Annotated in this window: 42 protein-coding genes and 1 pseudogene (1 of these 43 running past the window's edge); 24 read left to right on the forward strand and 19 right to left on the reverse strand. The window is 71.8% G+C overall.

Annotated elements, in window-relative coordinates; genetic code table 11:
• Together ACZ6S6_RS06945 and ACZ6S6_RS06950 are read right to left on the reverse strand one after the other, a co-directional pair.
• A pseudogene (locus ACZ6S6_RS06945) lies at positions 1-293 on the reverse strand (1,3-beta-glucanase); the annotation flags it as partial.
• A 456-nt stretch (positions 294-749) separates the two neighbouring features.
• Positions 750-1,316, reverse strand: a complete 567-nt coding sequence (locus tag ACZ6S6_RS06950) for a GNAT family N-acetyltransferase (RefSeq protein ID WP_469704256.1) — start codon at positions 1,314-1,316, stop codon at positions 750-752.
• Positions 1,317-1,570: 254 nt separating this feature from the next.
• Here ACZ6S6_RS06950 and ACZ6S6_RS06955 point away from each other — a divergent pair, with 254 nt between their 5' ends.
• The 3 genes from ACZ6S6_RS06955 (at position 1,571) to argB (ending at position 3,539) form a co-directional block, all read left to right on the forward strand.
• Complete coding sequence (locus tag ACZ6S6_RS06955) at positions 1,571-2,281, forward strand: DUF2470 domain-containing protein (protein ID WP_469704257.1); 711 nt, start codon at positions 1,571-1,573, stop codon at positions 2,279-2,281.
• Between the two features lie 116 nt (positions 2,282-2,397).
• The gene (locus ACZ6S6_RS06960) at positions 2,398-2,574 is read left to right on the forward strand and encodes a hypothetical protein (RefSeq protein ID WP_469704258.1); all 177 of its coding nucleotides are present in this window, start codon (positions 2,398-2,400) and stop codon (positions 2,572-2,574) included.
• Positions 2,575-2,768: 194 nt separating this feature from the next.
• Positions 2,769-3,539, forward strand: coding sequence for an acetylglutamate kinase (gene argB / locus ACZ6S6_RS06965; protein WP_469704503.1), 771 nt, complete (start codon positions 2,769-2,771; stop codon positions 3,537-3,539).
• Positions 3,540-3,630: 91 nt separating this feature from the next.
• On the opposite strand, the gene ACZ6S6_RS06970 is transcribed toward argB, so the two are convergent.
• The 4 genes from ACZ6S6_RS06970 to ACZ6S6_RS06985 all read right to left on the reverse strand — a co-directional run bounded on the left by ACZ6S6_RS06970 (position 3,631) and on the right by ACZ6S6_RS06985 (position 7,580).
• A complete protein-coding gene (locus ACZ6S6_RS06970) occupies positions 3,631-4,164 on the reverse strand; it encodes a GNAT family N-acetyltransferase (RefSeq protein WP_469704259.1) in 534 nt (177 codons plus the stop codon).
• Positions 4,165-4,429: 265 nt separating this feature from the next.
• The gene (locus ACZ6S6_RS06975; protein WP_362958212.1) at positions 4,430-5,329 is read right to left on the reverse strand and encodes an ABC transporter ATP-binding protein; all 900 of its coding nucleotides are present in this window, start codon (positions 5,327-5,329) and stop codon (positions 4,430-4,432) included.
• 80 nt (positions 5,330-5,409) lie between these two features.
• Positions 5,410-6,510, reverse strand: coding sequence for a FecCD family ABC transporter permease (locus ACZ6S6_RS06980; protein ID WP_362958209.1), 1,101 nt, complete (start codon positions 6,508-6,510; stop codon positions 5,410-5,412).
• Positions 6,507-7,580 (reverse strand): FecCD family ABC transporter permease, encoded by a 1,074-nt coding sequence (locus ACZ6S6_RS06985; RefSeq protein ID WP_469704504.1) that lies wholly within the window; start codon positions 7,578-7,580, stop codon positions 6,507-6,509. Before ACZ6S6_RS06985 ends, ACZ6S6_RS06980 begins: the two co-directional genes overlap by 4 nt.
• 239 nt (positions 7,581-7,819) lie before the next feature.
• On the opposite strand from ACZ6S6_RS06985, the gene ACZ6S6_RS06990 reads away from it, so the two are divergent.
• Together ACZ6S6_RS06990 and ACZ6S6_RS06995 are read left to right on the forward strand one after the other, a co-directional pair.
• On the forward strand, positions 7,820-9,517 hold the full coding sequence (locus ACZ6S6_RS06990; protein ID WP_469704260.1) for an ABC transporter ATP-binding protein: 1,698 nt from the start codon (positions 7,820-7,822) through the stop codon (positions 9,515-9,517).
• Positions 9,514-11,367 carry an ABC transporter ATP-binding protein gene (locus ACZ6S6_RS06995; RefSeq protein WP_469704261.1) on the forward strand — a complete coding sequence of 618 codons (1,854 nt, stop codon included), beginning with the start codon at positions 9,514-9,516 and terminating at the stop codon, positions 11,365-11,367. The genes ACZ6S6_RS06990 and ACZ6S6_RS06995 overlap by 4 nt, the downstream gene beginning before the upstream one ends.
• A gap of 51 nt (positions 11,368-11,418) precedes the next feature.
• On the opposite strand, the gene ACZ6S6_RS07000 is transcribed toward ACZ6S6_RS06995, so the two are convergent.
• The 5 genes from ACZ6S6_RS07000 to ACZ6S6_RS07020 all read right to left on the reverse strand — a co-directional run bounded on the left by ACZ6S6_RS07000 (position 11,419) and on the right by ACZ6S6_RS07020 (position 30,035).
• On the reverse strand, positions 11,419-12,651 hold the full coding sequence (locus tag ACZ6S6_RS07000) for an alpha/beta hydrolase family protein (protein WP_469704262.1): 1,233 nt from the start codon (positions 12,649-12,651) through the stop codon (positions 11,419-11,421).
• 207 nt (positions 12,652-12,858) lie between these two features.
• Positions 12,859-13,068, reverse strand: coding sequence for an MbtH family protein (locus ACZ6S6_RS07005; protein WP_024493728.1), 210 nt, complete (start codon positions 13,066-13,068; stop codon positions 12,859-12,861).
• Positions 13,065-27,386: an amino acid adenylation domain-containing protein gene (locus tag ACZ6S6_RS07010; RefSeq protein WP_469704263.1), complete on the reverse strand. Its 14,322-nt coding sequence runs from the start codon at positions 27,384-27,386 to the stop codon at positions 13,065-13,067. The genes ACZ6S6_RS07005 and ACZ6S6_RS07010 overlap by 4 nt, the downstream gene beginning before the upstream one ends.
• 125 nt (positions 27,387-27,511) lie before the next feature.
• On the reverse strand, positions 27,512-28,555 hold the full coding sequence (locus ACZ6S6_RS07015; protein ID WP_469704264.1) for an iron-siderophore ABC transporter substrate-binding protein: 1,044 nt from the start codon (positions 28,553-28,555) through the stop codon (positions 27,512-27,514).
• A 130-nt stretch (positions 28,556-28,685) separates the two neighbouring features.
• Positions 28,686-30,035 (reverse strand): lysine N(6)-hydroxylase/L-ornithine N(5)-oxygenase family protein, encoded by a 1,350-nt coding sequence (locus ACZ6S6_RS07020; protein WP_362958189.1) that lies wholly within the window; start codon positions 30,033-30,035, stop codon positions 28,686-28,688.
• A gap of 249 nt (positions 30,036-30,284) precedes the next feature.
• On the opposite strand from ACZ6S6_RS07020, the gene ACZ6S6_RS07025 reads away from it, so the two are divergent.
• Positions 30,285-31,232 carry a methionyl-tRNA formyltransferase gene (locus ACZ6S6_RS07025; RefSeq protein WP_362958186.1) on the forward strand — a complete coding sequence of 316 codons (948 nt, stop codon included), beginning with the start codon at positions 30,285-30,287 and terminating at the stop codon, positions 31,230-31,232.
• 84 nt (positions 31,233-31,316) lie between these two features.
• Here ACZ6S6_RS07025 and ACZ6S6_RS07030 read toward each other — a convergent pair whose 3' ends face one another.
• The 4 genes from ACZ6S6_RS07030 to ACZ6S6_RS07045 all read right to left on the reverse strand — a co-directional run bounded on the left by ACZ6S6_RS07030 (position 31,317) and on the right by ACZ6S6_RS07045 (position 35,417).
• Positions 31,317-32,159, reverse strand: a complete 843-nt coding sequence (locus ACZ6S6_RS07030; protein WP_469704265.1) for a carbohydrate ABC transporter permease — start codon at positions 32,157-32,159, stop codon at positions 31,317-31,319.
• Complete coding sequence (locus ACZ6S6_RS07035; RefSeq protein WP_362958180.1) at positions 32,156-33,109, reverse strand: carbohydrate ABC transporter permease; 954 nt, start codon at positions 33,107-33,109, stop codon at positions 32,156-32,158. The genes ACZ6S6_RS07030 and ACZ6S6_RS07035 overlap by 4 nt, the downstream gene beginning before the upstream one ends.
• Complete coding sequence (locus tag ACZ6S6_RS07040) at positions 33,106-34,500, reverse strand: extracellular solute-binding protein (RefSeq protein ID WP_469704266.1); 1,395 nt, start codon at positions 34,498-34,500, stop codon at positions 33,106-33,108. The genes ACZ6S6_RS07035 and ACZ6S6_RS07040 overlap by 4 nt, the downstream gene beginning before the upstream one ends.
• Positions 34,501-34,616: 116 nt before the next feature.
• Entirely contained in the window at positions 34,617-35,417 is an 801-nt protein-coding gene (locus ACZ6S6_RS07045; protein ID WP_362958174.1) for an SDR family NAD(P)-dependent oxidoreductase, read from the reverse strand.
• Positions 35,418-35,597: 180 nt separating this feature from the next.
• Here ACZ6S6_RS07045 and ACZ6S6_RS07050 point away from each other — a divergent pair, with 180 nt between their 5' ends.
• From ACZ6S6_RS07050 to ACZ6S6_RS07085, 8 genes are all read left to right on the forward strand, one after another.
• On the forward strand, positions 35,598-36,716 hold the full coding sequence (locus tag ACZ6S6_RS07050; RefSeq protein WP_362958172.1) for a zinc-dependent alcohol dehydrogenase: 1,119 nt from the start codon (positions 35,598-35,600) through the stop codon (positions 36,714-36,716).
• A 92-nt stretch (positions 36,717-36,808) separates the two neighbouring features.
• Positions 36,809-37,552 carry a FadR/GntR family transcriptional regulator gene (locus ACZ6S6_RS07055; RefSeq protein ID WP_362958169.1) on the forward strand — a complete coding sequence of 248 codons (744 nt, stop codon included), beginning with the start codon at positions 36,809-36,811 and terminating at the stop codon, positions 37,550-37,552.
• A gap of 51 nt (positions 37,553-37,603) precedes the next feature.
• On the forward strand, positions 37,604-39,334 hold the full coding sequence (locus ACZ6S6_RS07060; protein WP_469704267.1) for an IlvD/Edd family dehydratase: 1,731 nt from the start codon (positions 37,604-37,606) through the stop codon (positions 39,332-39,334).
• A gap of 71 nt (positions 39,335-39,405) precedes the next feature.
• Entirely contained in the window at positions 39,406-40,335 is a 930-nt protein-coding gene (locus tag ACZ6S6_RS07065; RefSeq protein ID WP_469704268.1) for a dihydrodipicolinate synthase family protein, read from the forward strand.
• On the forward strand, positions 40,332-41,288 hold the full coding sequence (locus ACZ6S6_RS07070) for a sugar kinase (protein WP_469704269.1): 957 nt from the start codon (positions 40,332-40,334) through the stop codon (positions 41,286-41,288). Before ACZ6S6_RS07065 ends, ACZ6S6_RS07070 begins: the two co-directional genes overlap by 4 nt.
• A gap of 20 nt (positions 41,289-41,308) precedes the next feature.
• The gene (locus ACZ6S6_RS07075) at positions 41,309-41,923 is read left to right on the forward strand and encodes a bifunctional 4-hydroxy-2-oxoglutarate aldolase/2-dehydro-3-deoxy-phosphogluconate aldolase (RefSeq protein ID WP_362958157.1); all 615 of its coding nucleotides are present in this window, start codon (positions 41,309-41,311) and stop codon (positions 41,921-41,923) included.
• A gap of 142 nt (positions 41,924-42,065) precedes the next feature.
• Positions 42,066-43,130 (forward strand): lipoate--protein ligase family protein, encoded by a 1,065-nt coding sequence (locus ACZ6S6_RS07080; protein ID WP_362958154.1) that lies wholly within the window; start codon positions 42,066-42,068, stop codon positions 43,128-43,130.
• Between the two features lie 83 nt (positions 43,131-43,213).
• On the forward strand, positions 43,214-43,363 hold the full coding sequence (locus ACZ6S6_RS07085; RefSeq protein WP_469704270.1) for a hypothetical protein: 150 nt from the start codon (positions 43,214-43,216) through the stop codon (positions 43,361-43,363).
• Between the two features lie 3 nt (positions 43,364-43,366).
• Here the strand turns inward: ACZ6S6_RS07085 and ACZ6S6_RS07090 are convergent, their stop codons facing one another.
• Positions 43,367-44,818, reverse strand: coding sequence for an amidase (locus ACZ6S6_RS07090; RefSeq protein WP_362958149.1), 1,452 nt, complete (start codon positions 44,816-44,818; stop codon positions 43,367-43,369).
• A gap of 196 nt (positions 44,819-45,014) precedes the next feature.
• A complete protein-coding gene (locus ACZ6S6_RS07095) occupies positions 45,015-45,365 on the reverse strand; it encodes a hypothetical protein (protein WP_469704271.1) in 351 nt (116 codons plus the stop codon).
• Positions 45,366-45,578: 213 nt separating this feature from the next.
• Between ACZ6S6_RS07095 and ACZ6S6_RS07100 the strand changes: the two genes are divergently transcribed.
• Positions 45,579-46,349 carry a hypothetical protein gene (locus tag ACZ6S6_RS07100; protein ID WP_469704272.1) on the forward strand — a complete coding sequence of 257 codons (771 nt, stop codon included), beginning with the start codon at positions 45,579-45,581 and terminating at the stop codon, positions 46,347-46,349.
• On the opposite strand, the gene ACZ6S6_RS07105 is transcribed toward ACZ6S6_RS07100, so the two are convergent.
• A complete protein-coding gene (locus ACZ6S6_RS07105) occupies positions 46,312-47,862 on the reverse strand; it encodes an NCS1 family nucleobase:cation symporter-1 (RefSeq protein WP_469704273.1) in 1,551 nt (516 codons plus the stop codon). The genes ACZ6S6_RS07100 and ACZ6S6_RS07105 overlap by 38 nt on opposite strands.
• Before the next feature lie 75 nt (positions 47,863-47,937).
• The gene (locus ACZ6S6_RS07110) at positions 47,938-48,939 is read right to left on the reverse strand and encodes a TIGR03842 family LLM class F420-dependent oxidoreductase (RefSeq protein ID WP_362958138.1); all 1,002 of its coding nucleotides are present in this window, start codon (positions 48,937-48,939) and stop codon (positions 47,938-47,940) included.
• Positions 48,940-49,435: 496 nt separating this feature from the next.
• Between ACZ6S6_RS07110 and ACZ6S6_RS07115 the strand changes: the two genes are divergently transcribed.
• From ACZ6S6_RS07115 to ACZ6S6_RS07155, 9 genes are all read left to right on the forward strand, one after another.
• Positions 49,436-51,481 (forward strand): oxidoreductase, encoded by a 2,046-nt coding sequence (locus ACZ6S6_RS07115; protein WP_469704274.1) that lies wholly within the window; start codon positions 49,436-49,438, stop codon positions 51,479-51,481.
• Positions 51,482-51,853: 372 nt separating this feature from the next.
• Complete coding sequence (locus ACZ6S6_RS07120) at positions 51,854-52,930, forward strand: class I SAM-dependent methyltransferase (RefSeq protein WP_362958132.1); 1,077 nt, start codon at positions 51,854-51,856, stop codon at positions 52,928-52,930.
• Positions 52,931-52,937: 7 nt separating this feature from the next.
• Entirely contained in the window at positions 52,938-53,252 is a 315-nt protein-coding gene (locus tag ACZ6S6_RS07125) for a hypothetical protein (RefSeq protein ID WP_469704275.1), read from the forward strand.
• Positions 53,249-53,650: a nuclear transport factor 2-like protein gene (locus ACZ6S6_RS07130; protein ID WP_362958127.1), complete on the forward strand. Its 402-nt coding sequence runs from the start codon at positions 53,249-53,251 to the stop codon at positions 53,648-53,650. The genes ACZ6S6_RS07125 and ACZ6S6_RS07130 overlap by 4 nt, the downstream gene beginning before the upstream one ends.
• A gap of 35 nt (positions 53,651-53,685) precedes the next feature.
• Entirely contained in the window at positions 53,686-54,810 is a 1,125-nt protein-coding gene (locus ACZ6S6_RS07135; protein WP_362958124.1) for an ABC transporter substrate-binding protein, read from the forward strand.
• 40 nt (positions 54,811-54,850) lie between these two features.
• Positions 54,851-55,681 carry an ABC transporter ATP-binding protein gene (locus ACZ6S6_RS07140; protein ID WP_469704276.1) on the forward strand — a complete coding sequence of 277 codons (831 nt, stop codon included), beginning with the start codon at positions 54,851-54,853 and terminating at the stop codon, positions 55,679-55,681.
• Between the two features lie 11 nt (positions 55,682-55,692).
• Entirely contained in the window at positions 55,693-56,580 is an 888-nt protein-coding gene (locus ACZ6S6_RS07145) for an ABC transporter permease (protein ID WP_362958118.1), read from the forward strand.
• Positions 56,577-57,341 carry an SDR family NAD(P)-dependent oxidoreductase gene (locus ACZ6S6_RS07150; protein WP_362958116.1) on the forward strand — a complete coding sequence of 255 codons (765 nt, stop codon included), beginning with the start codon at positions 56,577-56,579 and terminating at the stop codon, positions 57,339-57,341. The genes ACZ6S6_RS07145 and ACZ6S6_RS07150 overlap by 4 nt, the downstream gene beginning before the upstream one ends.
• 86 nt (positions 57,342-57,427) lie before the next feature.
• Positions 57,428-57,671, forward strand: the beginning of a protein-coding gene (locus ACZ6S6_RS07155) for a M20/M25/M40 family metallo-hydrolase (RefSeq protein WP_469704277.1). 1,118 nt of this gene lie beyond the right edge of the window; only the first 244 of its 1,362 coding nucleotides appear in the window; it begins with the start codon at positions 57,428-57,430; the stop codon falls past the right edge of the window.

The raw sequence follows: 57,671 nt of genomic DNA on the forward strand, positions 1-57,671 counted from the left end.
AGATGACCCTGGCCGTCCAGCGCTGCGTTGCTGTTGCCCGCCGTGTAGTACTGCCGCTCGTGGTTGTCGACGTTGTCACCGGTCTCGATCTGCCATCTGGAGCCGTTGACCGCCGAGCCGGCTGAACCGTCGAACTCCTCGTCGAACGTCATGGTGGCCGAGGCCGCGGCGCCCGACAGGGCGGGTGACCGCGCGGGGGCGCCGCCGCCCACGAGAGCGGACGTGACCAGGGCGAGGGTCAGAGCCGAGAGTGCGGAGCGCAGCAGACGCCGCGACAAGCGTGGGGAGTCCATGACTCTCCCTTCCGGTGCATGAGGGGGAAGAGAGCCTGACATGCAGATGACATGACAGACCAGGGCGCATTGGGGCATGCCGAAGCTGCGCCGACCGGGGCGGGGTGCCGTTCAGAAAGTGGGGCGAGTGCGGGTGGGGATGCAGGCACGTGCTGTGGAATTACCGTGGGGGCACTGTGGAGCTGCTGTGCGCGGATACTTAATTCACTACGTGATTTAAGAAGTGAACCAATGGACTGTCAAGACCCTGGTCTGTACCAGTGCACGTCCACACCCTCACCCCGTCCGGCTTGGGCCGACATGCCTCAGGTGTCCATGCCGTCGCTCCCGGGGAAGTGACGACGGGCCCCGCGTGGACAAGAGTCAAACGCGGTACGCCCGATCCGGGGCTGCGACCGTCGGTCTCATGACGCCTGCTCCGTCACGGACCCGCCACCCCTTGCCCGTTGCCGCCAGTCAGGCCGGGCCGCCGGCCTGTCGTACGTGCAAGTGGCCGTCCTTCGGGAAGGAAGGCGGCTGGGCCGGAAGGATCTGGCGAAACTCGTACCGGGCCTTCTCCGCGACGCGGCACGAGGCGAGATTGTCCACCTGGTGGAGCAGCCTGATGCTTTCCAGGCCGTCGGCCGCGAAGGCCTGGAAAGCCCAGCCGGTGACGGCCTCCAGCGCACGAGGCGCCACCCCGCGCCCCCGGGCGGGCGCCGCCGTCCAGTAGCCGACCTCCGCGGACGTCCGGCCGGAACCGGCCCCCTTGACGGCCACGCTGCCCGCCAACCGGCCCTCGCCGGGGCCGGGGTGATCCTCGTGCACGGCGAAGCCCAGCCGTTCGCCGGTGACCCAGCCGCGCCGCTGGAGCTCCAGCCACCCCCGCACCTCCTCGGGGGTCTCCAGCGGACCGCTCGCCCCACGGCGCAGTGCGGGATCGCGGAACGCCTCGATCAGCGGCTCGATGTCCCCGTCGCCCCAAGGGCGCAGCAGGAGCGCGGGGGCGGACGGCGTCGCGTCCACCCGCAAGGTGATGTTCATCAAAGTCCTTCCCGGACGGACCACTTGATCATCCCCCGTCCGATGAGCTGTGCCTCGTACGGTCACACGGTCGCGGCGTCGGGCGGAACGCGGCGCGCGGGCCGTCGCCGCCGAACCCCCTCAGCCACCCGCCCTCGCCCCCACCCCGGCAGCACTCCCAGGGATTCTCCGCAGCGCATCGCGCAGGGCGACACATGACCACGGGAAATAAGGTTAGGCTTACCTAACTCGAATCCGTTTCGCAGGGAGTCCCCTTGAACACCGACGCCGCCGCAGGCACCACCCCGGCCGGGCCGACCGACGCGGAGCAGGTCCGCACGGTACTGTCCCGCGCGACCTCACTGTCCCTCACCACGACCGGACAGGCCTACGACCTGATCGGACTGCACTCGGTCAGCACCAAGGGGCAGGTCACCCTCCACCCCCGCCCGGACAGCCCCTTGGCCCGGGAGGCCGCCGACGCGCCCATGCGCAGCTTTGCCGCCCTGCTGGAGTTCACCGACATCGCCCCCACCCCGCTGCGCGACCGGGTCCGCGCCAGGGTGACACTCTCCGGCCGGCTGACACCGGCGGGCGGCGACGCGCTGCGGCTCGACACGGCGCGGGTCTCCCTGCGGACCCCGGCGGGTGCGACGGACGTCGGGCCGGCCGAGATCGCCCTCGCCGAGCCCGACCCGCTGGCCGTCGAGGAGGCCGCCATGCTGACCCATCTGGCCGACTCGCACGAGGAGTTGATGGCCGAACTGCTCGGACTCGCGGGCTCCCGGCTGCCGCGCGGCATGATCCGGTCGCTCCCTCTCGCCCTGGACCGCCACGGCATCACCCTGCGCTGCGAGTACGAATCCGGCCACTGCGACCTCCAGTTGCTCTTCCCGGCAATCGCGCACGACGCCACCGACGCCGGCGAGCAGATCCGGCGGCTCCTCACCGCACCCCGGAACTGCGCACACCAGCACCACCCCTGACACCCCTGACACGCCTGACACGCCTGACAGCCGACGACTTAGGTTAGGCTTCACTAAATTTCAATGAATCCTCGCGCCACGGCCGGATCACCGGATCATCAGGGGAGGGGCCGGTCATGGGCCTGCCAGTCATCGAGGCCCTGGCGCCCCGGCCCGGCGAACACGTGCTGCCCAATGTGCGCCCCAACGCCTTTCTGCACAGCCATCCCGGCCGGCTGCTGCGCTCCACGGGCCGTACGACGGACGGCCTGCTGCACGATCTGCTGCTCGGCCGGGTCCACCACGACGCGTGACGGCATCCCCACCTCAGGAGAGACGGAACACGATGACCGTACGGGTCGCGACGGCCGGAGCCGGCGTCCATGAACAGTCACCACGGCTCGGGAACGGGACACGGACGCGGCCCCGCAGTTCCCCGGGCACGGGTCCCGCCGTGCCCGGGGAACCGCGGGGCCGGGTCGTGGTCGTCAAGTTCGGCGGCAACGCCATGGTGGACGCATCACTCCAGGAGACGTTCGCCCGCGATGTCGTGGAGCTGTGGCACGCCGGCCTGTCCCCGGTGGTCGTGCACGGCGGGGGCCCGCAGATCAGCGCGATGCTCGACCGCCTCGGACTGGAGGTCCGCTTCGAGGGCGGTCTGCGAGTGACCACCGAGGAGACCCTCGACGTGGTGCGGATGGTGCTGACCGGGCAGGTCCAGCGCGAACTGGTCGGTGCCATCAACGCCCACGGCCCCTTCGCCGTGGGCCTGTCGGGCGAGGACGCCCACACCATGACGGCCGTGCGCCGATCCGGCCGGGTGGACGGGCTGCCGGTGGACATCGGCCTGGTCGGCGACATCGTGAACGTGGCGCCGGACACCGTCCGTTCACTGCTGGAGCTGGGCCGCATCCCGGTCGTGTCACCCCTCGCACGCGGCGCCGAGGGGGAGGTCTACAACGTCAACGCCGATCTCGCCGCATCGGCCCTGGCGGTCGCCCTCGGCGCCGAGCGGCTGGTGATGCTCACCGACGTCGAGGGACTGTACGCGGACTGGCCGCACAGCACCGAGGTCGTCGAGCGCCTGACGGCGGCGGAGCTGGGCGGTCTGCTGCCGGGGCTGGCGAGCGGCATGCTCCCGAAGATGGAGGGCTGCCTGCGGGCGGTCCGCGCCGGGGTGGGACGGGCACAGGTCCTGGACGGCCGCGTGCCGCACGCCGTACTGCGTGCCGTCCTGGACGAGAAGAGCCCCGGAACCACCGTCCTCCCGGACGCCTGACGCACAACGCGGTGGCGCGGCGGGCTCCGGCGTCCTTGGCCCGCCCGCACACGCGGTGGCGGGTCCCGGCGTCCGGGGCCCGCCACCGTCGTCACAGCGCGCGGGCCAGAACGCGCGCACCCCGCCGGGGATCCAGGGTGCGTGCCCAGGCGCGCGGAGCCTCAGCCGGACGGACCGGAGCGAAGCCATGGCGGAGGAATAGGCGCCCACTGCCCGTCGTCGCGGCGAACAGGACCCCCAGCGACTGCGCCCGCGCCCCGGCGAGTGCCGCACCCAGCAGCCGCGAGCCCAGGCCGTCGCCCTGCCGCTGCCGGGCGACACAGAAGTTGTAAACGACCCCCGCGGCCGCCGCGCCGTGATCATCCGTGTCGGGGTGGACGCGCAGCGCGAGGCAGCCCCGCAGGGCGCCGTCTGGCTCCTCGGCGACCAGGAAGTCGGCCGCTCGGGCCGCGTAGACCGCCAAGGGCCGTCCACGCAGCGCACCCGAGCGGACGAACGGCTCGGAGAGTGCGACGAGTGCGGCGGCGTCCCCGGGGCGCGCCCGGCGCAACCGGAGCGCGTCGGAAAGGGGTGCGTCCGGGGTGTTCGCCAGCGCGGCGGCGGGGTGCGGCGTGGCCGTGATCAAGGCAGTCCTTCCTCGGGTTCCACCGTGCGCGAAGGGCGGCCGGATCGCCGCACACCCCGGTGAACCACGAGAGTTAGGTTAGCCTTACCTAAGTTGATTTACCAAGTCGACGCCACGGGGCCGGTGTTGCTCCAGAGCCGGAGTTACTCAAGGGCCGATATTGCTCAAGGGCCGGTGTTGCTCCAGAGCCGGAGTTACTCCAGGGCCGATATTGCTCAAGGGGCGGTGTTGCTCCAGAGCCGGTACTGCTCCGGCGCCGAAGCCCTCAGCGCGCGCCCCGGCCGGTCTCGGCCATCAGGGATTCGGCGGGGACGCCGGGGTCCTCACGCCGGGCCGTGCGGTCCTCGGGCACGTACCGGTGCGGCGCGGCAGGCACCATCAGGGGCGTGCCGGTCTCCGGGTCGTCGATGATCCGGCAGGGCAGTCCGAACACGTCCTCGACCAGTGCGGCGGTCATGACGGTGGCCGGATCGCCCTCGGCCGCGATCGTGCCGCCCGGCCGCATCACGATGAGGTGGGTGGCGTAACGGCACGCCTGGTTGAGGTCGTGCAGCACCGCCACCACGGTGTGCCCCTTGCGGGCGTGCAATTCGGCGCAGAGGTCCAGCACTTCGACCTGGTGGGCGATGTCGAGGAAGGTGGTGGGCTCGTCCAGGAGCAGGATCGAGGTCTGCTGCGCCAGCACCATGGAGAGCCAGACCCGCTGGCGCTGACCGCCGGAGAGGTCGTCGACCGGACGGTCTGCGAGATCCAGCACACCGGTCTGCCGCATCGCCTCCAGAACGGCCGCCTCGTCGTCGGCGGACCACTGCTTCAGCATTCCCTGGTGCGGATAGCGGCCGCGCGCCACCAGGTCCCCCACGGTGATGCCACCGGGCGCGGTCGAGGACTGCGGCAGCAGGCCCAGCCGGCGGGCGACCTCGCGCGAGCGGTACGTGGCGATGCCGGCCCCGTCGAGATACACCTGCCCGGAGCGGGGTTTGAGCATCCGTGCGAGCGCCTTGAGGAGAGTGGACTTCCCGCAGGCGTTCGGCCCGATGATGACGGTGAAGGAGCGGTCGGGGATCTCGACGCCGAGCGAACTGACCACGGTCCGCTGCTCGTAGGAGAGCGTCAGGTCCTCGGCCCGCAGTCGCGCGGCCGCCGCCGGGAATGTCCCGTTCATATGAGTCCCCTCCGCCGTCGCGGCGTCCGCGCTCGGGCCGGTCGTCTCGGACATGCGTGTCGTGCGTGGCGTCTTTCGGGTCATGCGCGGCTCTTTCGCGACTCGGTGATCAGCAGCCAGATGAGGTACAGCCCGCCGATGGTCCCGGTCGCCGTGCCGACCGGGAGCAGCGAGGGGGCGAAGAGGCGCTGCGCCAGCAGGTCGCTCGCGGCCAGCAGCAGGGCGCCCATGAGCGCGGCGGGGACCAGTGCGGGGCCCGATGCCCGGGTCAGCCGCCGGGCGAGCTGGGGCGCCGCCAGCGCGATGAACCAGATGGGACCGGTCACCGCCGTGGCGAAGGCGGCGAGAGCGACGCTGATGACGAGCAGCAGCGCGCGAGTGCGCGCCACGTCGACGCCGAGCGCCATGGCGGTGACATCGCCCATCTCCACCATGGAGAGCCGGCGGGAGAGGAAGAAGGCGGGCGGGAGCAGGACGAGGACGGCGATCCCGATGGTGTTCGCCTGCTGCCAGCCCCGGTTGGTGAGACTGCCGATCAGCCACGCCTGCGCCTCCAGTGCCTCCTGCCAGGTCGCCCGGGTGATCAGGTACGAGTTGACGGCGAGCAGCAGTGCGCTGACACCGATGCCGACGACGACCAGCCGGAAGCCCTGAAGTCCTCTGCCCAGCATGAGGAGGTACATGGCGGCTGCGGTGGCGAGGCCGCCGATCAGCGCGCCCACCGCGATCTGGGTCATGCTGCCGTGCAGCACGATGATGACGAGGAGCGCCCCGACGGCCGAGCCGTTGGTGAAGCCGATGATGTCCGGGCTGCCGAGGGAGTTGCCGGTCAGGCTCTGCAGGACGGCCCCGCTGACCGCGAGGGCCGCGCCCACGCACATCGCGGTCAACAGGCGTGGCATACGCAGGGTGTTGACGATGAAGTCGGCTCCGCCGGAGCCGTGCCCGAACACCGCCCGCACGACCTCACCGACGGAGAGTTCGAAGTCGCCGGTGGTGAGGGTGACGAGCGCGACCGCGACGAGCGCGACGAGCATCACGGCCGTCACCACGAGGACGCGCCGCTGGACCCGGACGGACAGCCCGCCCGGCCGGGTGCGCAGCACCAGTCCGCTGACGACCTGCGGCTCCCCGGTGTCCGTACCGGTTCCGGATGGGCCCTTCTCCCGTACGGCGCTCACAGCATGACCAGCTTTCGACGGCGGCACAGGGCGATGAACAGCGGCGCCCCGAGGAACGCGGTGATGATTCCCACCTGGACCTCGCCCGGCGCCCCGAGCACCCGGCCCAGGACGTCCGCGCCGATCAGCAGGACCGGGGCGAGCAGCATCGAGTACGTCAGCACCCAGCGCTGGTCGGGGCCGACGACGAACCGGGCGACGTGCGGCACCGCGAGGCCGACGAAGCCGATCGGTCCGGCGGCGGCTGTGGCGGCGCCGCACAGCAGCATGACGGCGACGGCGCCCAGCACCCGGGTGCGGCCGACGTTCAGGCCGAGGGCCCGGCCGAGCTGGTCGCCCATCGCGAGGGCGTTGAGCGAGGGGGCGAGGCCGAGGGCGATCAGGAGGCCCACGGCGATGAACGGCAGGATGACCTGGATGACGTCGTAGTACCGGCCGGCCAGCGAACCCACCGTCCAGAAGCGGTACTGGTCGAAGGCGCGCGGATTGAGCAGCAGCACAGCGGAGTTGAAGGCGTACAGCACCGCGGTCATCGCCGCCCCGGCCACGACCAGCCGGTCGGGGGTGGCCAGGGTGCGGCCCGATGAGCCCAGGAGGTAGACGGCGACCGAGGCGACGGCCGCGCCGATGAAGGCGAACCACACGTAGCCGAGGACGGAGCCCACCCCGAGGAAGGCGATGGCCACGACGACTCCGGCGGATGCGCCCAGGCTGATGCCGAGGATTCCGGGGTCGGCGAGCGGGTTGCGGGTCAGGGCCTGCATCAGTGCGCCGGACAGGCCGAGGGCCATGCCCACGAGCAGCCCCAGGAGCGTCCGGGGGATGCGGTAGTCATGGATGATGATCGAGGTCTCGGTGCCGTCGGGGTGCCAGAGCACGCTCCAGGTGGCGGTGAACGGGATGCCTCGGGTGCCCACCCACACACTGAGCAGTCCGACCAGGACGAGGGCGCCCAGTGCCGCGAGCAGCCCCAGGGCCCGCAGGGTGTTCGCGGTCCGGGCGGGCCGCGGGGCGTCGGGTGCGACGGCCAGGTCCTCGGGAGCCGTCCGGGTTTCGAGCGACAACGGCAACTCCCCCTGACGGCGGTTCGGGTGCACCGCGAGCGATAGGGCGCCGGAACGTGACGCAGGGACCCCGGGATTCAACTTAGGTGAGGCTAACCGAACAGTGCCGCACGGTCAACGAGCGTCCCCCGGCCGCGAAATGGCCCACACCGCCGTGACCGGGGGCATCGCGGCCGACAGCACATCGCGAACACTCATTTAGAGTAGCCTTACCTAACTTTCTCAGACTCTTCGCGGAGGCCCGCATGCCAGGTGGAGGACCGACCGGGGGGCACGTCCTCCGCAGGGCGATCAGGGGACAGCGGCGGCGGGTCGCCACCGCGTCCCTGCTGGGCGCGGTGCACCAGGGGTGTGAGGCCCTGGTCCCCGTCGTCATCGGCGCGGCCATCGACACGGCGGTGGCCACCGGCTCCTCCCACGCGCTGCTGCGCTGGCTCCTGGTGCTCGCGGGGCTGTTCCTGGTGCTGTCGAACTGCTACCGGACCAGCGCCCGGCTCGCCGAGGGGGCGGGCGAACGCGCCGCGCACCGGCTCCGGATGGAGCTCGGGGCCCGGGTGCTCGATCCGCGCGGCGGCGCCGACGCGAACCGGCTGCCCGGCGCGCTCACCAGCATCGCCACCAACGACGCCCGCCGGGTCGGCTCGGTGGCGACGGTCCTGGCGTACGGGGTCGCGGCGACCTCGGCGCTGGTGATCAGCTCGGTGGCGCTGCTGAGGATCTCCGTGCCGCTCGGACTCCTCGTCCTGCTGGGCATCCCCCCGCTGCTGTGGCTCGGGCACCGCATCAGCCGGCCGCTCGAACGACGCAGCGAGACCGAACAGGAACGGGCCGCGCACGCCTCGGGCGTCGCCGCCGACCTGGTCGCCGGACTCCGTGTCCTCAAGGGCATGGGCGCCGAGTCGGCCGCCGTCGCCCGCTACCGCACCACGAGCCAGGACTCGCTCGCCGCGGCGCTGCGGGCGGCCCGCAGCCGGGCCGGTCACGAGGGCGCCGTCCTCTCGCTGACGGGCGTCTTCATCGCGGTCATCGGCATCGTGGGCGCCTATCTCGCCATGCGCGGCAGCATCAGCATCGGTGACCTGGTGGCGGCGGTGGGCCTGGCCCAGTTCCTCCTCGGCCCGTTCCAGCTGCTCACCTATGTCAACGCCGAGTTCGCCCAGGGCCGCGCCTCCGCACGCCGGATCGCCGAGGTGCTGGACTCGCCCGCGGCCGTCGAGGGCGGCGAGTCCGAGGTGTCGGACGGCGCCGCGGGGCACCTGCGCCTCAGCGGGGTCCGGCTCGGCTCGCTGCGCGGGGTCGATCTCGACATCCGGCCGGGCGAACTGATCGGAGTGGTCACCGGGGATCCGGCCGCGGCGGCCGATCTGCTGCTCTGCCTGGCCAGGGAGCGGGACCCCGCCGACGGGCTGATCGAGCTCGACGGCGTACCGCTGACCGCGCTCGGCCCCGACGGGCTGCGCCGCGCCGTCCTGGTCGCCCACCACGACGCCGACCTGTTCGAGACCAGCCTGCTGGACAACGTACGGGCCGGAGCCCGCGACGACGCGGCCCCGGTCGACGAGGCCCTCGCCGCTTCGGCGGCGGACGAGGTCGCCCGGCTGCTGCCCGACGGCGGCGACACGGTACTCGCCGAACGCGGCCGGTCCCTCTCCGGTGGGCAGCGACAGCGCGTCGCTCTCGCCCGCGCCCTCGCCGCCGACAGTACGGTCCTCGTACTGCACGACCCGACGACCGCCGTGGACACCGTCACCGAGTCCCGGATCGCCGCCCGGCTGCGGGAGGTCCGCCACGGGCGCACCACCGTGCTGATCACGACCAGCCCGGCCCTCCTCGCGGTCACCGACCGGGTGGTGGTCCTCGACGAGGGCACGGTCACCGCGGACGGCCACCACAGCGAACTCGTCGCCGGTGACGAGCGGTACCGGGCGGCGGTGCTCGCATGACGTCCACGTACGAGGACCGCGCGCAGGACACGGACACGCACGCAGAGGAAGAGGGGGAAGCGGTCATGAGCACACCCGGCGCGGACCGTGAGCTGCTGCCGACGGCGAGCGGTGCGGAGAGCCTCACGGCGCTGCGCGTCATGCTGCGCGGCCACCGGCGGCTGACCGCGGCCGCCGTCACCGTGCTGGTCGCCGGGACCGCGATCGGTCTGCTGACCGCTCCCCTGCTCGGCCACATCGTGGACCTGGTGGTGGAGCGGCGGGGTTCGCGGGCGCTGACGGTGCCCCTGGTGCTGCTCATCGTGGTGGCCCTGGTGCGCGGCGCCGCCGCCGCGGTCGGCAGTACGCTCGTGGCCCGGCTCGGCGAGACCGTACTCGCCGCGGTGCGCGAGCAGTTCATCGAACGGGCGCTGCGGCTGCCGCTGGAGCGCGTCGAGGCGGCCGGTTCGGGCGATCTGGTGTCCAGGGTCACCAGCGATGTCTCCATGATCGCGAAGTCGGTGCGCCAGGCGCTGCCCGAGTTCACCCGCTCGGCGCTGACCATCGTGCTGACCTTCGTCGGGCTCGCCGTGCTGGACTGGCGGTTCCTGGTGGCGGCACTGCTGGCGATGCCGGTGCAGGTGCTGTCCGTGCGCTGGTATCTGCGCCGGGCCGCACCGGTGTACGCGGAGCACCGCGTCGCGACCGGCGCGCTCCAGCACCAGTTGCTCGACAGCGTCGGCGGGGTGCGTACGGTACGGGCCTTCCGGCTGAACCGCGCGCACACCGCCCTGCTTGAGCAGCGCTCCGCGTCGGCGCGGGACCTCGCGCTGGACGGCATCCACATCGTCACCGGCTTCTTCTCGCGGCTGAACCTGGCCGAGTACATCGGTCTGGCGGCCATGCTCGGCGCGGGCTTCCTGCTGGTGGACAACGGCTCGGTGAGCATCGGTACGGCCACCGCCGCCGCGCTGTACTTCCACAGCCTCTTCAACCCGGTCAACGCCACGCTGTTCCTCATCGACGACGCGCAGTCGGCGGGCGCCAGCTTCGCCCGGCTGGTCGGACTGTCCAAGCTGCCGGCCGAGCAGACCGCGCCGGGCGGCCGTGCTCCGGCGGACGGTTCGGTGAAGGTGAGCGCGCTCAGTTACGCCTACGGCGCGGGGGCTCCCGTGCTGCGGAAGGTCGATCTGGAGGTGCGCAGCGGGGAACGGGTGGCCCTGGTGGGTGCCAGCGGCGCCGGCAAGACGACGCTGGCGAAGGTCATCGCGGGTGTCCACGAGCTGCACGGCGGGACCGTCTCGCTGGGCGGGGTCGACGCGGCCGAGCTGGGCGCCGCGGGTGTGCGGCGCGCGGTGACGCTGATCAGCCAGGAGGTGCACGTGTTCGCGGGCCCGCTGGCCGAGGATCTGCGCCTGGCCCGGCCCGGGGCCACCGACGAGGAGGTGCACGGGGCGCTGTCCCGGGTCGGCGCCCTGGAGTGGGCCCAGGCGCTGGCGGACGGACTGGACACGGTCGTGGGCGAGGGCGGCCACCGGCTGACGGTGACCCAGGCACAGCATCTCGCGCTGGCCAGGCTCGTCCTCGCGGACCCGCCGATCGCGATCCTCGACGAGGCCACCGCCGACGCGGGCAGCGCCGGCGCACGGGTCCTGGAGGAAGCGGCCCTGCGGGCACTGGAGGGGCGTACGGGCCTGGTGGTCGCGCACCGGCTCCCCCAGGCAGCGGCCGCCGACCGCGTCGTCGTCCTCGACGAGGGCCGGATCGTGGAGACCGGCAGCCACGACGAACTCGTCGCGGCGGGCGGCCGGTACGCGGCGCTCTGGGAGGCGTGGTCCGACAGCCGCCGGGAGCCGGCGGACGTGCGGTAGCCGCGCGGACGTTCCGGGTGCTCCGTACGGTCGCGAGCGGCACCGCCTTCCTCAGGGAATGAACGCGATGTCGGGATAGCGCGGGGACGGCCCGGACAGCAGGTGGTCGTCCCTGCCCCGCAGATGGAGGTCGAAGAACGCGCGCAGGTAGGCGCGTTGGGCGGCGACGGCCCGGTCGGCGTCGATCGTTCCGATGGACCCGGTGAGAGCGGCGACCGCCTCCGGCGGCAGCGGGAGCGCCCTTTCAAGCTGTTGCCCCAGCGGGGACATGTCCGTGTAGGTGTGGTGTGCGGAGTCGCGCAGCCGCAGTTCGAGCCGCCAGCCGCGCAGGTGCGACCAGAAAGTCGCCCACGACGGGTCGTTGAAGCGCCCGTGCGTGGAATTGCCCATCAGCAGGAACGGGCGGTCGAGCCCGGTGTCCTTGACCGTCCCGTTGACGCTGCCGTCCAGGTCGGCGCCTGCGAGGATGCGGCGGTCCCGCGCCATGACCCCCGCCGCCGTGTCACCGCCGATCGAATGCCCGAACATGCCGATCCTGGACAGGTCGAGGCAACCTCGCAGGCGGTGGGGCAGCCGGCGGCCCTCGGCATCGGGGTTCCCGCCCGCGTTCAGCCGTTCCAGTTCGTTCAGGACGAACCGGGTGTCGTCCTGGCGGACCCGTAACGCATCGAGCGGGTCCGGGTCCGGGCCCACCTCCACTCTCCCCCCGGGGAACTCCACGATCGAGGCCTCATGGGTGTGGTCGATCGTCACCACCACGTACCCGTGCCCCGCCAGGTCCTCGACCAGCGAGGTGCCCATGGCGCGCATCGTGTTGAGGCCCGGGGAGAAGAGCACCACGGGATGGCCGTGGCGGCGCACCTCCACGGGGGCGTCCTGCCGGCCATGAGTCACCGGGAAGTCGACGTTGTCCATCGGCGTCCGGAGGTCCTGGCCGACCTTTCGCCTGTACAGTGCCGTCGCCGCCGGCGGGAGCCAGGGGGCACGCCGGCGGCCGTGGATGTCCGATGCCGGGTACCACACGCTGATCATCAGTTCGCGGGGCGAGGCGGGTGAGATCCACGGGTCCCGGCGCGAACGGTCCATCAGATGCAGCGAGGTGGTTCCGATCCGGCGCGGACCGGTGGGCACCGGCAGGGTGAGCCGCACCCGGCCCGTTCCGGGCCCGGCGGGCGAAGCGGCGCCTGCCGTGCGGCCGTCCGCCCGCGCCGTCCCCGTGGTGGCGAGCACCAGCCCGGCCGTCCCGGCCGCGGCAAGCACCGACCGACGCGATATGTCCCTCATCCGGATTCCTCACCTGCGCTCGACGACTGGTTGACCGTCCACCGAGGCTGGCACCCCGGCGGCGGACAGCGACAGGCCGCGCGGGCGATTTCAGGGTCGGTACAGGGTCATCCCCGACCCCGCCTCCGGGCACGGACCACCACCGCACCGGACGCGCACGCGCCGCTGCCCCCCGGTGAGACCGAGGGGCGGCGGTGTACGTGCCGGTCAGCCCTGGAGGGCGACGAGGCTCGCCGGTCGCAGGTCCGTCCAGTTCGCCTCCACATGGGCGAGGCACGCCTCACGGGTGTCGGCGCCGAAGACGGTGCGCCAGCCGGCCGGCACCTCGGCGAAGGCGGGCCACAGCGAGTGCTGGTTCTCGTCGTTGACCAGGACCAGGAAGCTGCCCTGCGGGTCCTCGAACGGGTTGGTCGTCATGCGTTGTCACTCCTCTTGGACGGTGCGGTGAACAGCTCGGACAGCGGCTGTTCCGGATGAGTCGCCACGCGGTGCAGCAACTCCAGGTATTCGTCGGCCAGTTGCCCGGCCCTTTCGGCGCCCAGCAGATCGGTGGCGTGGATCAGCCCGCAGTGCACCGGGCCGTCGCCGTGCGGCTCGTAGAAGCTGAGGGTCAGCTCGGCCCGGGTGACGCCGGTCGGTACGGCGGCGAGCGAGCCGATGCCGCCCTCCAGCTGCTGTGCGTCGGCCTGTTCGTGGTGGATCACCATGACCTGCGGCCCCCGGGGCGGCAGGCCGCTGGCCCGCACGACCGCGTCGAACGGGACGTCCTGCCGGTCGAGAGCGCTCAGCGTCGTCTCCCGTACACGGGTCAGCAGTTCCGCGAAGCTCGGGTCGCCCGCCGTGTCGGTGCGCAGCACCACCGTGTTGAAGAAGCAGCCGACCAGATCGGCGAGCTGGTCGTCGGTGCGTCCCGCCACCAGAGTGCCGATCGGCAGATCGGTGCCCGCGCCGTGCCCGGTGAGCAGCGCAGCGAGGGCCGAGTGGAGCACCATGAACATGCTGGTGCCGGTGGCCCGCGCGAGCCGGTCCACGGCGGCGTGCAGCTCCTCGTCGAGGACGAACCCGACGTGGTCGCCTGGCCGGGTGGCCGTGTCCGGGCCGCTCCGGTCCGGGCCGTCGGCCGGCAGGGCGAGGCGTCCCGGCAGTCCGTCGAGCGTCCGGCGCCAGTAGGCGAGCTGCTGCCCGCCCCGGCTGTCCGGGTCGGTGAGGTCGCCCAGGGCCTCGTGCGCCCAGTGGGCGTAGTCGGCGTAGCGGACCGGCAGCGGCTCCCAGCCGGGCGCGAGGCCCTGGGCGCGTGCCGTGTGGGCGGTGACCAGGTCGCGGAAGAGCGGGACCACGGACCACTCGTCGACGGCGAGGTAGTGCATGGTCAGCAGCAGTGCCTGGCCGCCGTCGGGGCCGGTGAGCAGATGCGCCCTGATGGGCGCCTCCACGGCCGGATCCGGTGCCAGGCCGGCGAGTTCGGCAAGGCGGGCATCCAGGTCGGCGCACGTTTCCACAGTCAGGGCGGGGGTCTCGGCGGGCCGCTGGTACAGGACGCCGTCCCGTTCGGTGAACGCGGTGCGCAGCGGCTCGTGCCGGGCCACCACATCGGCGAGCGCGGCGGCGAGCACCTCGGCGTCGAGCCCGCCCGTGGAGCGCAGCGTCAGCGCGTGGTCGACGCCCCGTCCGTCGCGGCAGGAGTTCCATTGCCAGTCCTGGACGGGCGCCGCCCGCGGCGGCTCGGCCCGCCGCTCGACCGGGCGCAGCGCGGGGCGGGCGGTGGCCGCGCCCTCCAGTGCGGCGGCGATGCCGGCGACCGTCAGCGCGTCGAAGACGTCCCTGATGCTCAGTTCGACGCCGAACTCGGCGCGGATGCGGCCCAGCAGCCGCATCGACGCCATGGAGTGGCCGCCGAGTGCGAAGAAGCTGTCGTGCACACCGACGTCGTCGAGCTTGAGGATCTCGCGGAACAGTGCGGCGATCCTGGTCTGGGTCTCGGTGGCCGGCCGGGCGTCGCCCGTCATCGCGGACCAGTCGGGGACGGGCAGTGCGGCGCGGTCCAGCTTGCCGTTGGGCGTGAGCGGCAGCGGGCCGTCCAGCGGCACCACCAGGGCCGGAACCATGTACTCGGGGAGCAGCCCGGCCAGATGGGCGCGCAGTTCCCGCGGGTCCGGTGCGCCGGACTCGGGTACCGCGTAGGCGATCAGCCGGACGATGTCACCGTCCCGGTCGGGGACCACCGCGGCCTGGGCGACGCCGGGGTGTCCGGCGAGCGCCGCCTCGATCTCGCCCAGCTCGATGCGGAAGCCCCGCACCTTCACCTGGGTGTCGGCCCGGCCGAGGAAGTCGAGGTTGCCGTCCCGGCGCCGGCGGGCGCGGTCGCCGGTCCGGTACATCCGGCTGCCCGGCGCCCCGAACGGGTCGGCGACGAACCGCTCCGAGGTGAGGGCCTCCTTCCCGAGGTAGCCGCGGGCGAGCCCGCGCCCGGCGACGTACAGCTCGCCCACCACACCGGGCGGCACGGGCCGCAGCCGCTCGTCGAGCACGTAGGCGCGGGTGTTGGGGTCGGGCCGGCCGATGGGCACCCGGCCGGCCGGGCTGCCGCCGTGCTCGCGGGCGCGCCACAGCGTCGAGTTGACCGTCGCCTCGGTGAGGCCGTAGGCGCAGATCAGGTCGGCGGTGGCACCGAAGCGGTCGAACAGGTCCGGCGGCACCGTCTCGGTGCCCACCAGGACGGTCGATCCCTCGGGCAGTTCGCAGCCGGGCGGGAGCGCCGACACCAGGGACGGCGGCAGGATCATGTGGGTGATCCGCTGGTCCGCGAGGAAATCGGTCAGTTCCGGTCCCGCGACCCGTGCCTCGTCGGTGATGAGGACGAGGCGGCCGCCGTGGCACAGCGCCATGGAGAGCTCGAAGACGAAGACGTCGAAGCCGGTGGAGGCGAACTGGAGCACCCGGCTGTCACGTCGCAGGTTCATCCGGTCGACGGCGGTGGCCACGAGGGAGGAAATTCCCTCGTGGGGCACGATGACGCCCTTGGGGCGGCCGGTCGAACCGGAGGTGTAGATCACGTACGCGGCCTGGTCCAGGCCGGCGGGCCCGGCGGGCGCGTCGGTCGGGGGCGGCGCGTCCAGTGCCTCGGCGGTGTCCGGCGCGTCCAGCAGGACCACCGGGACGCCCGGCACCTCGGGGATCTTCCCCGCGACCGGTTCGGTGCCGACGACCAGGGCCGCCCCCGAGTCCTCGATCATGTAGCCGAGCCGGTCACCGGGGTGGACCAGGTCGAGCGGCAGGAACGCGGCGCCCAGCCTCAGCGTGGCGAGGACGGTGGCGACCATGTCCACGGACCGGGGCACGGCGACCCCGACCACGCTCTCGGCTCCCACTCCGTGCGCGGCGAGCAGCCCGGCGATACGGCGGGCGCGGTCGTCGAGCTGGGCGTACGTCACCGAGCGGGAGCGGTCCACCACGGCGACGGCGTCGGGCCGTTCGGTGAGCCGCCGCGCGAACATCGCGGGCAGGGTCTCCTCGTCGACCTCCCGGTCGGTGGAGCCGAAGCCCTCCAGGACGGTCCGCAGCTCCGGTCCGGAGAGGATCTCGGCCCGTGACAGCGGCTGTCCGGGCGCGGCGACGAGTGCGGCGACCAGGGTGCGCAGCCGCTCGCCGAGCGCCTCGGCGGTCTCCCGGTCGAACAGCTCGGTGGCGAACTCCAGCCGGCAGCCGAGCGATCCGGGGCCGCCGTCCACCGCGGTGTGCTCGGTGAAGCTGAACACCAGGTCGAACTTGGCGGAGCGGATCCGGAACGGCATGTACTCCGCCCGCAGTCCCGGCAGTTGCAGTTCCCCGCCGGTGCGGGCGTGGTAGCCGACCATCACCTGGAAGAGCGGGTTGCGGGAGAGCGAGCGCGTCGGGTTGAGGGCCTCGACGACCGACTCGAAGGGGACGTCCGCGTGGGAGAACGCCGCCAGGTCGGTGTCGCGGACCCGGCTGAGGAGTTCGGTGAAGGTGGGGTCGCCGCTGATGTCGGTGCGCAGCACCAGGGTGTTGACGAAGAACCCGACGAGTTCGTCCAGCGCCTCGTCGCCGCGTCCCGCGATGGGGGAACCGATCGGGATGTCCGTCCCGGCGCCCATGCGGTGGAGCAGCGCGGCCACGGCCGCGTGCACCACCATGAACATGCTCGCGCCGGACTCCCGTGCGAGTTTCCTCAGCCCTTCGTGGACCGGGGTGTCGAAGGCGATGTCGAGTTCGTCCCCGGAGAACGCCGGGCGGGCGGGCCTGGGCCGGTCGGTGGGCAGCTCCAGCTCTTCCGGGGCTCCGGCCAGGGCCGTACGCCAGTGGTCCAGCTGCCGGGCGGCCAGGCTGGTCGCGTCGGCGGGGTCGCCCAGCAGCCGGTCCTGCCACAGGGCGTAGTCGGCGTACTGGACGGGCAGCGGCTCCCAGTCGGGGGCCGTGCCGTCGAGGCGCGCCGCGTAGGCCGTGGCCAGGTCCCGCAGGAACGGCCGGTCCGACCACTCGTCGGTGGTGATGTGGTGCAGCAGCAGCACGACGACATGGTCCTCGGGCGACAGCTCCACGACCGTGGCGCGCAGCAGCAGTTCGGCGGCCAGGTCGAACGGCCGGTTGACGACCGCGTCGATGATGCCGGGCACCTCCTCCTCGGTGGCCCGCAGGCACTCCACCACGGGGTGCGCCTGCTCCGCGGGCAGCACCCGCTGGCACACCTGGCCGTCTGAGGCGGTGAAGAAGACGGTACGCAGGGCCTCATGACGTTCCGTCACATCGGCGAGCGCGGTACGCCAGGCCGCCAGGTCCAGCGGGCCGCGCAACCGCAGGGCCAGCGAGAAGTTGTACGCGGCCGAGGTGCACTCGATCTGCTGGATGACCCACAGCCGCTGCTGGGCGTGGGACAGCGGCAGCCGGTCCGGCCGGTCGCCGGCGGTCAGCGCCGGACGGGCCGCGCCATCGGCACGGGCGGCGCGGGCCACCAGTTCGGCGACGGTCGGCGCCTCGAAGAGATCCCGGATCGCCAGCTCCGCGTCGAGCGCGGTGCGGGCCCTGCTGACCAGCCGGGTGGCCAGCAGCGAGTGCCCGCCCAGATCGAAGAAGTCGCTGTCGATGCCGACACTGCCCGCGGGCAGTGCGAGCACCTCGGCGAACAGGGCGCAGAGCGTCTCCTCCCGCGGGGTACGGGGAGCACGGCCGGTGTCCGTACCGGTGAGCTCGGGTGCGGGCAGCGCCCTGACGTCCAGCTTGCCGTTGACGGTCAGGGGCAGCGTTTCGAGGGTGACGAGTGCGGAGGGCACCATGTAGTCCGGCAGTCCGGCCTTCAGATGGCCGCGCAGCCGCCGGGTCAGCGCGTCGCCGGTCCCGGCGCCCTCCTCCGGCACCACATAGCCGACCAGGCGCTTGGTGCCCGCCCGTTCCGACACGACGACCGCCGCGTGCGCGACCTCGGGGTGTGCGGACAGGGCCGTGGAGATCTCGCCCAGCTCGATGCGGTAGCCGCGGATCTTGACCTGGTCGTCGGTGCGGCCGAGGAAGTCGATGAGGCCGTCGGGGCGTTGGCGTACCAGGTCGCCGGTGCGGTACATGCGCTCGCCCGGTTCACCGAACGGGTCGGCGACGAACCGCTCGGACGTCAGCGCGGCCCGGTCGTGGTAGCCACGGGCCAGGCCCGTACCGGCGATGTACAGCTCGCCGGGGCTGCCCGGCGGGACGGGGCGCAGCATCGGGTCCAGCACATGGGCGCGGGTGCCGCGGATCGGCACGCCGACCGTGGAGGTCGCGCTGTCGGCGGTGGACCCGCCGAGCGTGTTGATCGTGTACTCGGTCGGCCCGTAGAGGTTGTAGCCGTAGGTGCCCTCGGTGTGGCGCAGCCGGGTCCAGACCGTGTCGGGGACGGCCTCGCCGCCGAGCAGGACCAGTGCGGGCCGGTGTTTTCCGGCGGCCTCGTCGCGGTCGAGCAGGCCCTCCTCGATGAGCAGCTGGGCGTAGGTGGGCGTCACATTGACCACGTCGACGCGGTGGCTGTCGCAGTACGCGACCAGCGCCTCGGCGTCGCGGCGCAGCTCTTCGTCGCAGACGTGGACCTCGTGGCCCTCGACGAGCCAGAGCAGTTCCTCCCAGGACATGTCGAAGGCGAAGGACACGGTGTGCGCGATGCGCAGCCGCCGTCCGCCGGCCGAGGCGATGGCCGGGTCGAAGATCTCCTTCTGGTGGTTGAAAAGCATGTTCGTCAGTCCGCGGTACGGGGTGACGACGCCCTTGGGGCGGCCGGTCGAACCCGAGGTGTAGATGACGTACGCGGGGTGGTCCAGGCGGCCCGGCACTCCGTGCGCGAACGCGGGCCGTTCGGCGTCGGTGATCGCCTCGCCCGGAAGCGCGGCCAGCTCGGCGGCCACGGCCGCGTCGTCCAGCAGGAGTTCGGGGGCCACGGGCCCCTCGTCGTCCCGCAGGGACGGGGCGACGGCGGTGGTGGACACCAGGCACAGCGGTCCGGTGTCGCGCGCCATCAGGCGCAGCCGGTCGGCGGGGTGGTCCAGGTCGAGGGGCAGATAGGCGGCGCCGGTGCGCAGTACGGCGAAGAGTGCGGCCACCATTTCGATGGAGCGCGGCAGGGCGAGTGCCACCACCTTCTCCGGACCGGCTCCCCGGGCGAGCAGCAGCCGGGCGAGCCGGTTGATGCGGGCGTCCAGCTCGGCGTAGGTGAGGGCCCGCTCGCCGAAGACGAGCGCGATGGCGTCCGGGGTGCGGGCGACCTGGGCGGCGAGCAGATCGGCGACGGTCTCGTCGGGCACCGGCTCACGGCCGGTGCGCCGCGCGGCGGCCGTCGCGGTCCGCTCGGCGGGCAGCAGCAGGTCGACGCCGGCGGTCCTGGCGGCGGCCGGGTCGTCGCCGTCGAGGGCTTCGGCGAGCCGGCCGAGCACGGCCGTGAACCGGTCGAGGATGGTGGTCGCGGCCTCGGCGTCGAACAGGTCGGGCCTGGCCGCCAGGGTGATCCGCAGCCGGCTGCCGGGGGTGACGATCAGGGTGAGCGGGAAGTGGGTGCCGTCCACGTTGGACATGGCGGTGATGCCGTGCCGCCGCCGCAGTTCGGCCGCCCGGTCCTCGCCGTCGGCCGAGCGCAGGACGAACAGGGTGTCGAAGAGCCTGCGGTGGCCCGTCTCCTGTTGCAGGGCGCCCAGTCCGACGTACTCGTACGGCATGACGGCCGCGCGCTCGGACTGCATCCGGCGCATCAGGCCGAGCAGCGGCTCGTCCGGGGTGAACGCGACGCGCGCCGGGATGGTGTTGAGGAACATCCCGATGATTCCGGCGGCGTCCGGGACGTCCGCGGGCCGCCCGGCGACGGCGGTGCCGAAGGCGACGTCGGCGCGGCCGGTCATCGCCGAGAGCACCAACCCCCAGGCCGCGTTGAGCACGGTGTTCAGGGTGAGCCCGTGCCGGCGGGCCGTGGCGCGCAGCAGTTCGCCGGCCCGCTCCGTCAGCACGGTGTCGTGGTCGGCCGGGATGACCGGGCCGGTGTCGCGACCGGAGGGTGCGAGCAGGGTCGGCTCGTCGAAGCCGGAGAGCGACCGGCGCCAGGCGGCGAGCGCGGCCCCGGTGTCCTGCTCGTCCAGCCAGCCGAGGTAGTCGCGGTACGAGCCGGGGACCGGAAGTCCGCTGTCGTCGCCGGCGCGCTCGTACAGGGTGAACAGCTCCTCCAAGAACAGCCACGCGGACCAGCCGTCCCACAGGATGAGGTGATGGGTGATCACGAGCCGGTCCCGGCCGTCACCGAGCCGGATGAGCAGCAGCCTGCACAGCGGGGGCGAGGACAGGTCGAAGCGCTGCCTGCGGTCGGCGGCCAGCAGTTCCCCGGTCCGGCTGTGCTGCTGAGCGGCGGGCAGCCCGGAGAGGTCCTCCTCGACGAGCGGGATCTCGGCCCCGTCCACGATGAACTGGACCGGGCGGGGCAGTCCGTCGGCGGTGAATCCGGCCCGCAGACCGGTGTTGCGGGCCAGCAGCGTCCGGCAGGCGGCGCGCAGCCGGTCAGGGTCGACGCGGTGGTCGAAGTCCAGGGTCTCCTGGGAGAGGTAGACGTCGAGCGCCTGGCCCGAGTCGTAGGTGGCGTGGAAGTACATCCCCTCCTGGAGGGGGGAGAGCGGCCAGATGTCGTCGACCGGGAGGCCGGCGGTGGCGGCGACGCGGTCGGTCTCCTCCGGTGAGAGCACCAGACCGCCCAGCGGGGCGGGCGGCTCCTGCTCCTGTTCCTGTTCCTGTTCCTGGTCCTGCTCCTGCTCCTGCCGGGTGCCCGCGGCGGTCAGCTGGGCGAGCAGGGCCCGCAGGGCGGGGTCGACGTCCGCACCGGACCGCTCCTGAAGGGCCAGCACGGCCTGGAGGGCGGCAGCCGCCTGCCCGGCCTCGGCGGCGGGCACGGTCACGGCGTCGGGGGTGGCGGGGGCGGCCGGTTCGGGGATAGAGGGGGCGGAGGGGCCGGACGTGCCGGACGGGCCGGGGACGGCGGTCTGCGCGGCGGCGGCCAGAGCGGCCGGCGTCCGGCACTCGAACACGTCGCGGGGGCCGATCGTCAGCCCCCGCGCGCGGGCCCGGGTGGCGACCGTGATCGAGCTGAGGCTGTCGCCGCCGAGGACGAAGAAGTCGTCGTCGGCGCCGGTACCGGGTACGCCGAGCACCTCGGAGAAGATCTCGCACAGGGCGCTCTCGCGCTCGTCGCGGGGGGCCCGGCCGCCGGTGCGGGCGGCGGGTGCCACGGACGGCAGGGCGTTCTGGTCGAGCTTGCCGCTGGGCGTCAGCGGCAGTTCGTCCAGCGCCAGCACGGTGCCCGGCACCATGGGCGCGGGCAGCACATCCGCGAGCGCCGCGCGCAGGGCCCCGGTGTCCAGGACCGTGCCGGTGCCGGGCACGGCGTAGCCGGCGAGTGCTCCGTCGCGGACGATCACCGCGGCACGGGCCACGCCCGGCAGGCCGGCCAGAGCCGCCTCGATCTCACCGAGTTCGACGCGGTTGCCCCGGATCTTGACCTGCCGGTCGGTGCGGCCCAGGTACTCGACGGCGCCGTCGGTGCGGCGCCGCACCAGGTCACCGGTGCGGTACATGCGCTCGCCCGGTCCGCCGAACGGGTCGGCGACGAAGCGTTCGGCGGTCGTACCCGGCCGGTCGTGGTAGCCCCGCGCCAACTGCACACCGGCGAGGTAGAGCTCCCCCGGCACCCCGTCGGGCACCTGGCGCAGGAACGGGTCCAGCACGTGCAGCCGGGTGTTCCACACCGGGCGGCCGATGGCGACGGCGGGTCGTGCGTCGCCCTCGTGGTCGTGGTCGTATTCGTAGGAGGTCACGTCCACCGCGGCTTCGGTGGGGCCGTAGAGGTTGTGCAGCGGCACGGGGGGCCGTCCGGAACGGGATGTCAGCTCCGACCAGTCCCCGGCCTGGGCGCCGGTCAGGGCCTCGCCGCTGCAGAACACCCGCCGCAGGCTCGCCGGCCAGTCCGGGTGGTCGGTGGCGGACTCCAGGGCCCGGGTGAACGCGGCCAGCATGGACGGCACGAAGTGCAGCGTGGTGATCCGCCGCGCCCTGATCAGCCCGGCGAGGTAGCCGGGGTCGCGGTGGCCGCCGGGGCGGGCGAGGACGACGGTCGCGCCCTCCACCAGGGGCCAGAAGAACTCCCACACGGAGACGTCGAAGGCGGCCGGGGTCTTCTGCAGGACCCGGTCGTCCGCGCCGAGTCCGTACTCCCCCTGCATCCACGCGAGCCGGTTGACGACGGCCCGGTGGGTGACGGCGACGCCCTTGGGGCGCCCGGTGGAGCCGGAGGTGTAGATCAGATAGGCCGGGTGGTCGGGGCCGGCGGCCCGCACGGGGACATCAGGGACATCCGTGGTGCCGGGGTCGTCCAGGTCGACGAGGAGCAGGTCGAGGTCCGGTACGCCGGGCAGCCGTCCGGCCGCCTCGGCGGTGGTCACGACCGTACGCGTGCCGGAGTCGCCGAGCACGAACGCGACGCGCTCGGCGGGGTAGTCGAGGTCGACCGGCAGATAGGCGGCGCCCGTCTTGAGGACGCCCAGCAGCGCGACCATCAGTTCGGCCGACCGGGGCACGGCCACCGCGACGTAACGCTCCGGGCCGGCGCCGCGCGACCGCAGCCGGCGGGCCAGTGCCTCGGCCCGCCGGTCGAGCTCCGCGTAGGTCAGCGTGGTGTCCTCGAAGACGACGGCAGGGGCGTCGGGGTTACGTGCCGCCCGCGCGGCGAACAGCGAGGCGAGCGTGGCCTCGGGGACGGGCCGGGAGGTGGCGTTCAGCTCGGCGAGGTGTGCGTGTTCCCGCCCGGACAGCAGCCCGGTCCGGGCCACGGTACGGCCGGGCTCGGACACCACGGTGCGCAGCAGCGCGGTGAACCGGTTGGCGAGGACGGCCACCGTGACCTGGTCGAGGCGGGCGGCGTCGTGCTTGAACCGCAGCAGCAGCCCGGAGCTGCCCGGCTCGACGACGAGCGCGAGCGGGTAGTGCACGGCGTCGGAGACCTCGTTGCCGGTGATGCGCAGTGCGTCGGGTCCCCGGTCGGCGGGCGGCTCCGCAGCCGGGTGGTTCTCGAACACCACGAGTGTGTCGAAGAGTTCGCCGCCGCCCGCGATCCGCTGGATGTCGGCCAGGCCGAGGTGCTGGTGGTCCAGGAGCGCCGTGTGCTCGTCCTGGACGCGGCGCAGGAGTTCGGTGAGCGTCTCCTCCGGTCGCAGGCCCACCCGGGCGGGGACGGTGTTGATGAACAGGCCCACCGCGGCGTCCAGGCCCGCGACCTCGGTGGTCCGGCCGGACACGGTGGTGCCGAAGACGATGTCGCGGCTGCCGGTGAGCGCGCCGAGCAGCAGCGCCCACGCGCCGTGCACGACCGTGCTCAGGGTGAGGCCGTGGGCGCGGGCGTACGCGGTGAGGGCCGCGGTGAGCTCCTCGGGGAGCCGGGTGTCGACCTGTTCCGGCCTGGCCGGGGCCCGCCCGTCGTCCGCCGCCGTGGAGAGGGCGGAGAGCCGGGTCGGCCCGTCCAGTCCGGACAGCGCCTGCCGCCACGCGTCCCGTGCGGTGTCCAGGTCCCGGGTGGCCAGCCATGCCAGGTACGGGTGGGGGGATGCAGGTGCGGGGAGTCCCTCGCCCCGGTAGGCGGCGGTGAGTTCGCGCAGCAGTACGGAGACCGACCAGCCGTCGGCGACGATGTGGTGCAGGGTGAGCAGCAGCCGGTGCCGGTGGCCGTCCCGGACGAGGGTGGCGCGCAGCAGCGGTGGCCGGGCCAGGTCGAAGCGCTCGGCCCGGTCGGCCCGGAGCACGTCATCGAGGCTGGTCCCGGCGGTGTCGGTCTCCCGCCAGGGCAGGGTGACCTGGCCGGCGAGGCGCTGGACGACCTCGCCGCCGGGGAGCTGGCGGAACGAGGCGCGCAGCAACGGGTGCCGGTCCAGCAGCAGTTGCAGGGCCCCGCGCAGCCGGTCCGGGTCGACGGACCCGTCGAGTTCCAGGAGTTCCTGGACCAGGTAGAGGTCCGCGGAGCCCGCGTCGAACGCGGCGTGGAAGAAGAAGCCCTCCTGGAGCGGGGAGACGGGCAGGGCGTCCTCGTCCAGGCCGTCCACCGCGGTCGCGGCCGGGGCCCGCGTCGTTCCGGCGGCGCGGGCCAGGGCCTCGACGGTGCGGAGCCGGAACACCTCGCGCGGGCTGATCGTGAGACCGGCGTCGCGGGCCCGGTTCACCAGCTGGATCGCGACGATGCTGTCGCCGCCCAGCTCGAAGAAGCTGCTCCGGACGCCCACGGACGGCAGGCCGAGCAGCTCGGCGAAGAGCGCGGCGAGCACGGTCTCGGCCGGGCCTGTGGGTGCGTCGGTGCCGCTGACCGCCGTCCACCGGGGCTCGGGCAGGGCGCGGCTGTCGAGCTTGCCGTTGGGCGTGAGCGGGAGGGGGCCGGCCAGGACGACGACGGCGGTGGGCACCATGTGGTCCGGCAGCGCGCCGGCCACCTGGGCGCGTGCGGCGGTGACGGCCGCCTCGGTGGCGGCCGCGTCGTCGCCGTCCCCGACGAGATAGGCGACGAGGCGCTTGACGCCCCGGTGGTCGTCACGGACGAGGACGGCGGCCTGGGCGATCCCGGGGCCGGCCATGAACGCGCTCTCGATCTCGCCGGGTTCGATCCGGTGGCCGCGGATCTTGATCTGGCCGTCGGCGCGGCCCAGGAACTCCAGGTTGCCGTCGGCGGCCCAGCGGACCCGGTCGCCGGTCCGGTACATCCGGGTGCCGGGCTCCCCGTACGGGTCGGCGACGAAGCGCTCCGAGGTCAGGGCGGACCGGCCCAGGTAGCCGCGGGCGAGGCCGCGCCCGGCGACGTAGAGCTCTCCCTCGACGCCCACCGGCACCGGGCGCAGCGCCGCGTCCAGGACGTAGGTGCGGGTGTTGGGGTCGGGCCGGCCGATGGGTGTGGGGCCGGGCCGGCCGGAACGGGCCAGCCACAGCGTGGAGTTGACGCTTGCCTCGGTCAGTCCATAGGCGACGACGACCTGGAGCCGGCCGGACCAGCGGGCGATCAGCTCGCTCGGGACCGCTTCGGTGCCGACGACGAGGACGGCGCCCTCGGGCAGCTCGCACTCCTGCGGCAGCGCCGAGACGAGCGACGGGGGCAGGATCATGTGGGTGGCGCGGTGGTGTGCGATGTAGTCGGTGAGGGCGGGGCCGGCGACCCGCCGCTCGGCGGGTACGACGATGATCCGGCCGCCGGCGCACAGCGACATGATCAGGTCCCAGACCGTCACGTCGAAGCCGACGGAGGCGAACTGCACGACGCGGCTGTCGGAGGTGACACCGATCCGGTCGGTGGCCGTGGCGACGAGGCTGCCGACGCCGTCGTGGGTGACGATCACGCCCTTGGGGCGGCCGGTGGAGCCCGAGGTGTAGATGACGTAGGCGGCCTGGTCCAGGGCGACCGGGGTGCCCGGGTCGGTGTCGTCCTGGGCGGCGAGGGCGGCGGCGGTGGCCGGTTCGTCGAGCAGGAGGTGGCGGGTGCCCGTCGCCGGGAGGTGGTCCGCGAGTTCCCGGACGGTGAGCACGGTGGTGGCCCCCGCGTCGGACAGCATGTAGGCGGTGCGGTCCTGGGGGTGGTCGGCGTCCAGCGGGAGGTAGGCGGCGCCGGCCTTCAGCACGGCGAGCAGTGCCACCACGAGTTCCGGGGAGCGCGGGAGGGCCACGGCGACGACGTCGGCGGCGCGCACACCACGGGAGGTGAGGAGCCGGGCGAGCCGGTTGGCGGCGGCGTTGAGCCCGGCGTAGGTGAGTTCGCGGTCCTCGCAGACGAGCGCGACGGCGCCGGGCGAGCGGCGCACCTGTGCCTCGAAGGCGGCGGGCCAGGACAGTTCGGCCACCTCGCGCGGAGAGACGGCGAACTCACCGAGCAGCCGGTCCCGTTCGGCGCCGGAGGTGAGCTCGATCCGGCCCACGGGCAGGCCGGGGTCCTCGGTGAGGGCGCGCAGCACGGTGAGGAAGCGGTGTTCGTGGTCGCGGAGGGTCTGCACGTCGCAGAGGTCCGCGTCCGCGTCGAGGTGGACGGCGATGCCTCGGCCGCCGCGGGTCTCGGCGAAACCGAAGGCGAGGTCGCTGACCGGGCCGAGCCACTCCGGGCGGAGTTCGGCGTCCAGCCCGTCGAAGCCGAATCCCTCGCCCCTGGGAAGGATGTTGACGGTGGGGCCGACGAGTTCCGCGACGCCGTCGACCAGTCCGAGGTCCCTGGCCAGCTCCTCGGCGCGGTAACGCCCGTGCGCGAGCGCTTCGGAGATCTCCTGGCGCACGCCGGCGACGAGGGCCGCGCCCGTGGTGCCGGGGCGGACGGTCAGCCGCAGCGGGAGGATGTTGGAGACCATGCCGGGGACGACGGCCGACACGGCGTCCTGGCGGGCGGCGACCGGCAGGCCGAGGACCAGGTCCTGTTCGCCCGTGACCCGGTGCAGGTAGGCGGCGACGGCGGCGATCAGCAGCCGGGACGGCCGGACGGCCGCGTTCCCGGCGGCGGTGTGCAGCCGCTCGGCGTCCTGCGCGGTGAGTTCGACGGTGCGCCGCAGCCGCCGTGCCATCAGGGACGGGGCGCGTTCGACGAGGCGTACGGGTTCGGGCCGGCCGGCCAGGTGCTCCTGCCACCAGGCGCGGTCCCGCTCGTGCTGTGCGGTCGCGCGGTAGTCCCGGTCGGCGTCCACGAGCCGGGTGAGGGACCAGTCGGGGCGGGCTGGGGCCCGGGTGCCCAGGGTGTACAGCTCGCCGGCCCGGCGGGTGATCAGCGTGACGCCCATGCCGTCGAGAACGATGTGGTGGTAGCGCTGGTACCAGCGGACCCGGTCGTCCGCGAGCCGCAGCAGCGCCTGGGCGAAGAGCGGTGCCCGGCCGAGGTTCACGGGCCGTTCGCGTTCAGCGGCCGTCCAGTCGGCGGCGGCCGCCTCGGGGTCCGGGGCGTCGCGCAGGTCGACGACGGGCACCTCGGCCAGGACGGCTGCGGGGCTCTGGCGCGGGCCGCCGTCTCCGGGGGTGAACTCGACGTGCAGGCAGTCGGCTTCCCCGACGGCCTGCCGGACGGCGGCGGTGAGCCGGCCGAGGTCGGTGGCGCCGTACAGGTCCAGGGCGAAGACGATGTTGTAGGCGGAGCTGTCGGGCTCGATCTGCTGGGCTGACCAGATACCGGCCTGCCCACCGGTCACGGGGGTTCCGGCAGCGGGTGTCCGGTCCGACTCGGCGTCAAACATCGTACGAAATGGCCTTTCCCTGATGATGTACGGCAAGGAGAGGACGTCCCGTCCGACGGTGTGCCGGGCCGGGCACACCGTCGGACGAGCACCCCTGTGCGGTCGTGCTGAGGTGGGGCGGTGCGCTACTTGACGGCCGTCAGCAGCGGCACGATCTCGTCGATCGCGTAGGGGATCGAGAGGACCGTGTTGAAGGAGAACGCGGCACCGATGTCCGGGCCCTGGTAGGGCACGAACAGATCGCGCTTGTCCTTGCTGACCTTGAGGTTCTTGTAGAGCGGCTCGGCCTTGATCCGGTCGTTGGCGTCGGTGCTGGAGGTCACCCAGACCAGCCGGTCGACGTCGAGCACGTTCAGCTTCTCGGCGCTGAGTTCGGCGGCGTTCCAGCCCGGCTTGGCCAGCTTGTCGATCTCGGGCTTCAGCTTGAAGCCCAGCTCGGAGAAGAAGATCGACTTCGGGTCGGTCTTCGTGAACGCCGAGTACTTCCCCGCCTCGAAGCTGTCGGCCACGGCGAGGGTCTTGGCGCCGAACTCGGGGTGCTCGTCACGGACCTTCTTGAAGTCGGCGTCGATGCCGGTGATCAGCTTCTCGGCCTGTGCCTTCTTCCCGAGCGACGTGCCGATCTGCCGGGTCATCACCTGCCACGAGGCCCCGTAGTCGGGCAGGTCCTTGGGCTGGGCGACGACCTTGGTGAACTTGGAGAGGGTGTCGTACTGCTCCTTCTTCATCCCCGAGTACTGGGCGATGACCAGGTCGGGCTTGAGCGCGGCGATCTTCTCCATGTTGTACTCGTCGCGCTCACCGACGATGTCCGGCTGGTCGGACCCCCACTTGTCCTTGGTCCAGGGCCACTTGCCGTACGGCTTCTCCTTGAACCAGTCCACCGAGCCGACGGGCTTGATGCCGAGCGCGAGGACCGCGTCCTGGTCCGAGAGGCCCAGGGTGACGATCCGCTCGGGCTCCGCCTCGATCGTCGTGCTGCCGTACTTGTGCTGGACCGTCACCGGGAAGGCGCCGGACTTCCCGCCCGCCTCGGCCGAGGCACTGGACCCGGCCTTGTCGTCGCCGCCCCCACAGGCGGCCAGAGCGACGGCGGCGACGGCCGCGACGGCCACTCGGGGAGCGAATCTGACGAACCGCGTCAGCGCGGGGCGTGTACCAGTGGACACGGATGTTCCTTTCAAGGGGTTTTCACTGTGCGTGCCGGGCCCGCCGCGTAAGGGGTACGGCCGGCGGGCGGGGCGGTGTGGGGGGCGGACCGATGACGGACCAAAAATGGGGGGTGCCCAAGGCGCGTGCCTAAGGCGTGGCGACGCCGTCGGCGAGCGGGCGGGGCTCGTCCGGGACGTTCTTCAGGCCGCGCTCGACGATCGAGTCAAGGATCTCGCCGACCCTGATCGCGGTGTTGGAGAGCAGCGACGAGGTGATGCCGTGGGTGTGCTCGGTACCGCCCTGGAGGTAGATGCCGCAGCGCAGTTCGTCGTCCGTCGCGATGCGGTAGTCGCGCTCGACGCGGACGCGGCCCTCCTCGTCGCGGTGGCAGTGGCGCGCGACGTCTCCGAGGAGGCCGAGGGGCTCGACGGGGCTGTACCCGGTGGCGAGGACCACGACATCGGCCTCCAGCGTGCTCTCCTCGCCGGTGACCAGGGACGTGACGGTGGCCCGGACCTTGTCCCCGGTCTCCTCGACGCCGGTCAGCCGGGAGATGTTGACGAAGCGCAGCCGTTCGGTGCCGAGCACCTTCTCCTGGTACGCCTGGCGGTACAGGTCGTCGATCAGATCGATGTCCACCACGGAGTAGTTGGTGTTGCCGTGGTAGCCCATCAGCTTGCGCTTGATGTCGTCCGGGGCGGTGAAGTACTCGTCGACCGCCTCCGGGTCGAAGATCCGGTTGGCGAAGCTGCTGTCGTCGGCCGGGCTGTAGCCGTAGCGGGAGAAGACGGCGCAGACCTCGGCCCGCGGGAAGCGGCGGTGGAGGTAGGCGACGTTCTCGGCGGCGCTCTGACCGGCGCCGACCACGACGAACCGGGTGGGGTCGGTGCCCTCCAGGGCGTCGACCTTGGCCAGCAGATCGGAGTTGTGCCAGACCCGGTCCGTGCGCTCGACGCCCTGCGGCATCAGCGGGCGCAGCCCGGTGCCGACGACGAGGTTGCGGGCGCGGTGGACCACCGTCTCGGTACCCGAGCGGGCCGTCACATCGACGTACTCCACGACTCCGTCACGCAGGACGGGCTCGACGGAGATCACCTCGTGGCCGTACGACACCATGTCGTCGACCTTCGCCGCGGCCCACTCGAAGTAGTCGTGGAACTCCACGCGGAGCGGGAAGAGGTTCTTGCCGTTGACGAAGTCGATCAGCCGGCCCCTGCTCTGGAGATAGCGCAGGAACGTGTACTCACTGGACGGGTCCCGCAGCGTCACCAGGTCCTTGAGGAACGACACCTGCATCGTCGCGTCGTCGATCAGCATGCCGCGGTGCCAGCCGAAGGCGGGCTGACGCTCGAAGAAGTGCGCCGTGACCGCCTCCCGCCTGCCGACTCGCGCGTTGTGCTCGCTGAGCGCGATCGCCATGGCCACATTGGACGGCCCGAAGCCGATTCCCATGAGGTCGTGGATCAGAGGTGCGTCGCCAGGATCAACCTGTGACATGTCACTCCCATCGTGCGGGACAGCCGCCTGTCAGGCGTGGACGAAAAGAACGGGACGCGGGCCCACCGAGAGCGGCAGCCAGTCGAACTTAGGTAAAGCTAACCTGACTTCAATGGCCCTGTCGACCAGACAAAACCGGACCAATGGCCAGGCGCCCTACCTAACGCACCGGAATTCAGGGCCCGTTGCGTCATTAGGTAAGGCTTGCTTTACTTGACGCCGATCAGTCGCTCACCTGAGGAGGAACCCATGCGGGTCGCCATGTTCGGTTACCAGACCTGGGGCCACCGCACCCTGCAAGCCCTCCTGGACTCCGAACACGACGTGGTGACAGTCGTGACGCATCCCAAGAGCGAGCACGCGTACGAGAAGATCTGGAGCGATTCGGTCGCGGACCTGGCCGAGGAACACGGCGTCCCGGTGATCATCCGCAACCGGCCCGACGACGAGGAGCTGTTCCGGCTGCTCCAGGAGGCCGCCCCGGACATCATCGTCGCCAACAACTGGCGCACCTGGATCCCGCCGCGCATCTACGACCTGCCCCCGCACGGCACCCTGAACGTCCATGACTCGCTGCTGCCCAAGTACGCCGGCTTCTCGCCGCTGATCTGGGCGCTCGTCAACGGCGAGAGCGAAGTGGGCGTCACGGCCCACATGATGGACGAGGTGCTCGACGCCGGTGACATCGTCGACCAGCGTGCGGTGAAGGTGGAGCCCGCCGACACCTCCGTGGACCTGTTCCACAAGACCGTCGAGCTGATCGCCCCGGTCACCATCGGCGCGCTGGATCTGATCGCCTCCGGGCAGACCGAGTTCACCCGGCAGGACCGCTCGCAGGCGACGTTCTTCCACAAGCGCGCCGAGGAGGACATCCGCATCAACTGGGACTGGCCCGCCGACGCGCTGGAGCGACTGGTCCGGGCCCAGACGTCGCCGTACCCGAACGCCTTCACCTTCCACCGCGGCAAGCGGCTGGAGGTGATGTCCGCCGTCGTGTCCGAGGGCCGCTACGGCGGAACGCCCGGCCGCGTCTTCTACCGCGAGGGCGAGGGAGTCGTGATCGTCGCCGGCGCCGACGCGCGCACGGGCCTCAACCACGGCCTCGCCCTCACCCGGGTGCGGACCGAGGACGGCCGGGAGCTGCCCGCGACCGAGTACTTCACCTCCATGGGCGGATACCTCACCACCCGCCCCTGAACACCAGGCAGCACTTCGTCCCGCCGGATGAACTCCGGCGGGACGAAGTGCTGGGCGCTGGGCGGGCTGCCCGTCGCACGGGTCTCAGCCCTTGACCGCGCCCATCGTCAGCCCCTTCACGAGGAACTTCTGGAAGGCCAGGACGATCACGAACGCGGGCAGGAGCAGCATGGTCGCGGCGGCGGCCAGGGCCCCGAGGTTGACCGACTGGAAGCCGACGAAGTTGAACAGTCCCACCGGGGCGGTGGTGTGGTTCGACGTCAGGATGAGGGCGAAGAAGAACTCGTTCCAGGACAGGAGGAAGGAGAGGACTCCCGCCCCGACCAGACCGGGTACCGCGAGCGGTGCCATCACCCTGCGGAAGGCGCTCCAGTGGGAGCAGCCGTCGACCAGGGCCGCTTCGAGGAGTTCCCGTGGCAGACCGTTGAAGGTCTCGATGAGGATCCAGGTCACGATGCCGATCACGACGATGACGTGCATCAGGGCGAGGCCCCAGATGGTGTCGAGCAGACCGGTGTGGCGGTAGATGAGGTAGAAGGGCAGGGCGACCGCGACGGGCGGCGCCATCCGTGTGGAGAGCACCCAGAATTCGTAGTCGCGGGCCCGGTGGGTACGCAGATGGACCAGGGCGTACGCGGCGAGCAGGCCCACGGCCAGGGCGATGGCCGTCGCGACGACCGCGACCTGGAGGCTGTTGAGCAGCAGCGCCCGCATGGGCGCCTCGGTGAATGCCTGCCGATAGGCGTCGAGAACGGGTTCGAAGATCCACTTCGGGGGGAAGGCGCTGATGTCGATGGGCTTCTTCAGGCTCATCGAGATCAGCCAGTAGACGGGGAACAGCGTCCACAGCGTGAACAGCGCCAGGCCCGCGGTGCGCAGCGCCGCGGCGACCGGGCCCGCGTGCAAGGGGGACGAGGAGCGGCTCACGACTGGTCCTCCCGGCTCATGAGGCGCATGACTACCTTTCCGAAGACGATCGCGGCGATCAGGAGCAGGGTGGACACGGCGGCTGCCTTGCCGAAGTCGAGGAACTGCAGACCGGTGCGGTAGGCGAGCATGTTGAGCGTCGTGGTGGCGTCACCCGGACCGCCGGCCGTCAGGACCTGGAAGCTGTCGAACGCCTTGAGCGAGTCGATGCCCCGGAAGAGGACGGCCAGGATCAGGAAGGGCCTGATGTGCGGCAGTACCACGTACCGCAGGCGCTGGAGGGCGGTGGCGCCGTCCACGTGCGCGGCTTCGAGGGTCTCCCCCGGCAGGCTGCTGAGGGCGCCGAGGAGGATGACGATGACGAACGGGGTCCACATCCACACGTCGACGAGGATCATCGTGGACATCGCGGAGAACGGGGTGCCGAGCCAGTCGGGCTGGGGCAGTCCGAGCGTCCCGAGGAGATGGTTGACCACGCCCTGGGTGGGGTCGAGCAGAACCTTCCAGCCGAAGAGCACGGCAACGGGGGTCGCGGCCATGGGCAGGATCAGCGCCGCGCGCAGTACCCGGTGTTCGCGGCGCAGGCCGTTGAGCCCGAGCGCCACGGCGAGACCGAGCACCACCTGGACCGCGACCGCGAACACTCCGAAGACGAGGGTGAGCCGCAGCGCGGACCAGAACTGGCTGCCGCCGAGCAGATCGGTGTAGTTGCGCAGTCCTATGAAGTCGCCCCCGCCGCTGGCCGTGCTGTCGGTGAGGCTGAGCCACAGGGAGTAGGCGAAGGGGAAGGCGGTGAGGGCGAGGAGCATCACCGTCATCGGTACGAGCATCAGGCGCCGGGTGCGTATCGCCTCGGGGGTGTCGCTGCTGGGGGCCCGCCGGGGGCGCCCGGCAATGGTGCGGCCGGGTCCGGTGGTGGCGCGGGCCGGGGTCATGGGCTGGCTGGTCACAGCACCCCCTTCAGAGTGCGCCGGGCCTCGGCGAGAGCGCTCTGAGCGCTCTGGCCGGAGGTGAAGACGGAGTTGACCGCGCGGGCGAAGGCGTCGCCGACGGCGGGCCACTGAGGATTCATCCAGGCGAGGGTGACGGGCCGGCTGTCGGCGCGGCGCAGGGTGTGGAGCGCGGCGTCGGCGGCGTCGGCGCCGAACGCTTCGCGGAAGCGGGGGTCCTGCCAGGCGGAGATCCTCGGCGGGGTTCCGCCGGAGGCGGCGATCTGGGCGGCGCCGGGGCGGCTGGTGGCCCACTGGAGGAAGAGCCACGCGGCCCGCTTCTGCTTGCTGCGCCGGTTGATCCCCATGATCCAGTGGAAGATGTTCGGCTTGCTGACCCCGTTGTGGGAGGGGAAGGCCGCGGCCCGGATCAGGTCGGGGTAGCGGCTCTTCTCCTTGTTCCGCAGGTCGCTGGAGGCGTTGGAGGAGTCCTGGAGCATGGCCACCTGGCCCTGCTGCATGGCGGTGGTGATCTCCAGCCACGACCAGGTGGACACGCCCTTGGGGCAGGCGTCCCGGACGATGTCGGCGTACTTCTGGACTCCGGCGACCGCCTGGGGCGAGTCGAGGGCGAGCGCTCCGTCGGGATCGATGAGATAGCCGCCGTAGGAGAAGACGTAGCCCGCGGCGGGCCAGGCGACCGCGTCGGCGGTGGGTTTTCCGCGGAGCGCGATGCCGGCCGGAGTCTTCCCGGACTTGGCCGCCTTCCGCGCGGCCTCGTGGAGGCCGTCGAAGGTCGTGAGGGATTCCGGGGAGGTGACGACGTCGCCGCGGTAGAAGGTGACCTGTGCCTCGGCGGTGATGGCCGTCCCGAGGGAGGTGCCGTCGGGGCGGCGTACGTAGTCCCGCGCGCTGGCGAAGATGTCCTTCTGGTCGTACCAGGAGAGGTCGGTCAGTCCGGGGTCGGCGAGGTAGGGGTCCAGGGGTTCCAGCCAGCCCGATTCGGCGGCCTGGCCGTAGGACCAGACCATGTAGACGTCGGGGGTGCCGGAGTCGCCTGCCAGGGTGATGGGCATTTTGGCGACGTACTGCTCTTCGCCCGACACCTGGATGCGGACGTTGATGCCGGTCAGGCGCTGGAACTGGCCGAGGTGCGGGCGTATCGCCGTGATCCAGGGGTGCTGGAGGGCGCCGAGGGTGAGGGTGGTGCCCTGCTCCGCACGCCAGTCGATGTCCGCGCTGGTGAAGGCGTCGGTGTTCTGCCCGCCGGAGCCGGTGGCAGTCAGTTCGGTGGGCTGGGCGCACGCGGCGAGGAACCCGGTGGCGGGGACGGCTGCGAGCGTGACTGCGCCGGTCCGGGCCAGGAAGGTCCGGCGGCTGGGCGGCTCGGGCGAACGGAAGGGCCCGGTCATGGTGCTTCCTGCAACGGCATGGGTCGCTCCCTGAGGGTGGGACGGGCGGATTGTGGTCAGGGGGGAGGCACAGCGGTGGAGCGCGGGAAGGCGGAGCGGTGGGGTCCCGCGGGGGGTCAGCGGGTGGCCGGCGGGTCCTGGAGGAGCGCCGAGCGGCCTCCGTCCACGGTCAGGCTGGTGCCCGTGGTGAAGGGGGACTCCTCGGCCGATGCCAGGAACCGGATGGCCCGCGCCACCGCGTCGGGGTTGCCGATACGGCCCAGGGGGTGGAGGGCGTCGACACGGGCCCGCTCGGCGGCGGGATCGGGGAATCCGCCGAAGTAGACGTCGTTGACGGCGGTGTCGATGTATCCCGGGCAGACCGCGTTCACGCGGATGTCGCGGGTCGCGAGTTCGACGGCCAGGGACTGAGTGAGTGCGAGGACCCCGGCTTTGGCCACGTTGTACGGGAATATTCCGGGCATCGTGGCCGACGCGTGGTTCGAGGCGACGTTGACGATGGCGGCGGGGCCGGTCATCACCCTGGCCGCGGCGCGCGAGCAGAGCCAGACGGCCCGCAGGTCCAGATCGAGGCAGCGGTTCCAGTCGTCCAGACCGGCGGCCTCGGTCCCGGCGAAAACATTGGCCCCGGCGTTGTTGACCAGGACGTCCAGCCGGCCGGTGAGCTCCAGGACCCTGCGGATCAGCCGGTCGGGAGACTCGGGGTCCGCCAGGTCGGCGGGCACGAAGTGGGCGGCGGCGCCCGCGTCGCGCAGCTCGGCCGCCAGGGCCTCGCCGTCGGTCTCCTCCAGGCCGTGGATCACTACCTGGGCGCCGTCTGCGGCGAGCAGCCGGGCCGTCGCGGCGCCGATGCCACGGGTCGACCCGGTGACCAGGGCGGTCCGCTTCTTCCAGAACACGATCTCGGCTCCCTTCATCGGATGCCTGCTGGGTTCAATGACCGAATGCCTATCAGATAAGTTGCGAAGCGAGAAGGGTCAGTTCGCCACTGTTGTCCGTTCCGTAACTTCCGGAGAAGCGAAAACGGCTGGTGGAGGGTGTGAACGCATCGACGAGGCATTGCCAAACATCACTGCTTATCTGATAAGAATGCGTCCATGACTGTGAACCGCGTCGTCACGCTCCCCGCACCCAACGCGCCGCTCGAAGTCCGCGAGCAGCCTCTCCCGCCCGTTCTGGATGACCAGCTGCTGGTCCGAGTGGAGCTGGCCGGAGTGTGCGCGACCGACCTCCACATCCAGCGCGGACACATCCCCGACTTCGTCTATCCGTCCACGCTCGGGCACGAACTCGTCGGCACCGTCGAGCGCTTGGGCCCGGACTTCGGCACTGACGTCACGGGCCGCGCGCTCGCCGTCGGCGACCGGGTCGTGGTCATGCCGGCGACCCCCGACGGCACCTGCCCCTCCTGCCGCCGCGGCGGACGGCTGCCGGCGTGCGACGGCTGGGACGTGATCGGCTTCTCCGAGCCTGGTACCCGCCCCGCGGGCGGCGGTTGGGGGCAGTACGTCCTGTGCACCTCCGCACGGGCCCGGGTCTTCTTCACCGGGGCATCCGCCGAGGTCGGTGTCCTGACCGAACCGGCCGCCACCCCCGTGGAGGGCCTGACCCGCGCCGGACTCGGCTACGGCGATTCCGTTCTCGTCCAGGGCACCGGCACCATCGGGCTCCTCGCCATCGCGGCGGCGCGTGCCTTCGGCGCCGGCCGCATCACCGCCATCGGCGGCCCGGCCCGCCGCCTGGAGATAGCCAGGTCGCTGGGCGCGGACGAGGTCATCGACATCGCGGGGGTCCCCGACGGTGCGACCCGGATCGAACAGGCGGTCGCCGCCTCTCCCCACGGCCTCGGCTACGACGTCGTCATGGAGTGCGCGGGGGTGCCGAGCACCCTCGCCGAAGGGCTCTCCTGCCTGGCCTCCGGTGGTACGTACATCGAGCTCGGCCACTTCTCCGATGTCGGTGACGCCACCATCAACCCCTATCGGCACCTCCTCTCCCGAGACGCGCGCCTCGTCGCGGTCAGCGGATACACCCCCGACGCCTTCCGGCGCGCACTGCGCGTCGTGGAGAACCTCGGCGAGGCCGCGGCGTCCCTGATCACCCACCGCCTGCCGCTGGACCGCGCCCAGGACGCCGTCGACGCCCTCTCCCCCGAAGGTGGTTACCGCCTCGACGGCGAGGCGGTCGGCAAGATCGTCATCGATCCCTGGATGTAACGGACCGTCACCGGGCCTACGGCCTCACCCGCGGGTGAGGCCAATTACGGTGACCGCAGCACACGGAAGATCCAGGGGAAGGAAGCACGCGGGTGACGAACAGTCCGGGTACGACATGGAACGAGGCGGGGGCACCCGCACCGGTACGACGGGTCACGCTGGCCGACCAGATCGCCGAGCAGATCATCGAACGCATCATGCGGCTGGGCCTGCGTCCCGGCGACGAGATCCCCTCGGAGGGCGAACTCGCCCGGCAGTTCGGCGCGAACCGGCTCGCCGTCCGCGAGGCGATCCGTACCCTCGTCGCCCGCGAGATCCTCGCCTCCAGCCAGGGGCGCCCGGCCAGGGTCACCATCCCTTCGTCCGCCGTACTCAGGCAGACCCTGGAGTTCCGGCTCCACCAGCAATCCCTCGACCTGGGCGAACTGGTGGAGAGCCGCCGGGTGATCGAGGGCGAGCTCGTACGCCAGGGCGCCCGGCGGGTCGCGGCCGGGGAGGCGTCCGCCGAACCGGCCCGACTCCTCCTCGAGGAGATGGCGGGCGCCCAGCACGACGCCGAGCGGTTCGTCGCCCTCGACGTCGCCTTCCACCACGCGGTCGCCGAGACCGCCGGCAACCGGCTGCTGTCCCTGATCCTCGAATCACTCGAAGGCGTACTGCTCGCCTCGCGACGGGCGAGCTTCGAGGGCCGTTCGCGGGCGGGACTGAGCCAGGGAACCACCCTGCTCGCCCACGCCCACATCCTCAACGCGGTCGCCGCGGGCGACCCGGAAGCGGCCGGTGCCGCGATGGCCGACCATCTCTCCGACACCGCCCGGGACCTGAACACCCCCTGACCGGACCACCGGCGGACACCCACCAGCACCCATGAGAAGGAGCAACGGCCGATGGAGCCACAGGCCCGTCCCGAACTGCGTAGCAGGAGCTGGTTCGGCGACCAGAACAAGAACGGGTTCATAGCCCGGCACCACCTGCGTGCCGCCGGTTTCGGCGGGCACAACTTCGACGGCCGGCCGGTCATCGGCATCTGCAACACCTGGTCCGAACTCACCCCGTGCAACGGCCATCTGCGCATCCTCGGCGACGCGGTACGGCGCGGCATCCTCCAAGCGGGCGGCCTGCCCCTGGAGTTCCCGGTGATGTCGCTCGGTGAACCCTTCCTGCGCCCCACCTCGATGCTCTACCGCAACCTGATGGCGATCGACGTCGAGGAATCCCTGCGCGCCAACCCGCTGGACGCCGTGGTCCTGCTGACCGGCTGCGACAAGACCACCCCGGCAGCGCTCATGGGCGCGGCCAGTGCCGACCTTCCGGCGATCATGCTCACCGGCGGTCCGATGCTCAACGGCACCTTCCGGGGCAAGCCGGTGGGCTCGGGCACCGACATCTGGCGGATGACCGAGGATCTGCGGGCCGGACGGATCACCCGTGCCGACTTCGAGGAGTTCGAGAGCGGTCTGAACCGCTCCGCCGGGCACTGCATGACCATGGGCACCGCGTCCACGATGGCGTGTCTGGCCGAGACGCTGGGCATGCAACTGCCCGGCGCCTCCGGGCTGCCCGCCGTCGACGCCCGCCGCGGCACCCTCGCCGAGGCGACCGGGGCGCGGGCCGTCGAACTGGCGCGGGAAGGGCTGCGGCCCTCCCGGATCATGACCCGTGAGGCGTTCGAGAACGCCATCGTGGTCAACGCCGCCATCGGCGGCTCGACCAACGCGGTGCTCCACCTCCTGGCGATAGCCGGACGGGTCGGGGTCCCGCTCGGTCTCGACGACTTCGACCGGCTGGCCACCGCCATGCCCCTGCTCGTGGACCTGATGCCGTCGGGCCGCTTCCTGATGGAGGAGTTCTCCAACGCGGGGGGCCTGCCCGCGCTCCTCAACGACATCGCGGACCATCTGCACCGTGACACCGTCACAGTCACCGGCCGCACCCTGGGCGAGAACTGCGAGGGGGTACCCGTCTACGACCGTCAGGTACTGCGCCCGATGCATGACCCGGTACAGCCGGCCGGCAGCGGAACCGCCGTTCTGCGCGGATCGCTCGCCCCCGGCGGCGCGGTCATCAAGCAGTCGGCCGCCTCTCCTCATCTCCTCAGCCACCGCGGCCCCGCCCTCGTCTTCGACTCCCTGGAGGAGTACGGGGCGGTCGCCGACGACCTCGATCTGCCAGTGACCGAGGACACCGTTCTGGTGGTACGCAACACCGGGCCGCGCGGCTATCCGGGAATGCCCGAGGTCGGCAATCTGCCGCTGCCCCGACGCCTGCTCGAACGCGGTGTCACCGACATGGTCCGTATCTCGGACGCCCGGATGAGCGGCACCGCGTACGGCACCTGCGTCCTGCACGTGGCCCCCGAGGCGGCCGTGGGCGGCCCCCTGGCGCTGGTGCGGACCGGTGACGAGATCGAACTCGACACCCCCGGCCGCCGGCTCGTGCTCCATGTCGACGAGGCCGAACTCACCCGCCGCCGAGCCGAGTGGCAGCCGCCCGCGGAGCACACCGAACGCGGCTGGACCCGGCTCTACACCGACCACGTCCTTCAGGCGGACCGAGGAGTCGACCTCGACTTCCTGGTCGGCTCCAGCGGCGACACCCCGCCCCGCATCGCCTTCTGACGCGGCGTCCGGTAAACGGGTGCGCCCGCCCGGTCCCGCCGCCGTCCCTCCACCGAACAACCGGGAGTCCCATGCCCACCGACCTGCCCGCAGTGCCGGGCGTCTCCCCCGTCCTCCAGGTGCCGTTCCACTCCGACGGCAGCCTCGACGAGGCCGGCTTCGACACCGTCGTCACCCGGGTGCTCGGCACTGGCGTGCGCTCGGTGATGTTCCCCGGCTTCGCCTCGGAATACCACAAGCTCACCGAGGACGAGCGCGCCCCGCTGCTGGAGATCCTGCTCGGCCACACCCGCGGCCGGGACGACGTCTGCGCGATCGTCGCGGTCCACGACCACGGGACCATCCCCGCCGTGCGCCGGGCCCTGGCAGCCGCCGAAGCGGGCGCCGACGCGCTCAATCTGCTGCCGCCGCACTTCCTGGGGCCCTCACGGGAAGCCGTCACCACCCATCTGGCGACCGTGCTCGACGCCGTCGCTCCCCTGCCCGTCGTCCTCCAGTACGCCCCCGCGCAGACCGGCACCGCCCTGGACGCGGCCACGATCGGCCGGCTCGCCGCCGACCACCCGAATCTGCGGATGGTCAAGGTCGAATCGCAGCCGCCGCACCGCCTCGTGGAAGCGCTGGCCACCGGCACACCGTCACTGCCCGCCATGATCGGCTACGCGGGGGTCCAGCTGCCCGCGGCGCTGGAGGCCGGAGCGGTCGGAGTCCAGCCCGGCTGCACCTTCACCGAGATCTACCAGGAGATCTGGGATCTGCACCACGCCGGCCGCCCCGGCGAGGCCCGGGACCTGCACGCCAGGCTGCTGCCGTACATCTCCACCTGGATGCAGCACGTCGAGCTGATCGTCGCGGTGGAGAAACTGATCTCCGTACGCCGGGGGTGGCAGGCATCCGAGCACTGCCGCGCACCCGGCTGGACACTGGACCGCGTCGAACGGTCGCTCGTGGACCGCTTCCTCGTCGAGTTCGCCGACAGGCTGCCCGGGGTGACCGCGTGAAGCCGCCCGAGGTCATCACCTTCGGTGAGGCCATGGCCCTCATGCTGGCCGAGCCCGGCAGGCCCCTGGAGCACGCCGACACCTTCCGGCGCTCGGTCGCCGGCGCCGAGTCCAACACCGCCGTCGCCCTGGCCAGGCTGGGCCACCGCGTCGGGTGGTTCGGCCGTGTCGGCGACGACGCCTTCGGCCGTGCCGTCCTGCGTACCCTGCGCGGCGAGGACATCGACGTCTCCCGCGCCCGTACGGACGACGCCGCCCCCACCGGGATGATCGTGCGCGACTGCCACGCCGAACGCACCGTCGAAGTGCTCTACCACCGGGCCGGCTCGGCGGGCAGCAGGCTCCACCCGCAGGACGTCGACACCGCCTACATCGCCTCCGCCCGTCTGCTGCACATCACCGGGGTCACCGCGGCACTGTCCGCCTCCGCGCTGGACGCCTGCGTCGCCGCCGCGGACGCGGCACGGGCAGCCGGCACGACGGTCTCCTTCGACCCGAACGTCCGGCACAAACTCCTTCCCACGCGGTCCTGGCCGGCGCTCCTGAGACCTCTCATCGAACGGGCCGACATCCTCCTGGCCGGTGCCGACGAGGCCCAACTGCTCACCGGCGCCCCCGACCAGCGGGGAGCCGCGGACGAACTCCTCACCCGCGGACCGGGCCTCGTCATCCTCAAGGACGGCGCGCGCGGGGCTCGGGCCACCGACGGAACCGGCCACTGGGCCGTGCCCGCCCGGCCGGTCACCGCCCACGACCCGGTCGGGGCGGGCGACGCCTTCAACGCGGGGTTCCTCTCCGCCCATCTGCGCGGTCTCCCCGTACCGGAGGCGCTCGCCGAGGCCGCCACCGTCGCGGCGCACGCCGTGCAGATACCCGGAGACCTCGACGGACTGCCCACCGCCCGGCAACGCGACACCGCCCTCGCGGGCGGCGCCGGCACCATCATCCGCTGACCGAGATACGGAGACATACCGTGTACCGCTGGGAACAGCTCAACCTGATCACCCGCCAGAAGGTCATCGCGATCGTCCGCGCCCCATCGGCCGAGCAGGCCATGGAGAAGGCCAGGACATGCATCGACGCGGGGCTGCGCGTCGTGGAGATCTCCCTCACCACGCCGGGCGCCCTCGACGCGATCCGGCAGATCGCCGCCGAGCACGAGGACGCGCTCATCGGTGCCGGCACGGTCCTGGACGAGACGTCCGCACGGGCCGCGATCCTCTCCGGAGCCCGGTTCCTCGTCTCGCCGTCGCTGCACCGTGAGGTGATCGCCTGCGGCCACCGCTACGGAGCCAGTGTCCTCCCCGGCGTCGACAGCCCGACCGAGGCCATCGAGGCGCTCTCGGCGGGGGCGGACGCGGTCAAGCTCTTCCCCGCCAGCCGCTGGACGCTGGAGTCCTTCCGCGGCATGCGCGCCCCGTTCCCGCAGATCCCGTTCGTCCCGACCGGCGGGATCACGGCCGCGTCCGCGCCCCTGTGGATCGCGGCCGGCGCCATCGCGGTCGGCATGGGGGCGTCGCTCACCGACGGACCGCTCCAGGAGGCCACGACCCGCGTCGAGGAGCTCACCACAGCCCTGAACCGCTGACACCGGAGCGGCGAACGCCCCCTCTCGCTCTTCCGCCGTCACGCACGGGCATTAAAGTGCGATGTGAAGTATGTGCGTGTCCATCCGGATGCCGGAGCGACAGGCTCAGGATCCACACCGCGCGCTGGAAGGGAACGAAGCCGTGCATGGCGAGTACAAGGTGCCCGGCGGCAAGCTTGTCGTCGTAGATCTGGACGTCGAGGAAGGCGTACTGCGCAACGTCCGCGTCGCCGGGGACTTCTTCCTGGAGCCCGACGAGGCGATCCTCTCGATCAACGGGGCCCTGGAGGGCGCCCCTTCCTCGACGGACGCCGCAGGCCTGGCGGCCCGGATCACGGCGGCGCTGCCGGAGTCGGCCGTCATGTTCGGGCTGAGCGCGGAGGGCGTCGGCATCGCCGTTCGGCGAGCCCTGGCCCACGCGACCGAGTGGAGCGACTACGACTGGCAGCTGGTGCACACAGGACCGCAGCCCCCGGCCCTGCACATGGCGCTGGACGAGGTCCTCACCGCCGAGGTGGCCGCCGGGCGGCGGGCGCCCACGCTGCGGGTCTGGGAGTGGGCGTCGCCCGCTGTGGTCATCGGCAGCTTCCAGTCGCTGCGCAACGAGGTGGATCCCGAAGGGGCGGCGAAGCACGGGATGACCGTGGTGCGCCGTATTTCCGGTGGCGGGGCCATGTTCGTGGAGCCCATGAGCACGATCACCTACTCGCTGTCCGTGCCGGAGTCGCTGGTGTCGGGCCTCTCCTTCGCCGACAGTTACGCCTACCTCGACGACTGGGTCCTGGGCGCACTCGGTGACATGGGGATCAAGGCCTGGTACCAGCCCCTCAACGACATCGCCACCGAGGCCGGCAAGATCGCCGGTGCCGCCCAGAAGCGGATGGCCGGCACCGACGGTGGTCCCGGAGCCGTCCTGCACCACGTGACCATGTCGTACGACATCGACGCCGACAAGATGCTCGAGGTCCTGCGCATCGGCAAGGAGAAGATGTCCGACAAGGGCACCAAGAGCGCCAAGAAGCGCGTCGACCCGCTCCGCCGTCAGACGGGCCTCGCCCGTGAGCAGGTGATCGAGAACATGATCGCCTCCTTCCGCAACCGCTACGGGCTGACCACCGGCGCAGTCACAGCGCGGGAGCTGACCCGGGCGGAGGAGCTCGTCCGCACCAAGTTCGCCAGTGAGGAGTGGACCGCCCGGGTGCCGTAGCCGGGCCCCGGCGGGCTCCGCTCAGCGCTTCGGTTCGCGCGGGGTGACGAGCACCCGGACCGCTACGACGCGATGCGGACGCGGTGGACTTCTTCGTCTCGCGCGCCCCCGGCCGCGGCGTCTGCGAAGCGACGCGCGCGGCGATGGCCCGCGCGCTGCTGCCGCACGAGACCCCGCGCGGGATGCTGCTGCGCGCGGGGGTGTGGGTGGTCGGCGCCCGCCGCCCGGAGTGACGCCTACGGCACGGCCGGCGGGCGGTGTTCGTACCAGCGCAGGGCGGCCTCCAGCTGGGCGGCCAGCGAGATCAGCCGTTCCTCGCTGCGGGAGGGGCCGAGCAGCTGGGCGCCCACGGGCAGGCCGTCGGAGGTGAACCCGGCGGGGACGTTGATCCCCGGCCAGCCCAGTACGTTCCAGGGCCAGGCGTACGGGCAGGCCTCGGCGATCGCCACGTCGGTGCGCCAGGCGCTCAGCCCGTCGAAGCTGCCGATCCGGGGCGGCGGGAGGGCGGTGGTCGGGGTGAGCAGCACATCGAATCCCGAGCCGGCCCGGCCGCGGGAGGGGTGGAACAGCGCGCCGATCCGGCGGTGCTGGCGCACCTCGCGCTCCCTGGCCGCCCGCACCACCCGGCCGCCGAGCCGGGTGCCGGTGCGCAGGGCGCTGCGGGTGCGCGCGTCCAGGAGCGCGGGCTGGGGGTGCAGCGCGGCGAGTTCGGCGATGCCCGCGGTGGCGCGGGGCACGAAGCCGAGGCCGATCAGCCCGTAGCGGGGGCGGGCCTCCTCGACGTGGTGGCCCAGTGCGGCCAGGGCCTCCGCGAGCGCGGTGACGGCGCGCCGTACCTCCGGGTGGGGCGCGGTCCGCGTGAGGGTGAGCGGGGGCCGCCAGGCGACGGCGATGCGCAGCCGGCCCGGGTCGCGGCGGGCGGCGGCGCGGGCCTCGACGGGCGGCGGGCGGTGCGGGTCGTCGGGGTGGGCGCCCGCGACGGCGTCCAGGAGCAGGGCGGCGTCGCCGACGGTCCTGGCCAGCGGTCCGTTGACGGTGAGGCCCTGGAAGGCGTCGCTGTGCGGGTGGACGGAGATCCGGCCGCGCTGCGGTTTGATGCCGACGAGGTGTGTCCAGGCCGCCGGAATGCGGACCGACCCGGCGCCGTCGGAGCCGAGCGCGGCGGGCACCAGCCCGGCGGCGACGGCGGCCGCCGAACCGCCGGACGACCCGCCGGGAGTGTGGTCGGTGTTCCATGGATTGCGGGTGGCGCCGAAGGCCGGCCCTTCGGTGAACGGCCACTGGCCCAGTTCGCAGGAGTTGGTCTTCCCGACGATCACGGCGCCGGCGGCACGCAGTCTGCGTACGGCCTCGCTGTCCGCGGTGGCGGCGGGCAGCTCCCCCGCGCAGCCGAAGTAGGTGGGCATCCCGGCGACATCGGTGTCGTCCTTGACCGCGACGGGCACGCCCAGCAGCGGCAACCGCTCCCCCGCGGCCAGCCGGCGGTCGGCCTCGGCCGCCTCCGCGAGTGCGGCCTCGGCCCGCAGGTGCCGGAAGGCGTTGAGGGTGCCCTGACTCGCCTCGATCCGGGCGAGGGCGGCGGAGACCAGCTGGGTGGCGGTGGCGCGGCCGTCCGCCAGGGCCCGTGCGCTGTCGGCCAGTCCGGCCGGAGCCGCCACGTCCGTTCCGATGGATCGCGCTGAGGACATGTGCTGCCCGCCTCCCTCGTACCGTCAGGTGCGCGCACCTGTCCGCCCGAACGAACTTACTGGAGGGTAACGAGTTGGGGTGGTCCGCTCAACCGTCCGGCGGGGAGTGTCGGGTACCGCTCGCGGGAACGCGTGGGGCCGCGGGAGCGCTCGCGCTCCTCCCGCGGCTCCACGAGCCCGAGGAGCCCTGCGAGCTCTACGGCTGGACCGTGATCTCGCCGATTCCGGTGCCGAGGCCCGCGCAGTGCGCGGTCGACTGGCCGGACTGGCCCGGGTTGAGCGTGACGTGCTCACCGTCGACGTCCGGGGACCAGCCGCAGACCAGGTGCACCCAGAAGGTCTGCGTCGCGCCGCCGTTGTTCCGGCACAGCGCGTAGCCGGTGTAGTCGTCGACGGCGTGCTTGCCCGTGTCGCAGGACAGGCCCGGCGGCGTCGCCGCCGGGGCGGCGGCCGAGGCCGCCGTGGCCAGGCCTGTGCAGAGCGCGAAAGCCGCGGTCAGGCCCGCGACAGCGGCGCCCCGCAGGACGGTCGCGGACAGAGTCCGCATGGTGTTCCTCATGATTCCCTCTCGGTCGTGACGAACCGGGTGCCGTGGCAGCCGTCCCCCCGCCCCCTTAACCGAAATCACCCTCACGACGTCACGCTGTGCACCCATCCGGTGACCGTCCGTCCGCCGGGCGGCCGGCCCTGCTCCGGCGTACGCTCAAAAGATCGGACCGAAGACCTGAACAGCCCCGCCATGACCTTTCGAGGAGGCGACGTGACCGGTCCACACCTCGGCACACGCCCGGCCGCATGGACCGCGGCGATCGTGCTCACCGTCACCGGCAGCGGCCTCGTCGGCGGCGTGGCGCAGGCGGACGACATCGGTGATCTCACCGCACAGCAGATCGCCGACCGCGCCCGCGACGCCCTGCTCGACGCGCACTCCCTGCACCTCAGCACACGCGGGGACCTCGGCAGGGACAGTACGCCGATGTCCGTGGACCTCACCCTGGACCGCAGCGGCAACTGCGAGGGCTCGGTGGACCTCGGCAACAGCCAGGGCTCGGTACAGATCGTCAAGCGCGGCAACGATGTCTGGGTCAAACCGGACGCGGACTTCTGGAAGAACCAGGTCCCCGACGGCGGCTCGGCCTTCGCCGCGATCCTGAACGGCCGCTACATGAGGGCCTCGGCCACCGATCCCCGGCTGCTCACGCTGACGAAGGCGTGCGATCTCGACACCTTCCAGCAGCTGGTCAGCGACAACGCGGACAACGACGCCGGCACGCTCAACAAGGCCGCGCCGACCACCCTCGGCAAGGCGTCCGTCATACCTCTGACCAGGATGCGGGAGAACATGACGCTGGTCCTGTACGTGGCGGCCACCGGTAAGCCGTACCCCCTGCGGCTCACCCTTCAGGGCGACGGGGCGGACGCGACCGTGGACTTCTCCGCGTTCGACAAGCCGGTGCCCACGTCCACGCCGCCGCCGGACCAGTCGTTCGACATCAACGCCCTGCTGGGCCGTTCGACGGGGACGGCGTGACGTCCGGCCGGCCGGTGAGCACCACGTACAGCACCAGCGACGAGGCCAGCCCCACCGCCCAGCCGTAGTCGGCGAGGGGTTTCAGGAACGGGATCAGCCCATCGGCCGGGAACGGTCCCTTCCCGGGCTCGGAGTGCGAGCCGCCGACCGCCAGGACGCCGCCGACGGCGAAGGCGGTGACGGCCCGCCAGTTCCAGCCGTTGGTGTACCAGTAGCGGCCGCCCGGCCGGTAGAGGTCGGCGAGGTCGAGCACGGTGCGCCGGACGATCCAGTAGTCGGCGATCAGTATGCCGGCGACCGTACCCAGCAGCCCGCCGACGAGACCGAGCCAGGTGAAGATGTACAGCTCGGGCGTCTCGGTGAGCTTCCACGGCATGATCAGCACGCCGACGACGCCCGTGACGAGCGCGCCGGTACGGAAGTTGATGAGCTTCGGCGCGAGGTTCGCCAGGTCGTACGCGGGTGACACCACGTTCGCCGCGATGTTCACGGAGATGGTCGCGATGAGCACCGTCACCAGGGCGTAGAGCAGTCCGAAGACGTTGTCGGTGCGGGCGACCAGCTGGACCGGGTCCCAGATCGCCTCGCCGTACACGGCCTGCGAACCGGAGGTCACCAGCACCGAGAGCAGCGCGAAGAGCGTCATCGTGGTGGGCAGACCGAACGACTGGCCCCGGATCTGGGCGCGTTGGCCCGCGCCGAAGCGGGTGAAGTCGGGGATGTTCAGCGAGAGCGTCGCCCAGAAGGCGATCATGCCCATCAGGGAGGGGAAGAAGACCGGCCAGAAGTCCTTGCCCCAGCCGAGCTTCGAGGGCTGGTCGAGCAGCGGTCCGAAGCCGCCCGCCTTGACGGCGACCCAGACCAGCAGCACCACCGCGCCGACGATGACGAAGGGCGCCGCCCAGTTCTCGAACCGGCGCAGGGCGTCCATCCCCCGGTAGATAATGGCGAGTTCGACGGCCCAGAACACCGCGAAACAGAGCCAGAGCGTCCACGGCTGCCCGCCGATCTCGGACGCCTTCGCCCAGCCGCCGAAGATCTTCCCGAGCAGGGTGAAGATGCCGACGCCGCCGATCCAGGTCTGGATGCCGAACCAGGCACACGCCACCGCGGCCCGGATCAGAGCCGGCAGATTGGCGCCGCGCAGCCCGAACGAGGCGCGGGCCAGCACCGGGAACGGGATGCCGTACTTGGGTCCGGCGTGCCCGGTGAGCAGCATCGGACCGAGCACGATCAGGTTGGCGAGCGCGATGGTGAAGACGGCCTGTTTCCAGTCCATGCCGAGGGCGACGAGGCCGGAGGCGAGCAGCCAGGACGGGATGTTGTGGGCCATGCCGACCCAGAGCGCGGCGAAGTTGTACGTCGTCCAGTCGCGCCGCTCCAACGGGACGGGCAGCAGGTCGTCGTTGACGAACCGGTTGTCGGTGGGGACGGTGCCCGGGGCGAGTCCGATGCGGCCCGGGGCCTGGGATATCCGGTCCCGCGGTGGTGGCGGTGGGACGGTCGATGTCATGACGGCTGGACCCTTCGCTCGGAATCGGTGCCGTGCGGGGCGGGGCGCGGGACGGGTACGACCGGGGGGAGGCGGTCAGCCGGAGAGGGCGGGGATGATCTCGGCGCCGTAGGCGTCGATGGTGGCCTCGCGGGCGTCGTGCATGTTGTAGACCGCGAACTGGTCGACGCCCAGGTCGCGCAGGGCCCGGAGCTTCTCGATGTGCGCGGCCGGCGGTCCCAGCAGGCAGAACCGGTCGACGATCTCGTCCGGTACGAAGTTCGTGTCGGGGTTCCCGGCCCGGCCGTGGTGGCTGTAGTCGTAGCCGGAGCGTCCCGCGATGTACGCCGTCAGCGCCTCGGGGACGAGGCCGGAGTGCTCGCCGTACCGGGTGACCAGGTCGGCCACGTGGTTGCCGACCATGCCGCCGAACCAGCGGCACTGCTCGCGGGCGTGGTCGAGGTCGTCTCCGACGTAGGCGGGTGCGGCGACGCAGATGGTGACGGAGTCCGGGTCGCGGCCCGCCTCGGCCGCCGCGTCCCGTACCGCTTTGATCATCCATTCGGTGAGGAAGGGGTCGGCGAGCTGGAGGATGAAGCCGTCGGCCTTCTGCCCGGCGAGCGCCAGGGCCTTGGGACCGTAGGCGCCCATCCAGACGGGCAGTTTGCCGTCCTTGATCCAGGGGATCTGGACCGGCTGTCCGTCGATGACCGCCTCGCGCCCCTCCGCGAGGTCGCGGATGGCGTCCATCGCCTCACCGAGCCTGGCCAGGGTGTTGGGGCGGCGGCCGGCCACCCGCATCGCGGAGTCGCCGCGTCCGATGCCGCAGACCGTCCGGTTGCCGTACATGTCGTTGAGGGTGGCGAACGTGGAGGCGGTGACCTCCCAGGTGCGGGTGGACGGGTTGGTGACCATGGGCCCGACCACGAGGCGTTCGGTGTGTTCGAGGATGCGGCTGTAGATGACGAAGGGCTCCTGCCAGAGCACCGCCGAGTCGAAGGTCCAGCCGTAGCGGAAGCCGTTGCGCTCGGCGCGGCGCATCAGGCCGACGACGGCCGAGGCGGGCGGGTCGGTCTGCAGAACGAGTCCGAAGTCCATGCCAGGTACTCCTAGTCCAGGTACTGACAGGTGGCGCGCGGGGTGTACATGCCGTGACCGGCGCGGCCGGTGAAACCGGCGTGCCGTCGTAGTCGCCCAGTGCGCATACCGCCCTCGGATCCTTCCACACGGGTCCTCGACGGGCCTTGCGCGACGCGGCCCCGAAAGCGAGCCGCGGGGGACGATTCTGGACTGCTTTCCCGGCTTTGGGAAGAGGTCCTCTACGCGCGTCCACTGGTCATCCGCGAGCGCTGCTGGCACCAGGTGCCACCGCCTCCCCATACCAGCTCTCGAAGCCCGCGATCACCTTCCCGCGGCCGACGCCGGGACCGCGAGAGAGAAACGGCCGAAATTGATCGAAATCCAACAGTACAAGTTACCAGCCAGTACTCATTGACTCGGCCATCTGGCGGTTCCTATTGTTCCGTTCAATCGAACGGCGTACCTGTGAACGGAACGGTCCCGGTCGCCACCCCCCGTTCGGGAGGGAGTAATAGTGACAAGATCTGACGTCAGTACCCTTCTGTCTCCTTTCGAGCTCGGTCAAGTTCACTTGCGCAACCGGGTGTTCGTTCCCGGGCACACGACGAATTTCGGCCACAACAACCACCCCACCGAGCGTCTTGCCGCGTACCACGGCGAACGGGCTCGCGGGGGTGTCGGGCTCATCATCACCGAGGGCATCCGGGTCCACCCGACCAGCGCCGGCCGCCACATCAGCCTCGGCAGCTTCGACGACTCCTCCATCGCGCACTACGTGGGCATCGCCGAGTCCGTACAGGTCCACGGCACGCGACTGTTCGCCCAGCTGCTCCACACGGGCCGCCAGGCCGCCGGGGACGCCACCCGGACCGCCGCCTGGTCGCCGGGGACCACCCCCTGGACGGCCGGGAGCCACATACCGCACGCCATGGGCCGCGACGACATCTCCACCGTCGTGAACGCCTTCGGCGCCGCCGCCCGGCGGATGCGGCAGGCCGGGTACGACGGCGTCGAGATCCACCTCGGGCACGGCCATCTGATCGAGCAGTTCCTCTCCCCCTTCACCAACACCCGCACCGACGGTTACGGCGGTGGCCCGGACGAGCGGCTCCGGTTCGCCCGCGAGGTGCTCACCGAGGTCCTCGCCTCCGCGCCGGGCCTGCCGATGGGCATCCGCATCAGCGCGGACGAGTTCCTCCCCGGCGGGCTCACACCCCCCGACATGGTCGAGATCGTCGGCCGGCTGCGGCAGGAGTTCCCGCTGCTGTACGTCCACGTGAGCCACGCCGCCTATCACGGCAGCTACTCCCTGGGCACGCAGATGGCGGACATGAGCTTCCGGCACGCCCAGTTCCGCCACCACGCGGCGCTGTTCAAGGCGGAGTTCCCCGATCTCCCGGTGCTGGCGGTCTGCCGTCTGGACAGCCTTCCGGAGGCCGCCGATCTCGTCGCGGCGGGAGAGGCGGACCTCGTCGGGCTGGCCCGCCCGCACATCGCCGACCCGAATCTGGTCCGCCGGGCCGAGGAGGGCCGCCCGGACGACGTCCGCTCCTGCGTCGCCTGCAACCAGGGCTGCGTCGGCAGACTGGAGGCGAGCCTGCCGATCGCCTGCGTCGTCAATCCGGAGGTCGGCGCCGAACGCGAGTGGGCGCGGGTACGGGCGGCCCTGCCCGCACCGCCCGGCCACACGCCCGCCCGGCGCGTGCTCGTCGTCGGCGGGGGGCCGGCCGGGATGGAGGCCGCCCTGTCCGCGGACCGCGCCGGGTACGAGGTCACCCTCGCGGAGGCCGCCCCGGCGCTGGGCGGCCGCGTCTCCGTCGCTGCCACGGTGCCCGGACGGGAACGGCTCGGCCTGCTGGTCACCGACCTCGTCCGTGAACTCACCGCTTCGGCCGTCGAGGTACGACTGACCGAGCGGGTGACCGTTGACGATCTGCTGCCCGGCGGGCGGCTGGACGGCTACGACGACGTCGTGGTGGCGGCCGGCGCCCGTCCCGGAAAGCGCGAACTGCCCGACGGACCACCCGTGTTCGACATTCTGGAGGCGGTCGCCGGACTCGGGGACCCGGACTCACCGCTGCGCGGTACGGTCCTCGTCCGCGACGACCAGGGCACCTGGGCGGCGGCCTCCGTCGCCGAGAGCCTCGCCCGCGAGGGGGCCCGGGTGCACATGCTGTCGCCCACCGCGTCCTTCGCCTCGAAGATCACCACGTACTCCAAGCTGGCGCTGACCAGCCGGATGGGCGAACTGGGAATCCGGTCGCACCTCATGCGGGACGTGACGGCGGCCCATGCCGGCACGGTCGTCCTGCGTGACACGCTCAGCGGCCACACCGAAGAACTCACCGGCGTCACGGCCGTCGTGGACGTGGGACTGCCGGTGGCCGACGACGTGCTGTACCGGGCGCTCGACGCCCGGGACGGCGCACCACGAGCCCACGTCGTCGGCGACGCCAACGCCCCGCGCACCGCGCTGGAGGCCGTGTACGAAGGCCGGCTCGCCGGAACCTTCCTGACCGACGCCGTCACCGGCGCCGGACTCCTCGCCCAGGCCCACTGACCCGAAGAGACCCAAAGAGAAACGTTTCTTCGCACCACAACCGCACCGCACCCCCGTCCCCCGTTCCGCCATCACCACAGACACCCCGTCCCCGGCCGGCCCACCCGTCAGCCGGACGACCGGCCTCCGCGCAGGCCACCCTCTCCACACCGCGATCCTCGGCATACCCCGTCGTATCAGGACCGCCTCCGCCGCCCGGCACGCCCGCACACCACGCGGGCGCGGACCGCGAGTCCCCGGCCGGCCCCTCCCGGTCGCACCCGTATCGCTGGCACGTTCCCGGACGGCCACCGCGCATCCCCGCCGCCGCGGCTCCCCTCGCCGCTGCCCGGACCGCACGGCCCGCCGTCCCCGCCCGAACAGGAGAGATACATGATCGACATCGAGGATCAGCTCACCCTCGACGAACGCTCGTCCATCGACTTCATCCTGACGTTGCGCAAGCGCTGGTCCGACACCGTCTATCCGGCCCTCGCCGAGGAGTACGCGGCGACCGGTCCGGCCGCCGGCACCGTGGAAGCCGCCACCGGGCGGCTGCGGGAGCTCAGCCTGTACCCCTGGTACAGCCACCTCGAGCGCGTCCAGCAGAAGATGCTGTGGAAGACCGTCGGTGAGGCCGTCGTCAACCGGGCCGAGGAGCTGCGCAAACAGCTGGACGACATCCAGGGCGCCCCCAGGGGCCGCCTCGAACTCGACCCCGGCGTCGAACTGCCCAGCTGGTACACGGACTACGACATCCACATCCAGCCCGGCGGCTTCGACTCCGACGACCTCAGCGCCTACGTCTACGAGCTGGGCGCCCGGATCGTGATGCTGCGCGACAACGACGGATACAAGTTCCACCGGCTGTTCACCGAGACGGCGCTGCCCGAGGTGCCCGGCGCCACCCGCGTCCTGGACATCGGCTGCGGCTTCGGCAAGAGCACCCGCCCGCTGACCGCCCGGTACCCCGGTGCCGAGGTGATCGGCATCGACTTCGCCGCCCCCGGCCTGCGCCTGGCGCACGCCGAGGCGGAGGCCGACGGAGCCGCCATCACCTACCGCCAGGGCGACGGCCGGGCCACCGGTGTCGAGGACGCCTCCTGCGACATCGTCACCGGCACCATGGTGCTGCACGAGATGCCCGCCGAGGCGGTCCGGGAGACCGTCGTCGAGGCGGCCAGGCTCCTCAAGCCCGGCGGCACCATGAGCTTCCTGGAGTTCAACCCCACCGGCGACCCGTTCCGCGACGCGACGATCCACGAGCACGCCGAGCGCAACAACGAGCCGTTCTTCCGCGACCTGTTCGCCACCGACCTCGTCGGCATCTGCGCTCGGGCCGGCCTCACGGGGGCCCACTGGACGCCGTTCGACGAACGCCGTGCCGGCAGGAGCCCCGAGGGCTGGGGGGAACGCCGCGAGTGGCACTTCCCCTGGGCCGTCCTGACCGCGACCAAGCCGGAGAACTGAGGCCGCCATGACCGAGGAATTCGACTACTTCCACGACCGCGACACCGGAAAGCTGTTCGACCTCGTGCTCCAGCTCGGAACCGAGCTGCACGTCACCGACCAGCGCCTGCACGCCATGGAGGCCCTGCTGGTCAGGCACGGGGTGCTCGGCGCCGGCGAACTCGACGCGCTGCGGCCCGCCGAGGACGAACAGCGCCTGCTCGACGCCCGGCGCGAGGCGGCCGTCGCACGGCTGATGCGGATCATCACCGAGTCCGGTCCCGCCGAGCACCCGCTGCGCGACCAGTGGGAAGCGGCCCTGGAGAAGCGGGCGGGCTCATGACCACCGACGCGCTCGCCCCCGCACGGACCATCGACCGCTACCTCCAGTTCTGCGAGGACCGCGAACTGGAGGCGGCGGGAAGGCTGCTCACCCGGGAACCGCGCCTGGTCTTCCCCGGCGGCGCGGTGTACGGGTCCCTGCCGGAGATGGCCGCCGGCCAGCGCGGCCGCTACCGGTGGGTGCGCAAGCACCGCGGCCCGTACTTCGAGGGAAGGACCCCGGACGGTCTGGTGACCGTCACCTCGCTCGGCACGCTCTACGGCGAGGACATGGACGGCGAGCCCTTCGAGGGCGTGCGGTACGCCGACGTGTTCGTCCTGCGCGACGGGCTGATCGCCGAACAGCACGTCTACAACGACCTCAGCGAGACCGGGACCAGCACCCCGGTACACGGCTGACAGCCCCCTTCTCCCGAACAGAAGTGGTAACGACCATGAAGCACACCCAGAGAATCGGCGCGGCCGCCGTGGCACTCTCCGCCATGACCGTCCTCGCCGCCTGCGGCGGAACCTCCTCGGACTCGTCCGCGGGCTCCGGCTCGGGGAAGAAGACCTCGACCATCCAGCTCGCCATCGCCTCCGCCGTCATCGGGCCGAAGGAGGAGGTCGCCACCTACTCGGTCGCCGAGAAGCAGGGCTTCCTGGCCGAGGAGAACCTCAACGTCAAGACGATCAACACGGACGGCTCGGTGGCCGCTGTCCAGGCGGTCGCCTCCGGCAGCGCCGACATCACACCCGCCGACGCGAGCGCCATCCTGGCCGCCCGGGAGAAGGGTGTCCCCGTCGTCGCGATCGGCGGACTCGTGCAGAACTGGCCGTGGCGCATCGCGACCCTCCCGGACAGCAAGATCAAGAGCGCGCAGGACCTCAAGGGCAAGAAGATCGGCGTCATCAGCCTCGCGTCCGGCTCCGCGCCGTACGCCCGTTCCTTCGCCGAGGACGCCGGCCTGAACGCCGAGAAGGACGTCGACCTGCTCCCCGTCGGTGTCGGGAGCCAGGCGCTCTCCGCACTGGAGAGCGGCAAGGTGGACGCGCTGGCCCTGTACACGCAGGCGTACACCACCCTGGAACTGGCCGGCAAGCAGTTCAACTACCTGGAGAACGGCGAACGGTTCGACGGAATCCGCTCGCTGACCTACGCGGTGCGCGAGGACACCCTGAAGAACAAGAAGGACGAGCTCACCCGCTTCCTGCGGGCCTCGTACAAGGGGATGCTCTTCTCCGCCGCCAACCCCGAGGCCGCGATGCGGGACGGCTACAGCGTCTTCCCCGCGATCCTCTCGGGAAAGAAGGCCGACGACCGGATCGGGAACGACACCCGGATCCTCGAAGCCTGGGTGAAGACCGCCGTGCCGGCCGAGGGGCAGCCGGAGTCCTTCAAGAACTGGGGCGCGATCAGCGATGAGGCCTGGGCCAAGACGGCCGACTACATGAAGGCCTCCGGGACCATCACCAAGGACCCCGACATCAAGGCCCTGTGGGACAGCAGCCTCCTCAAGGGCGCCAACAACTTCGACGCCGCAGCCGTGATCAGCAAGGCCAAGAGCGCCACCAAGTAGCCGGCGGCGACGCCAGGAGCAGGAAAGCAAGGAGGCCACCATGGCCGTGAAGACCCTCGGGCGCCGCCGGAACCCGGCAGCCGTCGCGGAAGCGGACGAGAGCAGCTGGATCGAACTGGGCGGTCTGAACAAGGTCTACCGTCCCCGCAAGTCCGAACCCACCCACGCGCTGTCCGACATCGATCTCAAGGTCAGGCGCGGTGAGTTCATCTCCGTGGTCGGGCCCTCGGGCTGCGGCAAGACAACCCTGCTGAAGATCCTGGCCGGGCTCATCCCCAGGACCGCGGGCACCGTCCGGGTGGCCGGACGCGATGTCGACGGTCCGCTGCCCGAGGTCGGCATGGTCTTCCAGGCGGCCACCCTCCTGCCCTGGCGCACCATCCTGCAGAACGTGATGGTCCCGGTCGAGATCCAGCGCCTCGACCGGGTCACCTACCGCGAACGGGCGGGACAGCTGCTGGAGATGGTCGGGCTCAGCGGATTCGAGGACAAGTACCCGGACGAACTCAGCGGCGGCATGCAGCAGCGGGCCGGCATCTGCCGCGCCCTGGTCCACGATCCGGCGGTCCTGCTCATGGACGAGCCGTTCGGCGCGCTCGACGCCATGACACGCGAGTACATGAACGTCGAACTCCTGCGGATCTGGCGGGAGAGCGGCAAGACGGTCGTGCTCGTCACCCACTCCATTCCCGAGGCGGTGTTCCTCTCCGACCGGGTGGTGGTCCTCAGCCCCCGGCCCGGCCGGATCGCGGAGGTCATCGACATCGACATCGAACGCCCGCGCGACCTCGGCGTCATGGCCTCCGACCGGGCCGGCGTCTACGTCGAGCGGATCCGCCACTACTTCAACGCCCAAGGCGTGATCGACTGATGAGGCCGCTCATGACGAAGACCCAGGAAGGCCCGGACAACGGCGACGCCGGTACGCGACCCGCCGGGCAGAACGGCCCGGCGGCCGCCCCCGCGACGCCCAACAGCCCCCGGCGCCGGCGCGATGTGCGGGACCATCCCGAGTGGATCCTGGTCCCCGGAGTCTTCGTGGCGGTCGTGCTCCTGTGGGAGTACCTGGTCCCGGCTCTCGGGGTCGACGAGTACGTGCTGCCCCGGCCCAGTCAGATCGCCGAGGCGCTGGTCACCCAGTTGTCCGACGCGATGTTCTGGACGCACGTGAAGGTCACCATGATGGAGTCGCTGTTCGGCTTCGTGCTGGGAGTCTGTGCCGCGCTCGTGCTCGGCACGGCCATCTCCCAGGTCAGGCTGGTCGAGAAGACCCTGATGCCGTACATCGTGGCCTTCCAGACCGTGCCGAAGGTGGCCCTCGCGCCGCTGTTCGTGGTCTGGTTCGGCTTCGACATGACCAGCAAGGTCGTGATGGCCGCGGTCATCTCGTTCTTCCCCGTGCTGGTCAACGTGGTCGAGGGGCTGCGCTCGGCGGACGCCGACCGGGTGCAGATGATGACCGTCTTCGGGGCGAGCAAGTTCGACGTGTTCCGGAAGGTGCGGCTGCCCAGCGCCCTGCCGTTCATCTTCGCCGGCCTCGACATCGGGATCGTGTTCGCGATCCTCGGGGCGGTCGTCGGCGAGTTCATCGGAGCCAAGGAGGGCCTGGGGTACCTGCTGCTCCAGACCAACTACAACTTCGACATCGCCGGGATGTTCGCGGTCCTGGTCGTCCTGTCGGTGCTCGGTCTGATCGCGCACTTCATCATCCGGCTCGCCCAGAAGAGGTTCGCGTTCTGGGCCGAGGACAACACGGTGATCGGCGCATGAGCGCCCCGGAGACCGACCCCACGCGCTTCGACGGCAGGGTGGCCCTGGTGACAGGGGCCGCCCGGGGGATCGGCGCCGCCATCGCCGCCCGCCTGGCCGGGCTCGGCGCGACGGTCGCCGCCGCCGACATCGTCCCCCCGGAGGAGTGGGAGGACACCCTGCCCGCCGGTGACGGGCACACCCGCCATCATCTCGACATCACCTCCGTGCGGTCCTGCCGGAACACGGTCGAGGAGGCCGTCGCGGCCCACGGGCGCCTGGACCACCTCGTCAACAACGCCGGGATCGTCACCAGGGGACCGGCCGCCACCATGCCGGAGGAGGATTTCGTCCGGGTCATCGACGTCAACCTCACCGGTACCTTCCGGATGTCACAGGCCGCCTACCCCGCGCTGCGCGCCGCCGGTGCGGCCAGCATCGTCAACATCGGCTCCACCAACGGCCACATCGCGGTGCTCGACACCCTCGGATACTGCGTCAGCAAGGCCGGGGTCATGCACATGGCCCGGGTCCTGGCCCTGGAGTGGGCCGGCGACAACATCCGGGTGAACGCCGTCGGCCCCACCATCGTCCCGACCGCCATGACAAAGGATGTACGGGCGAACGGCGACTACATGGCGGAGAAGCTGGCGAGTATCCCGCTCGGCCGGATGGCCGGACCGCTCGACGTCGCCCTCACCGTCGCCCATCTCCTCAGTCCCGCAGCCGCCATGACGACCGGTCAGACGGTCTTCGTGGACGGCGGAGTTGTCATCCACTGACCCCGCGGCCCGCACCCGACGGCCCGCACCCCCGGCAGCCCGCGTCCCCGCCGGCCGCCCGCATCCCCGGAATTGGAGCATCGCCCATGCCCGAGATCGACCTCGACGCCGCCCTCAGAGCCGTCGACGAGCACTTCGACACCTTCGTCACCGAACTCCAGGAGCTGAGCCGTCTGCGCAGCAGGCGCCAGGAACCCGAACAGATGGCCGCCACGGCGGAGTTCCTCAAGGAATCCGTGGAACGCTGGGGAGGCACCGCCGAGGTCGTCCCGTGGGAGAAGTCGCATCCCTACGTCATCGCCGAGATCGGCGGCGGCGAGCAGCGCCTCC

This window comes from Streptomyces sp. NPDC048671 (assembly GCF_055587045.1).

Coding starts and splice junctions, on each gene's coding strand:
- ACZ6S6_RS07120 (WP_362958132.1), top strand. CDS start 51,854: ATGATCGACATCGAGGATCAGCTCACCCTCGACGAACGCTCGTCCATC.
- ACZ6S6_RS07060 (WP_469704267.1), top strand. CDS start 37,604: ATGGAGCCACAGGCCCGTCCCGAACTGCGTAGCAGGAGCTGGTTCGGC.
- ACZ6S6_RS07050 (WP_362958172.1), top strand. CDS start 35,598: ATGACTGTGAACCGCGTCGTCACGCTCCCCGCACCCAACGCGCCGCTC.
- ACZ6S6_RS06995 (WP_469704261.1), top strand. CDS start 9,514: ATGACGTCCACGTACGAGGACCGCGCGCAGGACACGGACACGCACGCA.
- ACZ6S6_RS07005 (WP_024493728.1), bottom strand. CDS start 13,068: ATGACGACCAACCCGTTCGAGGACCCGCAGGGCAGCTTCCTGGTCCTG.
- ACZ6S6_RS07095 (WP_469704271.1), bottom strand. CDS start 45,365: ATGCGGACTCTGTCCGCGACCGTCCTGCGGGGCGCCGCTGTCGCGGGC.
- ACZ6S6_RS07135 (WP_362958124.1), top strand. CDS start 53,686: ATGAAGCACACCCAGAGAATCGGCGCGGCCGCCGTGGCACTCTCCGCC.
- ACZ6S6_RS07130 (WP_362958127.1), top strand. CDS start 53,249: ATGACCACCGACGCGCTCGCCCCCGCACGGACCATCGACCGCTACCTC.
- ACZ6S6_RS07040 (WP_469704266.1), bottom strand. CDS start 34,500: ATGACCGGGCCCTTCCGTTCGCCCGAGCCGCCCAGCCGCCGGACCTTC.
- ACZ6S6_RS07125 (WP_469704275.1), top strand. CDS start 52,938: ATGACCGAGGAATTCGACTACTTCCACGACCGCGACACCGGAAAGCTG.
- ACZ6S6_RS07025 (WP_362958186.1), top strand. CDS start 30,285: ATGCGGGTCGCCATGTTCGGTTACCAGACCTGGGGCCACCGCACCCTG.
- ACZ6S6_RS06960 (WP_469704258.1), top strand. CDS start 2,398: ATGGGCCTGCCAGTCATCGAGGCCCTGGCGCCCCGGCCCGGCGAACAC.
- ACZ6S6_RS07020 (WP_362958189.1), bottom strand. CDS start 30,035: ATGTCACAGGTTGATCCTGGCGACGCACCTCTGATCCACGACCTCATG.
- ACZ6S6_RS07090 (WP_362958149.1), bottom strand. CDS start 44,818: ATGTCCTCAGCGCGATCCATCGGAACGGACGTGGCGGCTCCGGCCGGA.
- ACZ6S6_RS06950 (WP_469704256.1), bottom strand. CDS start 1,316: ATGAACATCACCTTGCGGGTGGACGCGACGCCGTCCGCCCCCGCGCTC.
- ACZ6S6_RS07065 (WP_469704268.1), top strand. CDS start 39,406: ATGCCCACCGACCTGCCCGCAGTGCCGGGCGTCTCCCCCGTCCTCCAG.
- ACZ6S6_RS07045 (WP_362958174.1), bottom strand. CDS start 35,417: ATGAAGGGAGCCGAGATCGTGTTCTGGAAGAAGCGGACCGCCCTGGTC.
- argB (WP_469704503.1), top strand. CDS start 2,769: ATGGTGGACGCATCACTCCAGGAGACGTTCGCCCGCGATGTCGTGGAG.
- ACZ6S6_RS06990 (WP_469704260.1), top strand. CDS start 7,820: ATGCCAGGTGGAGGACCGACCGGGGGGCACGTCCTCCGCAGGGCGATC.
- ACZ6S6_RS07105 (WP_469704273.1), bottom strand. CDS start 47,862: ATGACATCGACCGTCCCACCGCCACCACCGCGGGACCGGATATCCCAG.
- ACZ6S6_RS07010 (WP_469704263.1), bottom strand. CDS start 27,386: ATGTTTGACGCCGAGTCGGACCGGACACCCGCTGCCGGAACCCCCGTG.
- ACZ6S6_RS07145 (WP_362958118.1), top strand. CDS start 55,693: ATGACGAAGACCCAGGAAGGCCCGGACAACGGCGACGCCGGTACGCGA.
- ACZ6S6_RS07000 (WP_469704262.1), bottom strand. CDS start 12,651: ATGAGGGACATATCGCGTCGGTCGGTGCTTGCCGCGGCCGGGACGGCC.
- ACZ6S6_RS07110 (WP_362958138.1), bottom strand. CDS start 48,939: ATGGACTTCGGACTCGTTCTGCAGACCGACCCGCCCGCCTCGGCCGTC.
- ACZ6S6_RS07150 (WP_362958116.1), top strand. CDS start 56,577: ATGAGCGCCCCGGAGACCGACCCCACGCGCTTCGACGGCAGGGTGGCC.
- ACZ6S6_RS07140 (WP_469704276.1), top strand. CDS start 54,851: ATGGCCGTGAAGACCCTCGGGCGCCGCCGGAACCCGGCAGCCGTCGCG.
- ACZ6S6_RS06975 (WP_362958212.1), bottom strand. CDS start 5,329: ATGAACGGGACATTCCCGGCGGCGGCCGCGCGACTGCGGGCCGAGGAC.